Source organism: Saccharopolyspora karakumensis, from assembly GCF_004349225.1.
In the GTDB taxonomy this organism is placed as follows: Bacteria; Actinomycetota; Actinomycetes; order Mycobacteriales; family Pseudonocardiaceae; genus Saccharopolyspora; species Saccharopolyspora endophytica.
In genome coordinates this window covers 56479-113699 of record NZ_SMLA01000005.1, presented here as the reverse complement: position 1 = coordinate 113699, position 57221 = coordinate 56479, and the positions used below count along the sequence as shown (strand labels likewise).

At 70.6% G+C, this 57221-nt stretch carries 53 protein-coding genes (2 of these 53 only partly in view); 23 read left to right on the top strand and 30 right to left on the bottom strand.

The window, feature by feature from the left end; all coding sequences use genetic code 11:
• Positions 1–1233: the 3' portion of a DUF349 domain-containing protein gene (locus E1202_RS05395; protein WP_132681436.1), read on the top strand. 93 nt of this gene lie to the left of the window's left edge; only the last 1233 of its 1326 coding nucleotides appear in the window; its start codon lies beyond the left edge, outside the window; it ends in the stop codon at positions 1231–1233.
• A gap of 110 nt (positions 1234–1343) precedes the next feature.
• Here E1202_RS05395 and E1202_RS05390 read toward each other — a convergent pair whose 3' ends face one another.
• On the bottom strand, positions 1344–1796 hold the full coding sequence (locus E1202_RS05390; RefSeq protein ID WP_132681435.1) for an Rv2732c family membrane protein: 453 nt from the start codon (positions 1794–1796) through the stop codon (positions 1344–1346).
• A complete protein-coding gene (miaB, locus tag E1202_RS05385) occupies positions 1784–3268 on the bottom strand; it encodes a tRNA (N6-isopentenyl adenosine(37)-C2)-methylthiotransferase MiaB (protein ID WP_132681434.1) in 1485 nt (494 codons plus the stop codon). The genes E1202_RS05390 and miaB overlap by 13 nt, the downstream gene beginning before the upstream one ends.
• A 290-nt stretch (positions 3269–3558) precedes the next feature.
• Between miaB and E1202_RS05380 the strand changes: the two genes are divergently transcribed.
• From E1202_RS05380 to E1202_RS05365, 4 genes are read left to right on the top strand one after another with little or no spacing between them, the layout of a single operon-like run.
• The gene (locus E1202_RS05380; protein WP_165943748.1) at positions 3559–4287 is read left to right on the top strand and encodes an amino acid ABC transporter ATP-binding protein; all 729 of its coding nucleotides are present in this window, start codon (positions 3559–3561) and stop codon (positions 4285–4287) included.
• A 34-nt stretch (positions 4288–4321) separates the two neighbouring features.
• Complete coding sequence (locus E1202_RS05375; RefSeq protein ID WP_132681432.1) at positions 4322–5227, top strand: glutamate ABC transporter substrate-binding protein; 906 nt, start codon at positions 4322–4324, stop codon at positions 5225–5227.
• 59 nt (positions 5228–5286) lie between these two features.
• Positions 5287–5946: an amino acid ABC transporter permease gene (locus tag E1202_RS05370; protein WP_235876170.1), complete on the top strand. Its 660-nt coding sequence runs from the start codon at positions 5287–5289 to the stop codon at positions 5944–5946.
• Positions 5943–6809: an amino acid ABC transporter permease gene (locus tag E1202_RS05365; RefSeq protein ID WP_132681431.1), complete on the top strand. Its 867-nt coding sequence runs from the start codon at positions 5943–5945 to the stop codon at positions 6807–6809. Before E1202_RS05370 ends, E1202_RS05365 begins: the two co-directional genes overlap by 4 nt.
• Positions 6810–6861: 52 nt before the next feature.
• Here the strand turns inward: E1202_RS05365 and E1202_RS05360 are convergent, their stop codons facing one another.
• Positions 6862–7455, bottom strand: coding sequence for a transporter substrate-binding domain-containing protein (locus E1202_RS05360; RefSeq protein WP_132681430.1), 594 nt, complete (start codon positions 7453–7455; stop codon positions 6862–6864).
• 179 nt (positions 7456–7634) lie between these two features.
• On the opposite strand from E1202_RS05360, the gene edd reads away from it, so the two are divergent.
• Together edd and eda are read left to right on the top strand one after the other, a co-directional pair.
• Complete coding sequence (gene edd, locus E1202_RS05355) at positions 7635–9470, top strand: phosphogluconate dehydratase (protein ID WP_132681429.1); 1836 nt, start codon at positions 7635–7637, stop codon at positions 9468–9470.
• Between the two features lie 41 nt (positions 9471–9511).
• Positions 9512–10135 carry a bifunctional 4-hydroxy-2-oxoglutarate aldolase/2-dehydro-3-deoxy-phosphogluconate aldolase gene (gene eda / locus E1202_RS05350; protein ID WP_132681525.1) on the top strand — a complete coding sequence of 208 codons (624 nt, stop codon included), beginning with the start codon at positions 9512–9514 and terminating at the stop codon, positions 10133–10135.
• 35 nt (positions 10136–10170) lie between these two features.
• Here the strand turns inward: eda and E1202_RS05345 are convergent, their stop codons facing one another.
• From E1202_RS05345 to recA, 4 genes are all read right to left on the bottom strand, one after another.
• The gene (locus tag E1202_RS05345; RefSeq protein ID WP_132681428.1) at positions 10171–10830 is read right to left on the bottom strand and encodes an HAD family hydrolase; all 660 of its coding nucleotides are present in this window, start codon (positions 10828–10830) and stop codon (positions 10171–10173) included.
• A gap of 52 nt (positions 10831–10882) precedes the next feature.
• The gene (locus tag E1202_RS05340; protein ID WP_132681427.1) at positions 10883–11575 is read right to left on the bottom strand and encodes a DUF4352 domain-containing protein; all 693 of its coding nucleotides are present in this window, start codon (positions 11573–11575) and stop codon (positions 10883–10885) included.
• Positions 11576–11752: 177 nt separating this feature from the next.
• Entirely contained in the window at positions 11753–12343 is a 591-nt protein-coding gene (locus E1202_RS05335) for a regulatory protein RecX (RefSeq protein ID WP_132681426.1), read from the bottom strand.
• Positions 12344–12360: 17 nt separating this feature from the next.
• Positions 12361–13416: a recombinase RecA gene (gene recA / locus E1202_RS05330; RefSeq protein ID WP_132672583.1), complete on the bottom strand. Its 1056-nt coding sequence runs from the start codon at positions 13414–13416 to the stop codon at positions 12361–12363.
• 271 nt (positions 13417–13687) lie between these two features.
• Here recA and E1202_RS05325 point away from each other — a divergent pair, with 271 nt between their 5' ends.
• Positions 13688–14419, top strand: a complete 732-nt coding sequence (locus E1202_RS05325; protein ID WP_235877727.1) for a DUF4383 domain-containing protein — start codon at positions 13688–13690, stop codon at positions 14417–14419.
• 39 nt (positions 14420–14458) lie between these two features.
• On the opposite strand, the gene E1202_RS05320 is transcribed toward E1202_RS05325, so the two are convergent.
• Entirely contained in the window at positions 14459–14653 is a 195-nt protein-coding gene (locus E1202_RS05320; protein ID WP_132672581.1) for a DUF3046 domain-containing protein, read from the bottom strand.
• 37 nt (positions 14654–14690) lie between these two features.
• Between E1202_RS05320 and E1202_RS32510 the strand changes: the two genes are divergently transcribed.
• Both E1202_RS32510 and E1202_RS05315 read left to right on the top strand, forming a co-directional pair.
• Positions 14691–14813, top strand: coding sequence for a hypothetical protein (locus tag E1202_RS32510; protein WP_268952292.1), 123 nt, complete (start codon positions 14691–14693; stop codon positions 14811–14813).
• A gap of 92 nt (positions 14814–14905) precedes the next feature.
• Positions 14906–19471, top strand: a complete 4566-nt coding sequence (locus E1202_RS05315) for an ATP-dependent helicase (RefSeq protein WP_132681425.1) — start codon at positions 14906–14908, stop codon at positions 19469–19471.
• Positions 19472–19477: 6 nt separating this feature from the next.
• Here E1202_RS05315 and E1202_RS05310 read toward each other — a convergent pair whose 3' ends face one another.
• The 3 genes from E1202_RS05310 to E1202_RS05300 all read right to left on the bottom strand — a co-directional run bounded on the left by E1202_RS05310 (position 19478) and on the right by E1202_RS05300 (position 21280).
• Entirely contained in the window at positions 19478–19996 is a 519-nt protein-coding gene (locus E1202_RS05310) for a GNAT family N-acetyltransferase (protein ID WP_132681424.1), read from the bottom strand.
• Between the two features lie 71 nt (positions 19997–20067).
• On the bottom strand, positions 20068–20823 hold the full coding sequence (locus E1202_RS05305; protein WP_132681423.1) for a maleylpyruvate isomerase N-terminal domain-containing protein: 756 nt from the start codon (positions 20821–20823) through the stop codon (positions 20068–20070).
• A 1-nt stretch (position 20824) separates the two neighbouring features.
• Entirely contained in the window at positions 20825–21280 is a 456-nt protein-coding gene (locus E1202_RS05300) for an SAV_6107 family HEPN domain-containing protein (RefSeq protein WP_132681422.1), read from the bottom strand.
• A gap of 249 nt (positions 21281–21529) precedes the next feature.
• Between E1202_RS05300 and E1202_RS05295 the strand changes: the two genes are divergently transcribed.
• Positions 21530–22093 carry a GNAT family N-acetyltransferase gene (locus tag E1202_RS05295; RefSeq protein WP_132681421.1) on the top strand — a complete coding sequence of 188 codons (564 nt, stop codon included), beginning with the start codon at positions 21530–21532 and terminating at the stop codon, positions 22091–22093.
• A 58-nt stretch (positions 22094–22151) separates the two neighbouring features.
• On the opposite strand, the gene E1202_RS05290 is transcribed toward E1202_RS05295, so the two are convergent.
• Positions 22152–23834, bottom strand: a complete 1683-nt coding sequence (locus E1202_RS05290; RefSeq protein WP_132681420.1) for a DUF885 domain-containing protein — start codon at positions 23832–23834, stop codon at positions 22152–22154.
• A 110-nt stretch (positions 23835–23944) separates the two neighbouring features.
• Between E1202_RS05290 and E1202_RS05285 the strand changes: the two genes are divergently transcribed.
• The 4 genes from E1202_RS05285 (at position 23945) to E1202_RS05270 (ending at position 27889) form a co-directional block, all read left to right on the top strand.
• Positions 23945–24607 carry a DUF3153 domain-containing protein gene (locus tag E1202_RS05285; protein ID WP_235877725.1) on the top strand — a complete coding sequence of 221 codons (663 nt, stop codon included), beginning with the start codon at positions 23945–23947 and terminating at the stop codon, positions 24605–24607.
• Between the two features lie 124 nt (positions 24608–24731).
• A complete protein-coding gene (locus tag E1202_RS05280; protein ID WP_235877723.1) occupies positions 24732–25850 on the top strand; it encodes a polyprenyl synthetase family protein in 1119 nt (372 codons plus the stop codon).
• Positions 25851–25854: 4 nt separating this feature from the next.
• Entirely contained in the window at positions 25855–27330 is a 1476-nt protein-coding gene (gene crtI / locus E1202_RS05275) for a phytoene desaturase family protein (protein ID WP_132681419.1), read from the top strand.
• Between the two features lie 136 nt (positions 27331–27466).
• The gene (locus E1202_RS05270; protein WP_132681418.1) at positions 27467–27889 is read left to right on the top strand and encodes a PPOX class F420-dependent oxidoreductase; all 423 of its coding nucleotides are present in this window, start codon (positions 27467–27469) and stop codon (positions 27887–27889) included.
• Between the two features lie 42 nt (positions 27890–27931).
• Here E1202_RS05270 and E1202_RS05265 read toward each other — a convergent pair whose 3' ends face one another.
• The gene (locus E1202_RS05265; protein ID WP_207918473.1) at positions 27932–28297 is read right to left on the bottom strand and encodes an Rv2175c family DNA-binding protein; all 366 of its coding nucleotides are present in this window, start codon (positions 28295–28297) and stop codon (positions 27932–27934) included.
• 147 nt (positions 28298–28444) lie between these two features.
• Between E1202_RS05265 and pknB the strand changes: the two genes are divergently transcribed.
• Entirely contained in the window at positions 28445–30439 is a 1995-nt protein-coding gene (pknB, locus tag E1202_RS05260) for a Stk1 family PASTA domain-containing Ser/Thr kinase (RefSeq protein WP_132681417.1), read from the top strand.
• Between the two features lie 216 nt (positions 30440–30655).
• Complete coding sequence (mptB, locus tag E1202_RS05255) at positions 30656–32227, top strand: polyprenol phosphomannose-dependent alpha 1,6 mannosyltransferase MptB (protein WP_132681416.1); 1572 nt, start codon at positions 30656–30658, stop codon at positions 32225–32227.
• A 56-nt stretch (positions 32228–32283) separates the two neighbouring features.
• Here the strand turns inward: mptB and E1202_RS05250 are convergent, their stop codons facing one another.
• Positions 32284–33669, bottom strand: coding sequence for a class II 3-deoxy-7-phosphoheptulonate synthase (locus tag E1202_RS05250; RefSeq protein ID WP_132681415.1), 1386 nt, complete (start codon positions 33667–33669; stop codon positions 32284–32286).
• 250 nt (positions 33670–33919) lie between these two features.
• A complete protein-coding gene (locus E1202_RS05245; protein ID WP_132681414.1) occupies positions 33920–34867 on the bottom strand; it encodes a helix-turn-helix domain-containing protein in 948 nt (315 codons plus the stop codon).
• Between the two features lie 91 nt (positions 34868–34958).
• Between E1202_RS05245 and E1202_RS05240 the strand changes: the two genes are divergently transcribed.
• A complete protein-coding gene (locus E1202_RS05240; protein WP_132681413.1) occupies positions 34959–35180 on the top strand; it encodes a hypothetical protein in 222 nt (73 codons plus the stop codon).
• Between the two features lie 183 nt (positions 35181–35363).
• Complete coding sequence (locus E1202_RS05235; protein ID WP_132681412.1) at positions 35364–36188, top strand: hypothetical protein; 825 nt, start codon at positions 35364–35366, stop codon at positions 36186–36188.
• On the opposite strand, the gene E1202_RS05230 is transcribed toward E1202_RS05235, so the two are convergent.
• The 4 genes from E1202_RS05230 to E1202_RS05215 form a co-directional block, all read right to left on the bottom strand.
• On the bottom strand, positions 36151–37632 hold the full coding sequence (locus E1202_RS05230; RefSeq protein ID WP_235877721.1) for an MFS transporter: 1482 nt from the start codon (positions 37630–37632) through the stop codon (positions 36151–36153). The two genes, E1202_RS05235 and E1202_RS05230, sit on opposite strands and share 38 nt — an antisense overlap.
• Positions 37633–37778: 146 nt before the next feature.
• The gene (locus E1202_RS05225) at positions 37779–38804 is read right to left on the bottom strand and encodes a 6-phosphofructokinase (RefSeq protein WP_132681521.1); all 1026 of its coding nucleotides are present in this window, start codon (positions 38802–38804) and stop codon (positions 37779–37781) included.
• A gap of 134 nt (positions 38805–38938) precedes the next feature.
• Complete coding sequence (locus tag E1202_RS05220) at positions 38939–39439, bottom strand: polyadenylate-specific 3'-exoribonuclease AS (protein ID WP_132681410.1); 501 nt, start codon at positions 39437–39439, stop codon at positions 38939–38941.
• A 45-nt stretch (positions 39440–39484) separates the two neighbouring features.
• On the bottom strand, positions 39485–40231 hold the full coding sequence (locus E1202_RS05215) for a lysophospholipid acyltransferase family protein (protein ID WP_132681409.1): 747 nt from the start codon (positions 40229–40231) through the stop codon (positions 39485–39487).
• A gap of 277 nt (positions 40232–40508) precedes the next feature.
• Between E1202_RS05215 and E1202_RS05210 the strand changes: the two genes are divergently transcribed.
• Entirely contained in the window at positions 40509–41270 is a 762-nt protein-coding gene (locus tag E1202_RS05210) for an alpha/beta hydrolase (RefSeq protein WP_132681408.1), read from the top strand.
• Complete coding sequence (locus E1202_RS05205; RefSeq protein WP_132681407.1) at positions 41267–41749, top strand: DUF308 domain-containing protein; 483 nt, start codon at positions 41267–41269, stop codon at positions 41747–41749. The genes E1202_RS05210 and E1202_RS05205 overlap by 4 nt, the downstream gene beginning before the upstream one ends.
• 77 nt (positions 41750–41826) lie before the next feature.
• Here the strand turns inward: E1202_RS05205 and E1202_RS05200 are convergent, their stop codons facing one another.
• The 5 genes from E1202_RS05200 to E1202_RS05180 form a co-directional block, all read right to left on the bottom strand.
• Entirely contained in the window at positions 41827–42759 is a 933-nt protein-coding gene (locus tag E1202_RS05200; protein WP_132681406.1) for an ROK family protein, read from the bottom strand.
• Positions 42753–43106 carry a hypothetical protein gene (locus E1202_RS05195; RefSeq protein ID WP_132681405.1) on the bottom strand — a complete coding sequence of 118 codons (354 nt, stop codon included), beginning with the start codon at positions 43104–43106 and terminating at the stop codon, positions 42753–42755. The genes E1202_RS05200 and E1202_RS05195 overlap by 7 nt, the downstream gene beginning before the upstream one ends.
• A 5-nt stretch (positions 43107–43111) precedes the next feature.
• The gene (locus E1202_RS05190; RefSeq protein ID WP_132681404.1) at positions 43112–44332 is read right to left on the bottom strand and encodes an ArsA family ATPase; all 1221 of its coding nucleotides are present in this window, start codon (positions 44330–44332) and stop codon (positions 43112–43114) included.
• A gap of 8 nt (positions 44333–44340) precedes the next feature.
• Positions 44341–44781, bottom strand: a complete 441-nt coding sequence (locus E1202_RS05185; RefSeq protein ID WP_132681403.1) for an SRPBCC family protein — start codon at positions 44779–44781, stop codon at positions 44341–44343.
• Positions 44782–44871: 90 nt separating this feature from the next.
• On the bottom strand, positions 44872–45660 hold the full coding sequence (locus E1202_RS05180; protein WP_132681402.1) for a metallophosphoesterase family protein: 789 nt from the start codon (positions 45658–45660) through the stop codon (positions 44872–44874).
• Positions 45661–45916: 256 nt separating this feature from the next.
• Between E1202_RS05180 and E1202_RS05175 the strand changes: the two genes are divergently transcribed.
• On the top strand, positions 45917–47725 hold the full coding sequence (locus E1202_RS05175) for an AMP-dependent synthetase/ligase (RefSeq protein WP_132681401.1): 1809 nt from the start codon (positions 45917–45919) through the stop codon (positions 47723–47725).
• Positions 47726–47837: 112 nt separating this feature from the next.
• Here E1202_RS05175 and E1202_RS05170 read toward each other — a convergent pair whose 3' ends face one another.
• The 3 genes from E1202_RS05170 to E1202_RS05160 form a co-directional block, all read right to left on the bottom strand.
• Positions 47838–49142 carry a hypothetical protein gene (locus E1202_RS05170; RefSeq protein WP_408006087.1) on the bottom strand — a complete coding sequence of 435 codons (1305 nt, stop codon included), beginning with the start codon at positions 49140–49142 and terminating at the stop codon, positions 47838–47840.
• A 98-nt stretch (positions 49143–49240) separates the two neighbouring features.
• Positions 49241–50287, bottom strand: a complete 1047-nt coding sequence (locus E1202_RS05165; protein WP_235877717.1) for a C40 family peptidase — start codon at positions 50285–50287, stop codon at positions 49241–49243.
• Between the two features lie 383 nt (positions 50288–50670).
• On the bottom strand, positions 50671–52032 hold the full coding sequence (locus E1202_RS05160; RefSeq protein WP_132681400.1) for an NYN domain-containing protein: 1362 nt from the start codon (positions 52030–52032) through the stop codon (positions 50671–50673).
• A 76-nt stretch (positions 52033–52108) separates the two neighbouring features.
• Here E1202_RS05160 and E1202_RS05155 point away from each other — a divergent pair, with 76 nt between their 5' ends.
• Positions 52109–53824 carry a DEDD exonuclease domain-containing protein gene (locus tag E1202_RS05155; protein WP_132681399.1) on the top strand — a complete coding sequence of 572 codons (1716 nt, stop codon included), beginning with the start codon at positions 52109–52111 and terminating at the stop codon, positions 53822–53824.
• Positions 53825–54052: 228 nt separating this feature from the next.
• On the opposite strand, the gene E1202_RS05150 is transcribed toward E1202_RS05155, so the two are convergent.
• From E1202_RS05150 to qcrA, 3 genes are all read right to left on the bottom strand, one after another.
• Positions 54053–54478, bottom strand: a complete 426-nt coding sequence (locus tag E1202_RS05150; RefSeq protein WP_132681398.1) for a PPOX class F420-dependent oxidoreductase — start codon at positions 54476–54478, stop codon at positions 54053–54055.
• 92 nt (positions 54479–54570) lie between these two features.
• Positions 54571–56226 carry a cytochrome bc1 complex cytochrome b subunit gene (gene qcrB / locus E1202_RS05145; protein ID WP_132681397.1) on the bottom strand — a complete coding sequence of 552 codons (1656 nt, stop codon included), beginning with the start codon at positions 56224–56226 and terminating at the stop codon, positions 54571–54573.
• On the bottom strand, positions 56223–57221 hold the 3' portion of the coding sequence (qcrA, locus tag E1202_RS05140; RefSeq protein ID WP_132681396.1) for a cytochrome bc1 complex Rieske iron-sulfur subunit. Its footprint extends 132 nt past the window's final position; 999 of the gene's 1131 nt are visible here — the last part of the coding sequence; the start codon falls outside the window, past its right edge; its stop codon occupies positions 56223–56225. The genes qcrB and qcrA overlap by 4 nt, the downstream gene beginning before the upstream one ends.

The window sequence follows — 57221 nt, the reverse complement described above, 5'->3', positions numbered from 1 at the left end:
GCAGTACCGAAGGCTTCCGCGGATCCCACCCAGTGGGGCCGGGTGGACGCCGACGGCACGGTGTACGTGAGCACCGCCGACGGTGAGCGGGCGATCGGTTCCTGGCAAGCCGGTGATGCGGCCGAAGGCCTCGCCCTCTACGCGCGCAAGTTCGACGACATGGTCACCGAGGTCGAGCTGCTGGAGACCCGGCTGGGCACCCACGCCGGCGAGCCCAAGCACACGCTGACCAGCGCCAAGCACCTGCAGGAGTCGTTGGCCGAGGCCGCGGTGGTCGGCGACCTGGCCGCCCTGGGCGCCCGCATCGAGCACCTGCTGGCCCGCGCCGAGGAAGCGGTCGAGGGCGCCAAGCACGAGAAGGAGCGCGCTCGCGCCGAGGCGATCGCCCTCAAGGAGGCGCTGGTCGCCGAGGCCGAGGAGATCGCCCACGAGGCGACGCACTGGAAGTCCGCCGGTGACCGGCTGCGCCAGATCCTCGACGAGTGGAAGAAGGTCCGCGGCGTCGACCGCAAGACCGACGAGCAGCTGTGGCGGCGGTTCTCCAAGGCCCGCGACGCCTTCAGCCGCCGTCGCGGCTCGCACTTCGCCGAGCTGGACCGCCAGCGCGCGGCGGCCAAGGCCCACAAGCTGGAACTGGTCGAGGAGGCCGAGTCGCTCACCGAGTCCAGCGACTGGGGCGACACGGCGAACCGCTACAAGCAGCTGATGGCCGACTGGAAGGCCGCCGGTCGCGCGCCCAAGGACAGCGATGAGGCGCTCTGGCAGCGCTTCCGGGCTGCGCAGGACCGGTTCTTCAGCCGCCGGTCGGAGGCGTTCTCCGAGCGCGACGCCGAGTTCGCCGCCAACGCCAAGCTCAAGGAGGAGCTGCTGGTCGAGGCCGAGCAGATCGACCCGTCGGCTGACCTGAAGGCCGCGCAGGCGCAGCTGCAGCGGGTGCAGGAGCGCTGGGACGAGATCGGCAAGGTGCCGCGCGAGCGGATGCGCGAGCTGGAGGGCAGGCTTCGCGGCGTCGCCGACAAGGTCCGCGACGCCGTCGACGCGCAGTGGCGCCGCACCGACCCGGAGGCCCAGGCCCGCGTCGACCAGTTCCGCGGCCGCGTGGAGCAGTTCGAGGCCCAAGCGGAGAAGGCGCGCGCCTCGGGCGACGAGCGCCGGGCGAAGAAGGCCGACGAGCAGGCCGCCCAGTGGCGCGAGTGGCTGCACGCAGCGGAACAGGCCATCGCCGACCGCTGACCTGCGCGAAACGACGACGCCCGCACCGGACTCGGTGCGGGCGTCATCGCTCTGCGGACGAGTGCGGTGCGAACCGTCCGGTCAGGACGCGGACCAGGACCTCTCAGGACTCAGTCGCGGGACCAGACGATGCGCATCCACTGGATCGCCAGGACGGCCATGCAGACGACCGCGAGCACCAGGCCGAGGCCGGGTCCCGCCTGACCGCTGGTCTGGCGGGACCAGATCGCGATCACACCTTCGAAGGTGACCACGAGTCCGGCGACACCGGCCAGGAAGGCCGCACCCCAGCGTCGGGTGATCAGCGCCAACGCGCCGAAGCCCAGGCCGACGATCGCGGAGTTGATCGCGAACAGGCGTGGCAGCAGACCCACCTTCAGCGACGGATCCGCCTGCCCGGTCAGCACCTCCCAGCCGGGACTGGCACCGACCCACGGCAGCAGCGAGCTCACCACGAGCGCCAGCATCACCGTGGCGATGACCAGCGCCTTGACCCCCGGGTCGAAGCGCCGCAGCACCTCACCGCGGCTCTTCACGTCCTGTTCCTCGCTCAACACGCACATCCCTGCTGCGCCGCCGGCTGCGGAGCCGGGGCACCGATGGAGGGCAGCCCGAGGCTGACCCCGGAGGTCTTGGGGCGCACGCCCTCTTCCCAGTGGTCGCCCGCCCGGGTGCGGCGGTGGCCTGAGATGTCGGCGTCAGCGACCAGGTGGTGCGGGGCGGCGCGGGTGATCGTGGTGCGCACGAGGTCGCCGGGCCGGATCTCGCCGTCGAGCGCGCCGGTGGGCGTGAAGTGCACCAGGCGACCGTCGAGGGCGCGGCCGGAGAGCCGGTGGGTCTCGGCGTCCTTGCGCCCCTCCCCTTCGGCGACCAGCAGCTCGACCTCGCGGCCGACGATCTTCTTGTTCTCGTCCCAGGAGATCTCGTTCTGCAGCGCGACCAGGCGGTCGTAGCGCTGCTGGACGACCTCCTTGGGCAGCTGGTCGGGCATGTCCGCGGCGGGCGTGCCCGGTCGCTTGGAGTACTGGAAGGTGAAGGCGCTGGAGAACCGGGCGCGGCGCACGACCTCCATCGTGCCCTCGAAGTCCTCCTCGGTCTCCCCGGGGAAGCCGACGATGATGTCGGTGGTGATGGCCGCATCCGGCATGGCCGCGCGGACCTTGCCGACGATGTCGAGGAAGCGCTCGCTGCGGTAGGAGCGGCGCATCGCCTTGAGGACGCGGTCCGAGCCGGACTGCAGCGGCATGTGCAGCTGGGGGCAGACGTTGGGCGTCTCGGCCATCGCCTCGATGACGTCGTCGGTGAAGTCGCGCGGGTGCGGCGAGGTGAAGCGGACTCGCTCCAGGCCCTCGATCTCGCCGCAGGAGCGCAGCAGCTTGCCGAAGGCGAAGCGGTCGCCGAACTCCACGCCGTAGGCGTTGACGTTCTGACCGAGCAAGGTCACCTCGAGCACGCCTTCGGAGACCAGCGCCTCGACCTCGGAGAGGATCTCGCCCGGGCGGCGGTCCTTCTCCTTGCCGCGCAGCGCGGGCACGATGCAGAAGGTGCAGGTGTTGTTGCAGCCGACCGACACCGACACCCAGCCGGAGTAGGCGGAGTCGCGGCGGGCCGGGAGCGTGGACGGGAAGACGTCCAGCGACTCCAGGATCTCGACCTCGGCCTCCTGGTTGTGCCGCGCGCGTTCCAGCAGCGTCGGCAGCGAACCGAGGTTGTGGGTGCCGAAGACGACGTCGACCCAGGGCGCCTTCTTGACGATCGTGTCGCGGTCCTTCTGCGCGAGGCAGCCACCGACGGCGATCTGCATGTTCGGGTTGACGTCCTTCTGCGGACGCATGTGGCCGAGCGTGCCGTAGAGCCGGTTGTCGGCGTTCTCGCGCACGGCGCACGTGTTGAACACGACCACGTCAGCCGGCATCTCCCGACCGTTGTCGGCCCGCGCGTACCCGGCGTCCTCCAGCATGCCCGCGAGCCGCTCGGAATCGTGCACGTTCATCTGGCAGCCGAAAGTGCGGATCTCGTACGTCTTCGTGCTCACGGTTCCACGGTAGCGCCTGGTCAGATCGCCGATTCACCCGCCTGGACCGATGATGGAGCGGGAGGAACCCGCCCCGGTTGATTACTGAACGCAACGAACGGCCTGAAATACCGGACACGGTAGGCGGTCAGGCGGACGACGCTAACTCCGTTGCGTAACGGAGTTGAAACAACGTATCGATCCCAACCTCTGGACTCCGCAGCCACGACAGGCTTAAGTTTCGGCCAACGAAAATCCACATACGACGCATTCGGGAGCACTGGATGACCGCAGCCCCCACGGACGTTCCGATGATCCGGATGTCCGCGGTCGACAAGTTCTTCGGCTCACTGCACGTGCTGCGGTCGATCGATCTCGAGGTGCCCAAGGGACAGGTCGTCGTGGTCCTGGGCCCGTCCGGCTCCGGGAAGTCGACGCTGTGCCGGGCCATCAACCGGCTGGAACCGATCAACGAGGGGTCCATCGAGATCGACGGCGTGCCGCTGCCGGTCGAAGGACGAGCGCTGGCCGAACTGCGCGCCGACGTCGGCATGGTCTTCCAGCAGTTCAACCTCTTCGCGCACAAGACGATCCTGGAGAACGTCACGCTCGGGCCGATCAAGGTCCGCGGGCAGAGCCGGGACGAGGCCCAGCGCGACGCGATGACGCTGCTGGAGCGGGTCGGCATCACCGACCAGGCTCAGAAGTACCCGGCACAGCTCTCCGGCGGCCAGCAGCAGCGGGCGGCGATCGCCCGGGCGCTGGCGATGAAGCCGAAGGTCATGCTCTTCGACGAGCCGACCTCCGCGCTGGACCCGGAGATGGTCAACGAGGTGCTCGACGTGATGACCGGTCTCGCTGAAGAGGGCATGACCATGGTCGTCGTCACGCACGAGATGGGTTTCGCACGCCGCGCCGCGCACCGCGTGCTGTTCATGGCCGATGGCGAGGTCGTCGAGGACGCCGAGCCCCAGAAGTTCTTCAGCGAGCCGAAGAGCGACCGGGCCAAGGACTTCCTCGGCAAGATCCTCACCCACTGAGTGTCACCACCACTGCACAGAGAGGCGTAAGCAGATGCGAGGCAAGAGATTTCGTCTGGTCACGGTGCTGACGGCATCGCTGGCCCTGGCGTTGTCCGCCTGCGGCGGGGGCGGCGAGAACCAGCTGGAAAGCGGCGGAGGCGCCCCGGAGATCCCGGTGGACCAGAACGCGCAGTTCGAGCCCGGAAGCACGATGGCCAACCTCAAGCAGGCGGGCACCATCCGGATCGGCACGAAGATCGACCAGCCTCTGTTCGGCCTGAACGACCTCGAGGGCAAGCCGCAGGGCTTCGACGTCGAGATGGCCAAGCTGGTCGCGGCGAAGATGGGCATCCCCGCGGACAAGATCCAGTGGGTCGAGGCGCCGAGCAAGACCCGCGAGGAGATCATCGAGCAGGGCCGCGTCGACATGGTGGTGGCCACCTACACCATCAACGACTCGCGCAAGCAGCGGATCAGCTTCGCCGGGCCGTACTACACCGCCGGTCAGGACATCATGGTCAAGTCCGACAACGCCCAGATCACCGGACCGGAAACGCTGCGAGCCACCGGCGCCAAGGTCTGCTCGGTGACGGGCTCGACCCCGGCCGAGAAGATCAAGGAGTACGTCGACGAGCCGAACCTGGTGCTCTTCGACGTCTACTCCAAGTGCGCCGACGCGCTGCGCACCGGCCAGGTCCAGGCGGTGACCACGGACAACGTGATCCTGATGGGTCTGGTCGAGAAGAGCGGCGGGCAGTTCAAGCTCGTGGAGAAGCCCTTCACCGAGGAGCCCTACGGCATCGGCATCAAGAAGGGCGATGTGAAGTTCTGCGAGTTCATCAACCAGACCCTCGCGCAGGCCGGCCAGGACGGCACCTACGCGAAGGCGTGGCAGGCGACCGCGGGCAAGGTGTCCAAGCAGACGCCGAGCCTTCCGCAGGCCGACCCCTGCAGCTGACCTGATAGCGGAATGAGGGTGCCGTCCGATCCGGTCGGCACCCTCATCTCTTGGCCGGAGTGGAATCTGTGCAAGTCATCATCGACAACCTGCCGCTGTACCTGAGCGGTCTCGTGCGCACGCTGGAGATCTGCCTCCTGGCGGGTCTGCTCGCGCTGGTCATCGGCACCATCGCGGCGGGCTTCCGGGTCTCCCCGCTACCTCCGCTGCGCGCCGCCGGGACCAGCTGGGTCAACGTGCTGCGCAACTGCCCGCTGACCGTGGTGCTGTTCTTCATGGCCTTCGGCCTGCCGGAGCTGGGCATCAACGGTTCTTACTTCTGGTTCGGCACCATCGGCCTGGCGCTGTACACCTCGGCGTTCGTGTGCGAGGCGATCCGAAGCGGCATCAACGCCGTTCCAGCGGGTCAGGCCGAGGCCGCACGCGCCGTGGGACTGACCTTCGGCCAGTCGCTGTCGCTGGTCGTGCTGCCGCAGGCCGTGCGCACGGTGGTCCCGCCGCTGGGCAACGTGATCATCGCGATGATCAAGAACTCGGCCCTGGTGGGCGCCTTCGGCGTCGGCGGGGACCTGTTCTCGGTCGGTGACACGCTGACCTCCGCGCGCGGCCTGGCCGCGTTGCCGGTGCTGCTCGGCGTGGTGCTGTTCTACCTGGTGCTCACCATCCCGGCCGGTCTGCTGCTGGGTTACCTGGAGCGGAAGGTGGCGATCGCGCGATGACCAACGCCGTTCTCTACGAAGCCCCCGGCCCGCAGGCCAAGCGCCGGTCGCTGGTCGCCAGCGCCGTCGTCGGACTGCTGCTGCTCGCGGTCGTCGGCTGGGTGCTCTACACGCTGGGCGTGCAGGGGCAGCTGACCGCCGAGAAGTGGGGTCCGCTGCTGGACCCGACCAACGGCACCTTCACCGCGCTGTGGGGCCTGCTGGGCACCGGCCTGCTCGGCACTCTCACCGCCGCCGTGCTGGCGATGGTGTTCTCGCTGGTCATCGGCACCCTGCTGGCGATCACCCGAGTCGTGAGCGCGCCCTGGTACCGCTGGCTGGTGGTCGGCGTGGTCGAGCTGCTGCGCGGCATCCCGGTCGTCATCATGGTCTTCTTCGCCTTCCGGGTGCTCCCCTCGGTGGGCTTGGACCTGTCACCGATGTGGTTCCTGGTGATCGGCCTGACCGCGTACAACTCGGTGATCATCGCCGAGATCGTGCGTGCCGGGATCCTGTCGCTGCCCAAGGGCCAGAGCGAGGCCGCCTACGCCATCGGCCTGCGCCGCGGTCAGGTGCTGAGCTCGGTGCTGCTGCCGCAGGCGTTCCGGGCGATGCTGCCCGCGCTGATCAGCCAGCTCGTGGTCATCGTCAAGGACACCTCGCTGGGCTTCATCGTCGCCTACGTCGACGTGGTGCGCGAGGCGCAGGTGATCATCCAGAACCTCAGCAACCCGATCCAGACCTACATCGTGGTCGGCGCGATCTTCATCCTCATCAACTACGCGCTGAGCAGGCTGGCGGTCTACACCGAGCGGCGGATGAGCCAGGGGCGCAAGGGCAAGCTGGGCGCGGTCGCCGTCGACGACACCGGCCGCGACGCCTGATCCGGGCGATGCAGGCGCCTTCGGGACTCGTTCCCGGAGGCGCCTCTTCACGTCACGGGTGAGCCGAGATCCCCTGAGGTGCCAGGTTCTGGTCGTGGGCTCGTTGCCAGGTGCCGTCGGCGATCGCGGCCTGCAGCATTCCCCGGAGCTCTTCGGCGAGCTTGGGGTCGTCGGCCTTGATGACCAGGTTCCGCTCGGTGTCCGTGACGGCGTACGGGATCTGCGCGAGCTGCGGGACGTCCGCGGTGCCGCCGAGCAGGACGTCGACGTTGCCGGCGGCGACCGCGTCGCGCAGCAGCGTCGGGGGCAGACGCCGGAACTGCACCTGCGTGGTGGGGTCCAGACCGATGCGGCGGGCGATGTCGCGGGCGATGTCGACGTCGAAGCCCCGGTAGCCGCCCGCGGGGTCGCGCGTGACGAACTCCGGCTGGTCGGCGCGCACACCCACCAGCAGCCGCTTCCGCTGCTTGATCGCCGTCAGCGTCGGCGAGCTGCCCAGCTCCACGTCGCCTCCCGCGGAGGAGCTCGGCGGTGCGGCCGGGACCTCCGGGGCGGGCGGAGGTGGTGGCGGCGCCGCGGGTTCGGCTTGCCCGCACCCGGTCAGGACGGCGGCCAGTGCCGCCACTGCGAGCAGGCGAATCCTCACAACCACTCCATTCACCGTCGGGGCCACGCGACCATGATCGCGCACGGTCGGTGTCCGGCGGGAACGAGTTCCCATGGACTGGATCGATTGTGAAATCCAGGCCACACCCACTAGTGTGACCCGCGCCATGTGGCGCCAACGTCGTCGCCCGTTTGTCCAGCTCACCTTCGGAGGCGATCATGGCGCCACTGCACGCCGTCGTCGAGCGGGTCACCCGCCGCATCGCAGAACGCAGCGAGCGGACCCGCTCCGCCTACCTCGAACGCATCAACGCCGCAGCTGCGCAGGGCCCGGTCCGGGCCGAACTGCCCTGCAGCAACCTCGCGCACGGTTTCGCCGCCTGCAGCGGCTCCGACCGGCTCGCGGTGCGCGGCGTGAGCAAGCCCGGGGTGGCGATCGTGTCGGCCTACAACGACATGCTCTCCGCGCACCAGCCCTACAACGAGTTCCCGGCGTGGCTGAAGGACTCGGTGCGCGAAGCAGGCGGTGTCGCGCAGTTCGCGGGCGGGGTGCCCGCGATGTGCGACGGGATCACCCAGGGCCGCACCGGCATGGAGCTGTCGCTGTTCTCCCGCGACGTGATCGCGATGGCCACCGGCGTGGCGCTGTCCCACGAGATGTTCGACGGGGCGCTGATGCTCGGGGTGTGCGACAAGATCGTGCCCGGTCTGCTCATCGGCGCGCTGGCGTTCGGCCACCTGCCGACCCTGCTGGTGCCGGCCGGCCCCATGCCCTCGGGCCTGCCCAACCGCGAGAAGAGCCGCATTCGGCAGCTCTTCGCCGAAGGCAAGGCCACCCGCGAAGACCTGCTGGAGGCCGAGTCCGCCTCCTACCACTCCCCCGGTACCTGCACGTTCTACGGCACCGCCAACTCCAACCAGCTGGTCGTCGAGGTCATGGGCCTGCACCTGCCCGGTTCCAGCTTCGTTCCGCCGGGCACTCCGCTGCGCAAGGCGCTCACCGAGGAAGCCGGCCGCCAGGTCGTGCGGCTCGGTCAGGGCGAGGGGCGGACGTCGATCGGGGAGCTGCTCGACGAGAAGGCGATCGTCAACGGCGTGGTCGCGCTGCTGGCCACAGGCGGCTCGACCAACCACACGCTGCACCTGCCGGCCATCGCCGCAGCCGCGGGCATCGAGCTGACCTGGGACGACTTCTCCGAGCTGTCCGCGGTCGTGCCGTCGCTGGCGAAGGTCTACCCGAACGGTTCCGCCGACATCAACCACTTCGCGGCGGCCGGTGGCGTGCAGACGCTCATCGGCGAACTGCTCGACGCAGGCCTGCTGCACGCGGATGTCAAGACCGTCGCCGGCCCCGGCCTCGACCGCTACCGGCAGCAGCCGTTCCTCGACGACGGCGAGCTGGTGTGGCGGGACGGTCCCGCCAAGAGCCTGGACACCGACGTGCTGCGCGGCGTCGACGACCCGTTCGCGCCCGACGGCGGACTGCGCGTGCTGGAGGGCAACCTCGGACGCGCGGTGATCAAGGTGTCGGCGGTGGCCACCACGCACCGCACCGTGACCGCGCCGGCGCGGGTCTTCGACGACCAGCACGACTTCACCGCGGCCTTCTCCGCGGGCGAGATCGACCACGACGTCGTGGTCGTGATCCGCAACCAGGGCCCGCAGGCCAACGGCATGCCCGAGCTGCACGGCCTCACCCCGGCGCTGGGCGTGCTGATGGATCGCGGGCACCAGGTCGCGCTGGTCACCGACGGCCGGATGTCGGGAGCTTCCGGCAAGATCCCGGCCGCCATCCAGCTCACCCCGGAAGCCACCGCGGGCGGGCCGCTCTCGCGCATCCAGGACGGCGACGTCATCCGGCTGGACGCCGACCGGGGCACGCTGGAAGCCCTCGTGCCCGACGACGAGCTCACCGCGCGGGAACCCGCCCGCGGAGCGGACCCGACGCCGTTCGGCACCGGGCGCGAGCTGTTCGCCGCCTTCCGCCAGGCCGTCGGCCGCGCGGACCAGGGCGCGAGCGTGTTCGGGCAGGCGCACCCGCAGGTGCGAGTATGACCAGCGGCGGAACCACCGCCCCGACGCGATTGGACGAGCAGATGAACACCGCAGCCGACGTTTTCGACCTGGCGCCCGTGGTGCCGGTCGTGGCCCTCGACGACGCCGAGCACGCCGTCCCGCTGGCCGAAGCGCTGCTGCGCGGCGGTATCCGGACCATCGAGGTCACCCTGCGCACTCCGGCCGGTCTCCCGGCCATCGAACGCATCGCGGCCGAGGTGCCCGACATGGTCGCCGGGGCGGGCACGATCACCGAGGTCGGCCAGGCCAAGCAGGCCGCCGACGCCGGTGCTCGCTACCTGGTCACCCCCGGCACCACCGACCGGCTGCTGGACGACCTGGACGCCTCCGGAGTGCCGTACCTGGCGGGTGCCGGAACGGTGTCGGAGGCGATGCGGCTGGCCGAGCGCGGGGCGAGCGCGATGAAGTTCTTCCCCGCCGAGCCCAGCGGCGGAGTGCCGTTCCTCAAGGGCATTGCCGGCCCCCTGCCGCACCTGCGGTTCTGCCCGACCGGCGGGATCAGCCCGGCGACCGCGCCGGACTACCTGGCACTGCCCAACGTCGGCTGCGTCGGCGGTTCCTGGCTCGCGCCGAAGGACCTGCTGGCAGCGGGCGACTGGGCGACGATCGAGCAGCTGGCCGCCGAGGCCGCCGCGCTGCGCTGATGCTCGGGGCGCCCGCCGATGCGGGCGCCCCGGCTTCACGCCGCGAGCAGGGTGAGGGCCTCCGGAATCGAGTCCACGACCGGGTATCCGGACTTCTCCAGCTTGGTGCGGTCCATCACTCCGGTGGTCACCAGAACGCACTGCGCACCGGCTTGTTCGGCCGCGTGGGCGTCGTCGAGGACGTCGCCGATGAGCACCACCTCGGCCGGATCGAGCTCCTGCACCTTGAGGTGGGCGCGCAGGTGCTCGTCCTTGGAACCGCCTCCCACCGAGGTGCGCAGGCCGTCCATCCGGTCGAAGAGCTCGTGCAAACCCCGGGCCGTGACCAGCTCGACCAGCTCGTCGTGGAACCACATCGACAGCAGCGACTGGGTCCGGCCGGTCGCCGCCCAGTCCTGCAGCACGTGCGGCACGCCCTCGGTCATGCCGCAGGAATCCAGCAGTTCCCGGTAGGCGACGTGGTAGAGCTCGTCGACGCTGGCCCAGTCGTCCTCGGCGATCTCGCGCCGCAGGAGGGTTTCGTAGCAGGCGCGCAGCGGCCGGCTGTAGATCGTGCGCCACTCGTCGATGTCGATGTGCTCCCGGCCGAACCGGGTGCACACGCTGTTCACCGCGGCCACGACCGCGTGGTTGTCGTCAAGAAGTGTTCCGTTCCAGTCCCACACGATGTGCTGCGGGCTCCTCGACTTCGTCATGACCAGGAACCCTACGACGCGCCACCGATGTTCTGGTACCCACGTCCCACAGTCAGATCGGGCCGGCGAAGCAGGCGGTCTCCTCAGCGGCGAACGTCGGTTGCACGCTGACCTGGAGCTCGCCCGGCTCGGCCCCGATCTCGAAAACCACGGTGTAACGCGCTTCTCCGCCCGGAGGCAGCTGCCCCACCGGGATCGGGTCGCCCGCACCGAAGTGCTGCTGGGCGAGCCGTCCGTTGTGGGTGACGGTGATCGTCGCGTTGATGACGTTGTAGGCGATGTCACCGCCGTTGCGCACCGAGACGTCGAACTGGACGTGCCGCCTCCCCTCGGGAGGACGGGAGAACTGGCTGGTCTCCTCGTAGTGCACGGGTGGCAGGATCGAGATCGTCCGCCCCTTCGGCCAGGTGTGCCGCTCGCCGAACGGCAGTCGCAGAGCGGGGGCCGGTGCGCTCGACGGCGGCTGTTCTTGCTGCGCACCGGAGAGCACCCGGTCCATCTCGGCGACCACGGGCCCTTGGAGCACAGCGGTGGCGGCGACCCCCAGCGCGCACAGCACCGCACCGAGTCCGGCCGGCACCTTCCGGCTTCCGAACAGCGCGATGACGCCCAGCACCAGACCGACGAGCGCGGCCAGGGCCGTGGCGTTGTTCAGGATCGGCAGGATCGATCCGCAGACCCCGACGATTCCGAGGATGAGCGCCGTCCACGCCAGCCCGCCGAACTTCGGTTTCGGTTGAGCCACGTACGGGTTCTGCGTTGGCGTTCGCGCGGTCTGACTCACCTTGTCCCCCAGGTCCGTCGAGCGCGACCGACGTCCGCTGCGCCGGTCCACGCGGCGCGCTGGAGCCCAGGGAGAGCGGTCAGCTCCGCTCACGGTATTCACCGGGGTTCACCCCAACGGCCCAGAATCCGCCAGGGGTCAGGAGAAGTCGGAGTCCGCCGCGTCGCCGGCGTTGTCGATCTCCTCCTTGACGATGCGGTAGGCCAGGCCTTCGGAGTAGCCCTTGCGGGCGAGCATGCCGACCAGGCGGCGCACCTTCGCGGTGTAGTCGAGCGATCCGGTGCTGCGCAGCTTGCGCTGCACCAGTTCGCGAGCGCGCTCGGCCTCGGCATCGTTGTCCACGTTGGACAGAGCCGACTCCACGAGGTGCTCGTCGATGCCCTTGCGCCGCAGCTCGAAGCCCAGCGCCTTGCGCCCCAGGCCCTGGGAGCGCTGGCGCTGGTTCACCCATTCCTCGGCGAACGAGGCGTCGTCGATGAGGCCCGCGTCGGCGAACTTCTGCAGCACGCCGTCGGCGACGTCCTCCTCGATGTCCTTGCGCAGCAACGCCTGCCGCAGTTCGAGCCGGCTGCGAGCGCGACTGGCCAGCAGCCGGTACACGATGTCGCGGGCCTGCGCGGCGGGGTCCTCGGGCTTGCGAGGCTGCTTCTTCTCCGCCGCCTCACCATCGCGAGGTTCGGCGCCGGGGGCGCGACGACCCCGCCCCCGGCGCGTTCCTCCGTCGTTCATCCGTGCCAAGGCGTCGATCAGAACTCGACCGGCGCCGGCTCGGCGGCGCTGTCCCCGCCCTCGGCGTCGAGGGTGGCGCCGATGCCGAGCTTCTCCTTGATCCGCTTCTCGATCTCGTTGGCCACGTCCGGGTTCTCCCGCATGAACTTGCGGGCGTTCTCCTTGCCCTGGCCCAGCTGGTCGCCCTCGTAGGTGTACCAGGCACCCGACTTGCGGATGATGCCCTGCTCGACACCCATGTCGATCAGCGAGCCCTCGCGGCTGATGCCGATGCCGTAGATGATGTCGAACTCGGCCTGCTTGAACGGCGGCGCGACCTTGTTCTTGACGACCTTCACGCGGGTCCGGTTGCCGACCGCGTCGGAGCCGTCCTTGAGCGTCTCGATCCGGCGCACGTCCAGCCGCACCGAGGAGTAGAACTTCAGCGCCTTACCACCGGTGGTGGTCTCCGGCGAGCCGAACATGACGCCGACCTTCTCGCGGAGCTGGTTGATGAAGATCGCGGTGGTCTTGGCGTTGTAGAGCGCGGAGGTCAGCTTCCGCAGCGCCTGGCTCATCAGGCGGGCCTGCAGACCCACGTGGCTGTCGCCCATCTCGCCCTCGATCTCGGCGCGCGGCACCAGCGCGGCCACCGAGTCGATGACGATGACGTCCAGCGCACCGGAGCGGATCAGCATGTCCGCGATCTCCAGCGCCTGCTCACCGGTGTCCGGCTGGGAGACCAGCAGCGCGTCGGTGTCCACACCGATCGCCTTGGCGTACTCCGGGTCCAGCGCGTGCTCGGCGTCGACGAAGGCCGCCGTGCCGCCGAGCTTCTGGGCGTTGGCCACGGCGTGCAGGGCCACCGAGGTCTTACCGCTGCTCTCCGGGCCGTAGATCTCCACGACACGACCGCGCGGCAGGCCGCCGATGCCCAGTGCGACGTCCAGCGAGATCGAGCCGGTCGGGATGACCTCGACCGGCGGCCGCGAGTCGTCGCCGAGCCGCATGACCGATCCCTTGCCGAACTGCTTGTCGATCTGAGCGAGCGCCAGCTCCAGCGCCTTGCCCTTGTCCGGTGTCGCTGCTGCCATCGGGGTCCACCTCGGTGAAGTCTTCGAGTCGGGTCTTCGGGCGACTCTCTGGGGAGCGAGTCGTTCACGTCGTTTCAGACGCTACGGGCTGGGACCGACAATCCGACTCGCGGGGTTTGCGGGCCTTCCCGGTCCGCATCCCCAATACTAAGCGAACGGATGTTCGAGCGTCATGCCGACACGCCGGATGCATCACCTGGTCGAGTGACAGTGCGATCAGCACACCACAGGTGGACACTCGGGATTACCTCGCTCGCAGGAGGTGCCCGCAATGCGCATGGATCGCTACCTACCACCGGAACACCCGCTGAACCGCTTCTACCGGATCGCCGCGGCCGTGTTCGGGGCGTGCCTGATGGTCTTCGGCGGGCTCGGGCTGGCCAACCGGGTCCCGCTGTTCACCACCGAGGGAGTCGACGTGCTGGGGCTGTCCAGCAACGGCCTGCTCGCCGTGGTGTCGATCGTCGTCGGCGTCGTCCTGGTCGCCGCCGCGGCCTGGGGCGGCCCCGTCGCCTCCACCACCACGGCCGCCATCGGGGTGCTGTTCTTCCTGTCCGGATTGATCAACCTCGGCCTGCTCAACACCCCGTGGAACGTGTTCGCCTTCGCGATGAGCAACGTGGTGTTCAGCTTCGTCGCGGGTCTGGTGCTGATGTTCTTCGGCTTCTACGGCCGGGTCAGCGGCGGACTCCCGGAGGACAACCCCTACGTGCGCTACCGCCACCACGAACCGCCGGTCCAGGAGGACCCGCAGTCGGTGATCGCCGACGAGCGGAGGATCTCCGAACTGGAACCGATGTGCGCCGACGAACTCGCCGTCGCGGAGAACCACGCCACGCCTGAGCAGCGACGACGGGTCGCAGCGGACCGGCTCGAGCACATGCGCCAGGAGCGCCGCCGCGCCTACGACCACTACCGCGAGGTCGGGGGCACCGAGCAGCAGCAGATCAGCGCCCAGAACCCGTGGGCCGACTTCCAGCAGGAGGACGAGGCCCGGAGCTAGGAGCGGCGGAGCCGCTCGGTTCCGCCGAGCAGACAGCCCCTAGCGGCGCTCAGCGGGGACCTCGAAGGTCTCGCAGACCGCGGCCCAGACCTCCTTGGTCGTGTAGCCGTCCTCCAGTGCCTGGTCCACGGTGCGTCCTCCGAGGGCCGAGAACACGTGGTCCTGGGCGAGCATCTCGGACCGGACCCTGCCGAACTCCTCGGCCATGCGTTGGCGGAAAGCGGTGTGGCGCATCGTCGACCAGCCTACGTGGCGCCCGTACGCTGGTGGTGTGCTGCTCCTGCAGACCGATCCGACCGGTATGTCCACCCCGCTGGGCCAAGTGGTGATCGCCGCGACGCTGATCGCCGTGATCGTGCTGGCCATCCGCTTCTTCTGGCAGAACCGGAAGTGAACGGCCCGCCCCCGCTGCCCCGGTAGACCTCGGGGCCCGACGAGCGTCATCACCAGCGCCGTTCGTCGGTGTCGTGGTCCAGCATGGGGAGCATGAGCGACGTGCTGGACGGTTTCTCCGCCGCGACCCGCGACTGGTTCCGCAGCGCCTTCGACGCGCCCACCGAGGCGCAGCGGGGCGCGTGGCAGGCCATCGCGGCGGGCGAGCACGCCCTGGTGGTGGCGCCGACCGGATCCGGCAAGACGCTCGCGGCCTTCCTCTCCGCGCTGGACCGGCTCGCTTCCGAGGGCGTGCCGGCGGAGCCGAAGAAGCGCTGCCGGGTGCTCTACGTGTCACCGCTGAAAGCCCTGGCCGTCGACGTGGAGCGCAACCTGCGCGCGCCGCTGGCCGGGATCCGGCAGGCCACCCAGCGGCTGGGAGGCGAGCCGCCGGACATCCAGGTCGGCATCCGCACCGGCGACACCCCCGCCGACCAGCGACGTTCCTTCGCCCGCACACCGCCGGACGTGCTGGTCACCACCCCGGAATCGCTGTTCCTGCTGCTGACCTCGGCCGCGCGCGAATCGCTGGCCGGGGTGGAGACGGTGATCGTCGACGAGGTGCACGCGGTCGCGGGCACCAAGCGCGGAGCGCACCTGGCGCTGTCGCTGGAACGGCTCGACCAGCTGCTGGCCCGCCCCGCGCAGCGCGTCGGGCTGTCGGCGACGGTGCGACCGGTCGAGGAGGTCCGGACCTACCTTGCCGGCGGTCGGCCGGTGCGCACCGTGCAGCCCGCCCACCCCAAGGAGGTCGAGGTCCGGGTCGAGGTGCCGGTTCCGGACATGGCCGAGCTCGGCGCGTCCACCGGCGAGACCGGCGAGCAGGCGGCCGAGCAGCACACCTCGATCTGGCCTTCGGTCCAGGAACGCGTCCTGGAACTGATCCGCCGGCACCGCTCGACGATCGTGTTCAGCAACTCGCGGCGGCTGGCCGAACGGCTCACCGCCGGCATCAACGAGCTCGCCGCCGAGCAGCCGGAGCCGATGACCCGGTTCCCGGCGGAGGCCGTCGGCGGTTCCGGCATCGGCTCGGGAGCTCCGCCGGTGGTGGCCAAGGCGCACCACGGCTCGATGTCGAAGGAGCAGCGGGCCGTGGTCGAGGAGGAGCTCAAGTCCGGGCACCTGCCGTGCGTGGTGGCCACCTCGTCGCTGGAGCTGGGCATCGACATGGGCGCGGTCGACCTGGTGGTGCAGATCGAGACGCCACCGACCGTGGCCTCCGGGCTGCAGCGCATCGGGCGCGGCGGTCACCAGGTCGGCGCGGTCTCCCGCGGCGTGGTGTTCCCGAAGTTCCGCGGCGATCTGGTCGGGTGCGCGGTGGTGTCGGAGCGGATGGCGGGCGGGCTGATCGAATCGATCTCCTACCCGCGCAACCCGCTGGACGTGCTGGCGCAGCAGATCGTGTCGATGGCGGCGATGGACGACTGGCCGGTGGCCGAGCTCGCCGCGCTGGTGCGCCGCTCGGCCCCGTACGCGGGACTGCCGGACTCGGCGCTGCACGCGGTGCTGGACATGCTCGCCGGGCGCTACCCCAGCGAGGAGTTCGGCGAGCTGCGGGCGAGGATCGTGTGGGACCGGGTCAACGACGAGCTGCGCGCCCGCCCCGGCGCTCAGCGGCTCGCGGTGACCTCCGGCGGCACCATCCCCGACCGGGGCCTGTTCACGGTGACCACGCCCGGCGACGAGGAGGCCGGGCGCGGTGGCGTGCGGGTCGGCGAGCTCGACGAGGAGATGGTCTACGAATCCCGCGTCGGCGACACGTTCCTGCTGGGCACGAGCGCGTGGCGGGTGGAGGACATCACCCACGACCGGGTCATCGTCACCCCGGCGCCGGGCGAGCCCGGGCGCATGCCGTTCTGGAAGGGCGATCAACCCGGACGGCCGCTGGAGCTCGGCCGCGCTCTCGGCGCCTTCGTCCGCGAGCTGACCGGCGCGGATGGCGACGACGCCCGGGAGCGCATCACGGCGGCGGGGCTGGACGAGTGGGCCCGCGACAACCTGATGTCCTACTTGGACGAGCAGCGGCGCGCCACGCGGCACGTGCCGGACGACCGGACGATCGTGGTCGAGCGCTTCCGCGACGAGCTCGGCGACTGGCGGATGGTGATCCACTCCCCCTTCGGCGCCCAGGTCAACGGGCCGTGGGCGCTGGCGGTCGGCGCGCGGATCAGGGAACGGCGGGGGATCGAACCGCAGATCGCCTCCTCCGACGACGGCATCGTGCTGCGGCTGGCCGACGCGCTCGACGATTCCGGCGCCGAGGTGCTGCCGACCGCCGAGGACGTGCTGCTCCCACCGGCCGAGGTGCAGCAGATGGTCACCGACGAGGTCGGCGGTTCGGCGCTGTTCGCCGCCCGGTTCCGGGAGTGCGCGGCGCGGGCACTGCTGCTGCCGCGCCGGGACCCCCGGCGCCGCACCCCGCTGTGGCAGCAGCGGCAGCGGTCAGCCCAGCTGCTCACCGTGGCGGCGCAGTACGAGCAGTTCCCGATCGTGCTGGAGGCGATGCGGGAATGCCTGCAGGACGTCTACGACGTGCCGGGGCTGACCGAGCTGATGCAGCAGGTCGCGGCGCGCAAGGTGCGGGTCGTCGAGGTCGAGACGCCGACGCCGTCGCCGTTCGCGCGCAGCCTGCTGTTCGGCTACATCGGCATGTTCCTCTACGAGACCGACGCACCCCTGGCCGAGCGCCGGTCGGCGGCGCTGAGCCTGGACTCGACGCTGCTCGCCGAGCTGCTGGGCTCGGAGGCGCTTCGCGAACTGCTCGATTCCGAGGCCCTGGAGGAGATCGAGCAGCAGTTGCAGCGGCTCGCCCCCGAACGCCACGCGCGCGACGCCGAAGGCGCGGCCGACCTGCTGCGCTTCCTCGGCGATCTGTCCACATCGGAGGCCGAGAAGCGCGGTGTGCGGCCGGAATGGCTCGATGAGCTGGCCGAGCAGCGCCGCGTCCTGCAGGTCCGGATGGCCGGCGAGCAGCGCTGGATCCCGATCGAGGACGCGGGCAAGATGCGCGACGCGCTCGGCGTCGCACTGCCGGTCGGCGTGCCGGAGGCGTTCACCGAGCCGGTGGCCGATCCGCTCGCCGAGCTGCTGATCCGCTACGCGCGTTGCCGCGGTCCGTTCACCGCCGATGCCGCTGCCCGGCGGTTCGGGCTGGGCGTGGCCGTGGTGCACGGCGTGCTGGACCGGCTGACCGGCTCCGGACGCCTGGTGCGCGGCGAGTTGCGCCCGCTGGAGGCCGGTGGCGGGGGTGCGCTGGACTACTGCGATGCCGAGGTGCTGCGCCGGTTGCGGCGGGCGTCGCTGGCTCGACTGCGGGCCGAGGTCGAACCGGTGGAACCCGCTGCGCTGGGCCGGTTCCTGCCGGTGTGGCACGGCATCGGCGCGCGGCTGCGCACCGCTCCGACCGTCGACGACGTGTACTCGGTGGTCGAGCAGCTCGCCGGGGCACCGGTTCCGGCGAGCGCGCTGGAGTCGCTCGTGCTGCCCGCGCGGCTGCCCGGCTACTCCCCCGCCCTGCTCGACGAGCTGACCGCGACCGGTGAGGTGAGCTGGGTGGGGTCGGGCTCGCTGGCCGGCGGTGACGGGTGGATCGCGCTGGCCCCCACCGATGTCGCCGACCTCCTGCTGCCGGATCTCCCGGAGGATTCGACGGATTCGCCGCTGCACCGGGCCGTTCTGTCCTCTTTGGGGGGTGGTGCGCTGTTCTTCCGGCAGCTGGCCGACCGGGCCGGTGGGCTGCTGCTGGAGCAGGAGGAGGCCGCACCCGCCGACGACGCGATCACCACCGCGCTGTGGGACCTGGTCTGGGCAGGGGCGGTCACCAACGACACCCTCGCCCCGCTGCGCGCCCTGGTCTCCGGTCGCGGTGCCGCGCACAAACCGCGTCGCAGCGCGCCACGCGGCCGGTACGCGCGGCTGCGCGCCGGACGCCCGTCGATGCCGCCGCGCGGCGGACCTCCGACGGTGTCCGGACGCTGGTCGCTCGCCCCGCAGACCGCCGCCGAGCCGACGCGCCGCGCGCACGCCCGCGCCGAGGCGTTCCTGGAACGGCACGGGGTGCTGACCCGGGGTGCCCTGGACGTCGAGCGGGTGACCGGCGGGTTCTCGGCGGTGTACAAGGTGCTTCGGGCGATGGAGGAGTCCGGGCGCTGCCGACGCGGTTACGTGATCGAGGGGCTCGGCGCCGCGCAGTTCGCGGTGCCGGGTGCGATCGACCGGCTGCGGGCGCTCGCCGGCGACGACGAGGCGAGCAGCGATGCGGTGGTGCTTGCCGCCGCGGATCCTGCGCAGCCCTACGGCGGGGCGCTGGCCTGGCCGGCGCCGATGGGCGACACCCGGCACCGGCCGGGCCGGAAGGCCGGCGCGCTGGTGGTGCTGGTGGCCGGTGAGGCGGTGTTCTACGTCGAGCGCGGCGGCAAGTCGCTGCTGTCGTTCACCGACGACGACGCCGCGCTCCGAGCGGCGGCAGCGGGTCTGGCCCGGGTGGTGCGCGAGGGCTGGCTCGACCAGCTCGCGGTCGAGCGGGCCGACGGCGAAGGCGCCTGGGGTTCGCGGCTGGCGGAGGTCCTCACCGAGGCTGGGTTCCGCGCCACGCCGAAAGGTCTCCGGCTGCGGGCGTGAGCGCCGCTACAGCTGCATGAACGGTGCGGCGTAGGCGAAATCGCCGCGCACGGCCGGGTCGTAGGCGGCCAGCGGGCGGACCTGGAAGTGCGAGGCCCACTCGGGCACCGGCGGCGTGATGCCGAGGTCCGCGGCGGGTTCGAAGCCGAACCGGGGGTAGTACTCGCGGTGGCCGAGCAGCGCGACCAGCGGTTCGCCGAGCGCGTCGGCGGCGCCGAGCACGGCGTGCATGAGCGCTGATCCGATGCCCGCGCGCTGCGACTCCGGGGGCACACCGATCGGCCCGAGCGCCAGCACCGGCACCGCGCCCACGTGCGCCCGGCTGCACACCACGTGCCCGGCGAGCTCCCCGGAACGCTCGGCGACCAGCGACAACGCGGGAAGCCACGCGTCGCCCGCGCGCAGGGCGTCGACGAGCCCGACCTCGACCGGAACGCGGTGCGGGTTCTCGGCGTCGGCGAAGGCCGCGGAGTGCACCTGGCGAATGGCGGCGAGATCGGCGGTGGTTTCGCGGCGGATCAGCATCCGCCCACGATGTGTCACCTCCTCGCTGAGGGCAATCGAATTTCGCCGGACCGGCCACGCCGGGCCGGTGGTCACCGGGTCGCCAGCTGCAGCAGGCCCCAGAGCTGGGCGATGGCGTCCGGATCGCCGCTGGTCTCCACGGCGCGGTTGGGCAAGCGACCCCACATCCACAGGTAAACGGCGCTGGGGTCGCCGCCGACCACCGCGTCCGGGGTCGTGGTGGCCACGTCCTCGGAGCTGGTCACCGCGGCACCGCTCGGGTCCGCGGTGACCAACCAGTTGCGTCCGGGCACGTGCACGCCGACCGAGCAAGGCCGGGTCGCGGTGATCTGCAGCGAGTGCAGCCGGTAGCCGAACCAGGCCCGCAGCACCTCGTCGATGCCGTCGGCGGCGACCTCCGGATCGATCGGCGTGTGCTCGATGCCCGCCGCCGTCTGCACGTCGGCGCGGTGCACGGTGGTGGCGTGCAACATCCGCCGCACCCAGAAGGCCACGGTGTGCTGCTCGGGCCACCAGGTCGGGCACGGGTCGTCCGGCGGCCGGGAGATGAACTCGGCGAGCAGGTCGGCCATCCGGACGGCGAACCGGTTGGTCAGCTCCCGCAGGTCTGGTTCGGCGGGCAGGTCCCAGTGGCGTTGCGCCTCCGGAGATCCGAGCCAGCACAGCACGTCCTCGCACAGATCACCGAGGTGCCGGAGCGTCTGGCCGACCGTGCGGCCGGACGCGCTGAACACCGGTGCGTCGGCGTGCACGTCGTGCGTCGCGGCGGTCAGCAGCTGCGCTTCGACGCCCAGCTGATCGAGCATGCGTCCGTAGTCGAGTCCCACGTCAGTACCGTTCACGCGTCGCCCCCAGCAGGCTCCGCCCCACGATCCCGAGGAATTCCCGGCTGTTGTCCAGCAGTTCGTCGGCGTGCGCGTCGGTCGTGGTCCGGACGCCGGCCTCGGCAGCGGCCCGCCGGTTGGAGCGCGCGGCGAAGTAGGCGGCCCACTCGCGCAGTTCTGGTGCGGCGGCGGTGAGCAACTGCCACACGCTCGCCGGACGCTTGTCCTCACGAGGCGCGGCGCGCGCCACGACCACCGCTGTGGCGGCCCGCAGCGCGGCGAGGTGCGCGGCGATGAATCGCTCACCCGGGCGATCCGCGGTCTCGGCCTCGTGCAGGCAGGTTCGCGCGTGGAGCAGGAGTGAGAGGGCACCGGCGGGCGTGTCCGCCTCCGGCGTGGGTCCCTGGTTCTCGACGGAGTAGCGCGGCGACGGGATCGACAGGTCGGTGGGATAAGACATCGGCTCTCTCCCTTCAGCGGTGAGGCCCGGTGGTGAGGTGCTTCCCCCACCCCACCACCGGACCGAGGTTCGAACGAGAGTTCGTCGAACTCTCGTTCGAACAAACCCAGATTAGCGTCGAACGGAGATCGACTCAAGCGATGCGCTGTAGCTCACCTGTTCGAGTGGGTGCGGACGTGAAGCCCCGGGCGAACAGCGTTGCCCGGGAGCAGGAAAGACCTCGGACGCGAGAGGCGTTAGTGTTCGCCCGTGACCGCTGCGCCATCTCCCAGCTGCGACCGGGTATTCGAACTGACCGCCGAACAGTTGCGAGCGAGACTCCCGGAAGCCCTCCGGATCTACGTGACCGCGATGGGCTACCCACCGGTGACCGCCCAGCAGCGCGCCCCGATGTGGTCGGCACACATGCTCCGCGCGGGCTGGCGCTGCATCGGCGCGTTCAACGACGACGACGAGCTCACCGGCATCGGCTACGGCTACCTCGGCGCCCCGGGGCAGTGGTGGCACGAGCAGGTCCGCCAAGGACTGGCGACCACGGGCGTCGGCGGGGAGTCCTGGCTGGAGGACTACTTCGAGCTCACCGAGCTCCACGTGCACCCGAGCGCGCAGGGCGCCGGCCTCGGCGAGGAGATCCTGCGCAAGCTGCTCGCCGGAGCACCCGGCAGCAAGGTCCTGCTGTCGACCCCGGAGGGCCCGACCCGCGCCTGGAAGCTGTACCAGCGCGTCGGCTTCCAGGACGTCCTGCGCAACTACAGCTTCACCGGCGATCCCAGGCCCTTCGCGGTCCTGGGCCGCCCCCTGCCCCTGTCATGACCGGCGCGGGACTGCGGTGCTCGTCGAGGCGAACACCGCAGTTCCCGTCCCGCCGGTCCTACAGCTCCGCGAGCTGTTCGCGGAGGGTGTCCAGGCCCATCGAGCCCATCTTGAGGGCTTCGGTGTGGAACGCCTTGACGTCGAAGTGCGCACCGTGGCGCTGCCGGGCCTCGTCGCGAGCGGCGCGCCACAGGCGTTCGCCGAGCTTGTAGGACGGGGCCTGACCGGGCCAGCCCAGGTAGCGGTCGATCTCGTCGCGCACCTGCGCCGGGTCGGTGATGGTGCGGCTGAGCATGAACTCCAGCCCCAGCTCCGGCGTCCACCTCTCCCCCTCGTGGAACCCCGCTCCGGCCGGGATCTCCAGCTCCAGGTGCATGCCGATGTCCACGACCACGCGCGCGGCGCGGAAGAGCTGGTCGTTGAGCATGCCGAGCAGGTCGCCGTCGTCGGAGAGGTAGCCGAGCTCGCGCATCAACCGCTCCGCGTAGAGCGCCCAGCCCTCGCCGTGACCGGACACGAAGCAGGCCAGCCGCTGGAACTTGTTGAGCCGCTGGGCCTCGTGCACCGAGGTCGCCACCTGCAGGTGATGCCCGGGCACGCCCTCGTGGTACACGGTGGACACTTCGCGCCAGGTCGGGAAGTCCTGCCGGTCGGCGGGAACCGACCACCACATCCGGCCGGGACGGGAGAAGTCGTCGGTGGGGCCGGTGTAGTAGGCGCCGACGCCCCCGCCCGGCGGGGCGATCTTGCACTCCAACCGCATCAGCGCGTCCGGGATCTCGAAGTGCGTTCCGCGCAGATCGGCCAGGGCCTGGTCGGACAACCGCTGCATCCACTGCTCGAACTCGCGCTGGCCGCGCACCCGGTAGCGCTCGTCGGTGTCGAGCACGGCCGCGGCCTCGGCCAGCGTGGCGCCGGTCTTGATCCGGTTCGCGACCTGCTTCATCTCCGCCTCGATGCCGGAGAACTCCTGCCAGCCCCACTCGTAGGCCTCGCGCAGGTCGAGCTTCGCGCCGGTGAAGTAGCGCGACCAGAGCCGGTAGCGCTCCTCGCCCACCGCGTCCTTCTCCGGCGCCTTGGGCAGCAGGTCGCCGCGCAGGAAGTCGGCCAGGCCGGCGTAGGCCTCCGCAGCCGATTCCGCGGCCGTCTCCAGCTCCCGGCGCAGCGAGTCCTCGACGCCCTGGGCGCGGCCGACCATCGCGGCGAAGAACGACTCCTCACCGTTGCGCCCGGACCAGGTGTCGCACTGCTCGGCGACCTTGCGGACCTGCCGCGCCGCGGAGACGTTGCCCGCCGCGGCCGCTTCGGTCAGCCCCGCGCGCAGGCCCCGGACCGCTTCGGGCATCGCCGAGAGACGGCGGCCGATGGTTCGCCAGTCGGCGTCGGTGTCGCCGGGCATCAGGTCGAAGACCTGCCGCAGATCCTGCGCGGGGCTGGCGATCACGTTCAGCGAGGACATGTCCGCGCCGATCTCGTGGAGTTCGAGGTCGAGCCCGATGCGCTCGGTGAACACCGCCTTCGCGATGCGCTCGGCGTCGTCGGCCGGTTCGGCCTCGCGCACCTCGGCGAGGCTGCGGGCTGCCAGTTCGGCGCGCGCCCGGTGGCCGTCGGGCGAGTAGTCGGTCAGTTGCTCTTCCCCACCGGGCAGGCCCAGGTAGGTGCTCGCGATCGGATCGAGCGCCGCCAGCTCGTCGACGAACCGATCGCTGATCCCGTGTACGCCGTTGTGGTCAACTCCCATGCGGCCACGCTAGCGCGCACTGAAAGAACCGACGCGATACGACGAAAAGCGGACACGGCCGACGATCACACGAACGGCGAACTCCCCGCTTCGATGGCAGCATCCCTCGCGTGGAGGGGAACACACCGCGCCGAACCCTGTTGGTACTGCTGATCGTCCTGCTCGGCACGATGCTCAGCGGATGCCTGCACGTCAGGTCCGCCATGACCATCTCCGGCGACGACATGGTGTCCGGGGAGGTGCTGGTGGCCACCGAAACACCGGACGGCAAGGTTCCGTTCGACCTCCGGCCGCCCCCGGAGCTGGCCGATCGCGTCCAGGTCCGGCCCTACCAGGAGGGCACCAGGGTCGGGGCGAACCTGTCGTTCAACGACCTCTCCTTCCAGGAGGTCGAGCAGCTCGCAGCGGCGATGAGCCCGGCGGATTCGCGCTTCTCGCTCCAGATGCACCGCAGCGGTACGCTGGTGATCTTCCAAGGTCAGGCGGACCTGACGCCGCTGGCCGACACCGACAGCGGCATCGAGCTCAAGATCAGCGCACCGGGTCAGACCACCACGACCAACGGTGAGGAGAGCGCGGGCACGGTCACCTGGCTGCTGAGCCCGGGCGAGGTCACCCAGCCGTACGCAACGTTCCAGTTCACCACCGGCTCCGGGATGGACTGGATCGGGTGGGCGCTGCTGGTGGGCGGAGTCGCGATCGTCGCGGCGGTCCTGATCGCCACGCTCGCCCTGCGCAACCACCTGCGAACCCGGCCCGGCGCCAAGCTCTGATCGCCGCCTTCGCGAGACCACCCGTAATCGTCACCCTCCGGAGTTCGCCCAGATACGGGGAGCAACGCCGTGGCCCCGCAGGAAGCCGCGTGACCGCATCGCGCAGGATGGAGGTGTGCCTCCCATGTACTCGGCCACCATGCGGGCCGTCGGCGGCAACGCCGATTTCGAAGCTGATCTGCCCGGTCACGTCCAGCGGGTGCTGGCCACCTGCCTGCAGGCCCGGCGCGACGAGGCGGCGGACCTCGACCCCGCCGTCGGGTCCGCGGTGGCCGAGCTCAACGACTTCGTGCTCGGCGGCGGCAAGCGCATCCGCCCGACCTTCGCCTGGTGGGGCTGGCGGGCCTGCGGTGGCGCGGCCAACGGGCCCGAGGCGGAGGCGATGCTCCAGGCCGCCAGCGCCCTGGAGCTGATCCAGACGTGCGCGCTGGTGCACGACGACCTCATCGACGAGTCCGACACGCGGCGCGGCAAACCGACGATCCACCGCCGGTTCCAGCAGCAGCACCGGGACTCCGACTACACCGGCGACGACACCCAGTTCGGCATGGCCGCGGCCGTGCTGCTCGGCGACCTCGCGCTGGCCTGGGCCGACGACATGCTGCACAGCTCGGGCATCCCGGCCGAGGCGATGATGCGGGCGCTGCGGCCGTGGCGCGCGATGCGCACCGAGGTGCTCTCCGGCCAGTACCTGGACGTGCTGGGACAGGTCAACGTCGACGAGTCGCCCGAAGCCGCGTTGAAGATCTGCCTGCTCAAGGCCGCCTCCTACACCGTGCAGCGGCCGCTCGAGCTGGGTGCGGAGATCGCCGGTGCCACGCCCGAGGCGTTGACCGCGCTGCGCCGGTTCGGCTCGGACATCGGCGTGGCGTTCCAGCTGCGCGACGACCTGCTCGGCGTGTTCGGCGACCCCGCGGTCACCGGCAAGCCCGCCGGGGACGACCTGCGCGAGGGCAAGCGCACGGTGCTGATCGCCGAGGCCGTCTCGGCGGCCCACGAGCGCGACGACCAGGCGAAGCTGGACCTGCTGCACGAGGTGCTGGGCGATCCGCTGCTCACCGAGCAGCGCGTGGCGTCGGCCCGCGAGGTGCTCACCGAGCTGGGAGCGGTGGCGGCCGTGGAGAAGCGGATCACCGAGCTGACCGGATCGGCGATGCTCGCGCTGCACACCGCGGGGCTCGACGAGCCCGCGGCGTCTCGGCTGGCAGAGCTGGCCATCGCGGTCACCGACCGAAGCCACTGACGCGATGCGCTCGGTCACCGGACGCACCGACCACGTGGTGATCGTCGGTGCCGGGCTGGCCGGGTTGTCCGCGGCGCTGCACCTGGCCGGTGCGGGGCGGCGGGTGACGGTCGTGGAACGCGCCGGGGTGCCCGGCGGCCGGGCCGGGCTGAAGGTGCTCGACGGGTACCGGATCGACACCGGCCCGACCGTGCTGACGATGCCGGAACTGCTCGACGAAGCGCTGCACGCCGTCGGTTCGTCGGTGCGCGAGCGGCTCGACCTGATCCCGCTGCACCCCGCCTACCAGGCCAGGTTTGCGGACGGATCGGTGCTGGACGTGCACACCGACGCCGAAGCGATGGAGCACGAGGTGCGGCGGCTGGCCGGACCGCGCGAGGCCGACGGGTACCGGCGGCTGCGGCACTGGCTGACCGAGGTCTACCGGGCGGAGATGCACCGGTTCATCGACGCCAACTTCGACTCGCCGCTGGACCTCGTCTCGCCGGAACTGGCGCGGCTGGTGGTGCTCGGGGGCTTCGGCAGGCTCGGCCCGGCGATCGGTCGGTTCCTGCGCGACGAGCGGCTGCGCCGGGTCTTCTCCTTCCAAGCGCTCTACGCCGGTCTGGACCCGCGCCGCGCGCTGGCGCTGTACGCGGTGATCTCCTACATGGACACGATCAACGGCGTGTGGTTCCCGCGCGGCGGCATGCACGCGGTGCCCTCGGCGATGGCCGAGGCGGCAGCGCAGGCCGGGGTGGAGTTCCGGTACGGGACCGAGGTGACCGGGCTGGAGCGCAGCGGCGGCCGGGTCAGCGCGGTGCTCACCGCGGACGAGCGGATCGCCGCAGACGCGGTGGTGCTCACCCCCGACCTGCCCGTGGTGCACCGGCTGCTGGGCAGCCGGCCGAAGCGCCGGTTGCGCTGGTCGCCGTCGGCCGTGGTGCTGCACGCGGGCACCACGCGGAGCTGGTCGTCGGCGCATCACACGATCTCCTTCGGCGAGGCGTGGCAGGGCACCTTCACCGAGATCATCCGCGACGGACGACCGATGACCGACCCGTCCCTGCTGGTCACGCGGCCGACGGCGAGCGACCCTTCGCTGGCGCCGGACGGCCGGGAACTGCACTACGTCCTCGCGCCGTGCCCGAACCTGCAGACCGGACCGATCGACTGGGCGCGCGTGGGCCCCCGCTACCGCGAGGAGCTGGTGCGCGTCCTCGACGACCGGGGGTTCTCCGGGTTCGGCACGGCGATCGAGACGTCCGACCTGGTGACGCCCGTGGAGTGGGCGGCGGAGGGGCATGCCGCGGGCACTCCGTTCTCGGCCGCGCACACCTTCTCCCAAACGGGCCCGTTCCGGCCCAAGAACCTGGTCCGGGGCCTGGGCAACGTCGTGCTCGCGGGTTCCGGGACGACTCCCGGGGTCGGGGTCCCTCCGGTGCTCATCTCGGGGAAGCTCGCCGCGCAGCGGGTCCTGGGCGGTTCGACCTCGAGCTGACCAGGCGAAAGGGACGGTTCGGACCCGCCGCACCCCGGATGGCGGCGCGCCGCTGATGTGGCGATGATGCTCATCGCGGGGATCGGTGATCTTCACGGCTCCGCCGCAACGACACCCCAGTGATCGAGGAGACCTCATGTCCAAGCCGCCGCTGCCGCCCGACGCCGTCGAGCTGTTGCGCCGCGCCAACCCGTCCGTGATCACGACTCTGCGTTCCGACGGCACGCCGGTGTCCACGCCCACCTGGTACCTGTGGGAGGACGACGGCCGGGTGCTGATCAACATGGACGCGGCCCGCGTTCGCCTCAAGCACGTCCAGCGGGACCCGCGCGTGACGCTGAGCGTCCTGGACTCCGGCGACTGGTACACCCACGTCACCGTCGTCGGCCGGGTGACCGAGCTCAAGGACGACGAAGGACTGGTCGACATCGACCGCCTCGCCCACCACTACCTCGGCAACCAGTACCCGAACCGGGAGAACCCGCGGGTCAGCGCCTGGATCGAGGTCGACAGGTGGCACGGCTGGGGCTCGATGAAGGACAACGACCAACCCGGCTGAGCGCGTTCTCCCCGGGTGGCGCCACACCACCCGGGGAGCCCGTCAGAAGCCCAGCGCTTGAGCCCGGCGCTTGACCTCTCGGCCTCGGTCGCCGCGCAACGCGTCGATCGGAGCGCCCGGGAGCGTGTCGTCCGGGGTGAACAGCCACCGGAGGATCTCGTCCTCGTGGTAACCGGCGTCCCGGAGCAGGGTGATCGTGCCGGGCAAGCCCTTCACGATCTCGTCGTCGACGAAGAAGGCGCTGGGCACGCCCAGCTCCTTGTTCCGCCGCAGGGCGAGCAGATGACCATCACGAATGAGTTGATGCACCCGGGTGACGGACCGACCGAGCTTCTCAGCCACGGCGGTCAGCGGCACGACCTCCACATCGGGAGCCAGCACGTCCGGGGCAGCAGGGATTGCAACCACATCGAACACCTTGCCACATGACCGCCCGGCGTGCCGCGCACCGCGCGGGTAAAGTTGTTGATCACCACCTGTGCCCCACCGAGCACCGGTACCGTGCGCGTACCTGCCACAATCGGTGGTGGCAAGGAACCCGGGGAATGGCGAGCGATGACACCTGAGACGCGGCAAGGACAAGGCAACAGCCTCGTCGGAGCCTTTCTCGAGCGTCGCTACCGGGTCGACTCGATCATCGCGCGCGGCGGCATGTCGACCGTGTACCGCGGTCTGGACACCCGCCTGGAGCGCCCGGTCGCGCTGAAGGTGATGGACGCCCGCTACTCGGGCGACCGCTCCTTCGTCGACCGGTTCGAGCGCGAAGCCCGCTCCGCCGCGAAGCTGCACCACAACGACGTCGTGGCCGTCTACGACCAGGGCGTGGACCACGGACCCGACGGCGACCACGTGTTCCTCGTCATGGAGCTGGTCGAGGGGTGCACGCTGCGCGATCTGATCCTGGACCGCGGCGGGAAGCTGCCGCTGGCCATGGCCATCAGCGTGATGCAGCCGGTGCTCTCGGCGCTGGCCTCCGCCCACCGCGCGGGCATGGTGCACCGCGACGTCAAGCCCGAGAACGTGCTCATCGGCAACGACGGGTCGGTCAAGGTCGCCGACTTCGGGCTGGTCCGCGCCGCCGCCGAGGCCGGCACGACCAGCGGGAGCGTCATCCTCGGCACCGTCGCCTACCTCTCCCCCGAGCAGGTCACCACGGGCGCTGCCGACGCCCGCACCGACGTCTACGCCGCCGGGATCGTGCTCTACGAGCTGCTGACCGGCCGTCCGCCCTTCACCGGCGACACCGCGATGTCGGTGGCCTACCAGCACGTCAACGACGACGTGCCGCCTCCCGCGACGACCTCGCCGGAGGTGCCCGACGCCATCGACGCGCTGGTGCTGCGCGCCACCCGGCGCGACCCGGCGCAGCGTCCCGCCGACGCCGAGGCGTTCCTGGCCGAGTTGGAGCAGGTGCGCAGCGACCTGGGCATCGCCCCGGTGGCCGTGCCGGTGCCGGCCTCGGAGGCGACGACCGCGCTGATGCCGCCGGTCGCCGACCCGCCGACCGAGCAGTTCCCGACCGTCCGAGCCCAGCCGACCCGGGTCGAGCCGGTCCCGGCGAACTTCGAGCAGCAGCCGCGCCAGCACACCCGCGCGCTCGCTCGCCCGGCCACCGAGGACTACGACACCCCGCGGCCGGGCGCGGGCATGCAGCCGCAACGGCGCAAGGGCCGCCGCAACGGCGCGATGTGGGCCGCGATCGTGCTGGTCCTGGCCGCGCTGGTGGGCGGCGCGGCGTTCTGGCTCGGCTTCGGCAACTACGTCTCTGTGCCCAGGATCGTCGGGGTGTCCGAGCAGCAGGCCGTCCAGACGCTGGAAGGCGCCGGGCTGACCCCGAACGTGACCAGGGAGAACGACAACGACGTGCCTGAAGGCATCGTGCTCAGCTCGAACCCGACCGAGGGTTCGCAGGTGCGCAGCGGTGGCTCGGTGGACGTCGTGGTCTCACTGGGCAAGCCCGCCGTGCCGCAGATCGCCGCGGGCATCACGGTCGCGGAGGCCGAGAACCTCATCCGCAACGCCAAGCTGCAGCCCAAGCAGGGCTCCTCGGCGCAGTACGACCGCGCAGTGCCCGAGGGGCACGTGATCAGCGTGGATCCGGCTCCGGGCACCCGGGTGAACCTCAATTCCGAAGTGTCGCTGATCGTCAGCAAGGGCCCGCCGCCGGTGCAGGTCCCGGACGTGCGCGGGATGAGCCGCGACGACGCCTTCACCACGCTGAGCAACGCGGGCTTCGAGCCCTACGACGCGGGCCAGCAGTTCGACGGCGACATCGACGCCGGGAAGGTCGTCAGCACCAACCCGACGATCGGCACCGAGGTCAAGCTGGTCGGCCGTCCGCGCATCGGCGTGGTCGTGTCCAACGCCGTTCCGGTGCCCAGCCTCAACGGCATGAAGGTCACCGAGGCGCAGGCGCAGGTGGCTCAGCTCGGGCTCCAGCTCAGCGTGCAGGCGCTGTTCCAGCGCCAGGACATGGTGATCCTGGGCCAGTACCCGCTGCCGGGCAGCCGGGTCCAGCCCGGTTCGGCCATCCACGTCACGGCGTTCTGACGACGCGCTAGCCGGATCGGCGGTCGTCTTTTCGGTGGAAGATCTGCACCCGTCGGCGTGATCCTGATCTCGTGTCCAAGTTGTAACGTTTTTCCGACGTGTGGATCTACCTGGGGCGATCCGGGACGCGAAGATCATCCGTGAACGCGCCGGAACACGCGATCTGACCTGGTCAGAGCCGGGCGGGCGGGCGCTTGTGGAAATATTGAGCGCACCATGGCCCCGATTGTCTCCGTGGAGTCGGCACCAGGAAGGTCCGGACGGACCCACAACACGACAGCCGACCCGTTCAGCTTCGGCGGACGTCTCCCCGGACGTCCGCTGCCCCTGCGCACCATCGCGCTCGGCGCGATCGGTTCCGTCATGCTGCTGGCCGGCTCGGTCGGCGCCGCGGGAACCCTCATCCACGACCCGATCCTCGGCGACGGCCCGCTGTCGGTGCTGCGCTACGGCCACGGCCGCGATGTCGCGGTCACCGTCGTCTACGTGGGATTCGCGCTGCTGGTCTGGGCGTGGGTGCGACTCGGCCGCGGCGTGATCGCACGACTGGTGTCCTCGCGCGGCGTGCTGTGGGCGACGGCCGCCTGGCTGGCGCCGATCCTCATCGCCCCGCCGCTGTTCACCCGCGACGTCTACAGCTACCTCGGCCAAGGGCTGCTCGCGCTCCACGGCCTCGATCCCTACGGCGTGGGCCCGGCGATGCTGACCGGCCCGATCCCGGAGAACGTCCACCCCACCTGGCAGACCACCCCCGCGCCCTACGGCCCGCTGTTCATGGGCGTGGCCAAGGGCGTGATCCTGCTGGCCGGCCACGACGTGATCGCCAGCGTCATCGTCATGCGGCTGGTGCTGCTCGGCGGCCTGGTGCTGCTGATCTGCGCGCTGCCGGGACTCGTCGAGCACCTGGGTGGACGCCTGCCGGTCGCGCTGTGGCTGGTGGCGGCGAGCCCGATGACCGTGGTGCACCTGGTCGGCGGCCCGCACAACGACATGCTCATGATCGGCCTGCTCGCGACGGGCACGCTGGCGATGCTGCGGGGACGGAGCGTGCTGGGCATCGGCCTGGTGTCGGCGGCGATGGCGGTGAAGGCGACCGCCGGGCTGGCGCTGCCGTTCCTGGTGTGGATCTGGGCGGCCCGGCTGGAGGGCCCGAGGCTGCGCCGGTTCGTGCACGCGGTCGTGCCCGCGCTGGGCGTGTTCGCGGTGGTCTTCGGCGCCTGCACGGCGCTGGCGAAGGTCGGTTTCGGCTGGCTGTCGGCGCTGTCGGCACCCGGCATGATCGTGAACTACCTGTCGGCGCCGACCGCTGTCGGCCAGGCCGTGCACACCGTGCTGTCGCTGTTCGGCGAGCTCAACATCTGGCCGATCGTGGGCACCACCCGGACGCTGGGCTCGATGCTGCTGCTGGCGCTGCTGGCCTGGAACTGGTGGCAGGCCCGCGACGGCGGGACCGAAGCCGTGCGGCGCGCGGCGATCGTGCTGTGCTGCGGCGCGCTGCTGTCGCCGGTGGTGCTGCCCTGGTACCTGACCTGGGGCCTCGCCCTAGGCTCGGCGTTCGCCTGGACTCCCCGCGCCCTGTCCTACGTGGTGGGCGCCTCGATCGCGCTGGTGCTCGCCTACTACCCCGACGGCGAGCAGGCGATGTACAACTGGCCGTTCGTCGCGGTCGGCATCGGCGCGGCCGTGCTGGGCGGGATCTCGCTGCTGCGCTTCGACCCGCTCGGGCTGAGCGGTCCCATCCGCGACTTCACCCGCGACCTCCGCGAAGAAAGCCTGCTCCGCCGCTGACCAGAAGCAGAACGGGCCCGGAAACACTTCCGGGCCCGTTCCAGCGAGGGCTTACCTCAGCCGCGCAGCATCTCTGCGACGAGGAAGGCCAGTTCCAGCGACTGCTGGGTGTTCAGGCGCGGGTCGCAGGCGGTCTCGTAGCGACCGGACAGGTCCGAGTCGGAGATCTCCTGGGCGCCGCCCAGGCACTCGGTGACGTCCTCACCGGTCAGCTCGATGTGGATGCCGCCCGGGTGCGTGCCCAGCCGGTTGTGCACCTCGAAGAAGCCCTGCACCTCGTCGACGATGCGGTCGAAGTGGCGCGTCTTGTAACCGGTGCTGGCCTCGTGGGTGTTGCCGTGCATGGGGTCGCACTGCCAGATCACCTGGTGCCCGGAGGCGGTGACCTTCTCCACGATGGCGGGCAGGACGTCGCGGACCTTGCCGTTGCCCATCCGGCTGATCAGCGTGAGCCGGCCCGGCTCGTTGTTCGGGTCCAGCCGCTCGACGTACTCGACGGCCTGCTCGGGCGTGGTGCTCGGGCCGATCTTGAGGCCGATCGGGTTCGAGATCAGCTCGGCGAACGCGATGTGCGCGCCGTCGAGCTGACGGGTGCGGTCGCCGACCCACAGGAAGTGACCGGACAGGTCGTAGAGCCGGGGCGTGTCGCCGCTGTGGTCCAGCCGCAGCATGGCCCGCTCGTAGTCGAGCACCAGCGCCTCGTGGCTGGCGAAGAACTCCACCGAGTGCAGGCTGGAGTCGTCGACGCCGCAGGCGTGCATGAAGCGCAGACCGCGATCGATCTCGGCGGCCACGGACTCGTAGCGCTCACCGGCCGGCGAGTTGAGGACGAAGTCCTTGTTCCAGTCGTGCACCTTGGTCAGCGCGGCCATCCCGGCGCTGGTCAGCGCGCGGGAGAGGTTCATCGCGGCGCTGGCGTTGGCGTAGGCGCGGATCAGCCGCGACGGGTCGTGCCGTCGGGCCTCCTCGGTGGCGACCAGCGAGTTGACCATGTCGCCCCGGTAGGAGGGCAGGCCGAGCGCGTCGGTGTTGCTGGAGCGCGGCTTGGCGTACTGGCCGGCGATCCGCCCGAGCTTGACCACGGGCATGCTCGCGCCGTAGGTCAGCACGACGGCCATCTGCAGCAGGGTCCGGATGTTGCCGCGGATGTGCGGCTCGGTGTTGTCCGCGAACGTCTCCGCGCAGTCACCCCCCTGCAGCAGAAACGCCTCACCGCGGGCGACCGCGGCGAGGTGGTGGCGCAGCTGGTCCACCTCGGAGGGCACGGTCACCGGCGGAACGCTCTCCAGCACCTTGCGAACGTTGCCGACCTCTTGGTCCGGCCACGTCGGCTGCTGAGCCGCGGGGCGAGCCAGGGCGTCATCAAGACGGGCACGCATCTCCGACGGCAGCGGAGGCAACTCGGGCAGGTCATCTACGGGGACGTCGACGGTCCAGTTCACGCGGTCAAGAATAGGCGCTCCGCGCTACTGCTTTTTCGTCGGGAGCGCAGTCTCACACTCGGACCCGCGACGTCCACTACCGGTCGGCGTCGATTCAGTTCCCGCCAACCCCGACCCAGCGCGCGAACTCCACCGCGCCGGCAGGCGCGCGACGCCGCCCGAACATCGCCCGCACGCTCTCCCGCACCGACGGATGCACCCTGACAACACCCATGCCCGAGCCTGGTCGATGTGGTGATGCGCGACACGCTCAGGTCGCCTCGGGTCGACGACTGAAACCCGGCCACCGCGCTCGACCGCGACCGCGCACCAGTGCACGTCGGCGTGGAGCTCGCTCGCCGGTGTTGAAGTACGGCGTCGCGACGGCGCCGCGGCCGATCGCCTCTCTCGACGACCGCATGTGGTCGTCGGCGCGCCCGGCGTCACCGCTGCGCGCGGCGAGCACCGCTGCCCGCAGGTGCAGCTGCGCCTGGACTCCGAGCGCCCGCCCGTCCCGATGCTCGGCGATGCGCCGCAGTGAGCGATCGAGAAGTCGGAGTCCCGCCGAGTAGTGCCCTGCCTGCAGGAAGTGGCTCGACCGGTGCCAGTCGGAGACGGCCACCCTCAGCGGATCACCAGTCGCCGGGGCGAGTGCGACGTGGCGTTCCGAAGCGATCGCCGCCAGGTCCGGATGCCCGAACCTCCCCACCACCGACGTGCTCAGCCGGGAGGCGTCGTGCAACAGGGCTCGGGCTTGTTCGCCGCCGCTGGTGCCCGGCGCGGTTCTCTCGGCCAGGAGGTAGAGGTGGTGCAGCACCTGCGGCAGACCGCGCGCCAGATCGTCGTACCGCTGCCCCGCACGGAGACGTTCCGAGCGGTCCAGGAGCACTCGCAACTCGTGGGGGCCGAGTTCCGGTGCGGTGGGCCGCGGATCGTCGAAGGCGTGCAACGCCTCCCGGAGTTGCGGAATGTCAGCCCGCTCGCTGTGGAAATCCTCGACAGCATCGGACACCCGGACACCGTGCAGCTCGCGGGTGTCGACGCCGAAGACTTTGGCGCAGGCCGCGACGAACGCAGGGCTCGGCGGGGTTCTTCCCTGCTCGACCTTCTTCACCAGGCTGGTCGACACGCACAATCGCGCCGCCAACTGCTGCTGCGTCCACCCGGCGAGCTTGCGCGCCCACGGCGATCCGCGTCCCGGTGCTCTCCACCCGAGCATGGTCCCCGCGTTGTCCCTCAGGCTCGCACGTCACTCCTAGTGTCATTCGCGCAACGTTAGGTAATCGTCAGTGTCGAGTTGGAGGTACCGAATGACCGAGGCCGCACGCTACTTCTGGCTCCCGGTAGCGGACGAGAAGAGCGGCTACGGGCTCACCCGGCACGCCTTCCCAGGAAGACGAGCGGACGCCGACCTCGCGCAACCAGCCCACTGCGGCCAAACCTTCGCCCTCGCAACCCCCTCCGAAATGGACTGGATCTGCGCCCCCACCTGCCAGGACTGCAACGACACCCTCAAAGCCACGCGCCGCTGACCCCATCCCTGGCACACGGGAGACGCCCGCCCACCCGGCCGACCTCGCCGATCACTGCCCCGCGGAGGCGACGACGCGGGGCGACGATTTCGCGCGAAATCGTTCTCTCCGGCCGGAAACGCCCTCTCGCCGGCGGATGCGGCGCTATCCTCCGCCGCGTCGCGATCTTGAGAGGAGCGGTTGGTGACGCAGACGCGCTGGGGTGAGTCGGGGCAGGAAGCGCCGGAGAAACCGCCGAAGAGCGGCGTGCTCGCGAATCCGGTGTGGGCATTGCTCGGCATCGCCGCGAACGCAGCCGGTTTCGCCAGCTTCGTGGCCAACCCGACCCCGTTCATCTCCGCGTTCATCGCCGTGGTGGCCGTGGCGCTGGGAACGATGGGGCTGTGGACCAGCTGCGGCAAACCCGTGGGCGTGAAGGTGATCCTCTCGGTCGCGGTGATCGTCGCCGGTTCGGTTCTTCTCTCCGTGATCATCACAAGGGCCGTGGTCTCCGCGCCCACCAGCGGAGATCAGCAGTCCGGCACCGAGCAGACAACTCCGCCTTCGACGACGGGCCGGGGCGACGCTCCGGTCTCGTCTCCGGCATCGACACCGGCCACGTCGTCGCAGGCCGCGCCCGCCCCGGCCGAATCCGGGATCGCCCGAGCGAGCGGCGACAAGCCCATCGCGCTGACGTCGTCCTACGCGCTGGACCTCGACTCGCGCGAGCCCTACTGGATCGCGAAGCCAACATCGAGCAGCAGCAACTCCGGTCTCACCGACGACCTCAGCAATTCGGGCGGATACCTGAGCGCGCCGCACGACCTGGCCTACATGGGCAACGGACAACCCACGCTCGACGACTGCATCCGAGCTCCGTACAAGAGCCAAGCCAGCTACGAAGAAGCCGTCACCGGCGCGGCGTTCTGCGTGAAGACCTCCAGCGGCACCTACGGCCGGGTCACCATCCTCCAAGGCGAAGGGAGCCAGCTCATGCTGGACGTCGTGGTGTGGAAGAAGCCCTACTGACCTGCGCTCGCTCGGATTCCGCTTCGGCGGCGTCGGCGTCGTAGCCGACCGGTTCCCAGCGCTTGGCGATCAGGGCGATGAGGCCCATGAGGGGCGCTAGGGCGATCACCCAGAAGACGCCGCTGGCGAGAGCTGTGCTCAGGACCGGGAAGAAGAACAGGGCCAGCGTCGAGCCGACGCGCAACGTGCCCTGGTTGAAGCCGAGGCCGGTGCCGCGCATCGACGTCGGGTAGCTCAGCGACGCGAAGCTCATGAAGTGCGCGCCGGGACCGGAGGCCTGGGCGAACATGAACGCGCCGAGCGCGGCGATGGCGAACAGCACGTAGGCCGTGCCGTCCGGCTTGCCGATCAGGGCCAGCGCCACCAGCGAGGCCAGCTGGACGGAGAATCCGACGAACGTCAGCTTCCACGCGCCGACCCGGTTGGCCAGCCGGATCCCCAGCACACCACCGGTGACCGCGAAGACCAGGTTGAGCACCAGCGATGCGCTGATCGTGTTCAGCGCGCCCTGCGCCAGGATGCTGGCGATGATCACCGGCAGGCCGTAGGCGACCGCGTTGTAGCCGAAGGTCTGCGCCAGGCCGATCGTCAGGGCTTGGAAGGTGCGGGCCCGGTAGCGGCGCTCGAAGAGCCGCTTGACCTCCGGAAGCCCCTTGCGCTCGGGCTTCTCGGGAACCTGCGCGTCCTCGGCGACGGTGGCGTTCACGCCGTAGGAGCGGGTGAGGATCTCCGCCGCGCGCCGCAGATCACCGTTGTCGGCCGCCCAGGACGGGGACTCGTTCATGTACTTGTTGCGCACCAGCAGGATCACCAGCGCGGGCACCGCGCCGAATCCGACGGTGAACCGCCACAGCAGGCCGTGGTGGGCCTCCGGCAGCAGGAAGTAGAGCGCCATGATCACCACGTAGCAACCGCTGGTGGCCACGTACCAGGCCGTCGACCAGGACGCGGTGCGCGCGCCCTTGCTGCCCTTGCCGCGCAGCCGGGAGAACTCCGCGAGGAAGGCCATCGCCACGGGGATGTCCATGCCGACGCCGAAGCCCATCAGGAACCGGAAGAAGATCAGCACCTCGGCGTTGGGGGCGAGCGCGCAGCCCAGCGCCGAGATCACGAAGAACAGCATGTCGGCCATGAACACGCGGTAGCGGCCGAGCCTGTCGACCAGCACGCCGCCGAACCAGGCGCCGAGGATCGCGCCCACGCTGATCGAGGCCGTCACCGCGCCCGCGCCCACCGAGGTCAGGCCGAACTGCTGCTTGATGTCGGTGATGCCGTAGGCCAGCGAGGTCAGGTCGTAGGCGTCCAGGAAGATCCCGCCCAGCGCCAGCAGGACGATCATCTTCGCGTGACTGCCGCGCGCCGCACCCGAGTTGACCAGTTCGGTGACGTCCTGCGCCGAGCGGATGAGCACCGGCGGGCGCTCGGCGGCGGATTGCGTGGACACGCGGGCTCCTTCGGGATGAACGGGGATGTCGGCCGCAACGCTGCGAACCGTTCGAATCGCGAAGGAAGAGCCTAACCGGATGAGAACACGCGTCCACATGATGGAACGCGGGGGCCTCGCTCGAGGCCCCCGCGTTGCCGGGTGGGTCAGCCGAAGAGGACTTCGGCTTCGGCGAGGCGTTCCTTGGGGACCGTTTTGAGCGCCGCCGTCGCTTCGCTGAGCGGGACCCGCACGATGTCGGTGCCGCGCAGGGCGACCATCTTGCCGTGGTCGCCGTCGGTGATGGCGTCGATGGCGTGCAGGCCGAAGCGGGTGGCCAGCACCCGGTCGTAGGCCGTGGGGGTGCCGCCGCGCTGGGTGTGACCGAGCACGACCGCGCGGGACTCCTTGCCGGTCCGGTTGGCGATCTCATCGGCCAGCCAGGTGCCGACGCCGCCGAGCCGGACGTGCCCGAACGCGTCCTTCTCGCCACCGGCCAGCAGCTCCTCGCCGCCCTCCGGAATCGCGCCCTCCGCGACGACGATGATCGGCGCGTACTGGCGCTCGAAGCGCTGCTGGACCCAGTCCACGACGCGCTCGACGCTGAACTCCTGCTCCGGCACCAAGATCACGTTCGCGCCGCCCGCCAAGCCCGAGTGCAGGGCGATCCAGCCCGCGTGCCGACCCATCACCTCGACCACCAGCGCGCGGTGGTGCGACTCGGCCGTCGTGCGCAGCCGGTCGATCGCCTCGGTGGCGATGTGCACGGCGGTGTCGAAGCCGAAGGTGTAGTCGGTGGCGTCGAGATCGTTGTCGATCGTCTTCGGCACGCCCACCACCGGCACGCCCTCCTGGGTGAGCTTCTCGGCCACGCCGAGGGTGTCCTCACCGCCGATGGCGACCAGCGCGTCGATCCGGTGCTCGGCGATCGTGGCCTTGAGCCGGTCCACGCCACCGTCGACCTTGTACGGGTTGGTGCGCGAGGAACCGAGGATCGTGCCACCGCGGTTGAGGATCTCCTCCACCTTGTCCAGCGTCAGCGGCGTCGTCAGGCCTTCGATCGGGCCGAGCCAGCCGTTCCGGAATCCGATGATCTCGTGCCCGAAGACCGAGATCCCCTTGCGGGTCACCGCGCGGAGCACCGCGTTGAGCCCTGGGCAGTCGCCGCCACCGGTGAGTACTCCGACACGCATTCCAGCGGACATCGCTGTTGCCGCCTCCTCGAATCCAACCCGTCAGTGATCCACGTCTCCCCCTCGGGACAGCGTTGCACGGACTGGATCGGTGCAGCAAGAACCTCACGCGCTTACTCGCCGGTATGGCGGAATCACAGCGGGTATCCGCGCTTGCGCTGGATCTCCTCGATGACCTTCCAGCGCTCGAGGTTGTGCTTGGCGTCGGCGAGCGCGTCGTGGGCGTTGTCCGGGGCCGACGGCAGCTTGGGCTTGCCGACGTCCTCCCAGCGCTGCCGCAGGTCGCGGGTGAACTTCGGGATCCGGGACGGCAGCGTCGGCATCGGCCCCCACAGCTGCGCCAGCGCCACGTGGTCGTAGGCGGCGTACCAGGCCCAGAGCTCGATGTTCCCGCTGCGCGAGGTGAGGAACTTGTACAGGTCCTCGCGGATGCGGGACCGGGACTTCCAGCACTGCTCGGCCGGCGGCGGCAACTGCGGCAGGACGTGCTCACGCACCCAGGCGCCCGCGCGGGCGGCGTCGAACTCGGTGGACACCGCGTAGAACTCGCGACCCGTCTCGTCGACCACACCGATCGACACCAGCTCGATGGTCCGCCCGTCCTCGATGAACTCGCAGTCGTAGAAGTACCGCACCCACGAAGCGTATGCGGCCTCGTTCGAGCTGCTCGGTCCGGCCCGTCAGCCCGCCTTGGACTGCGGGAGCCGCGAAGCCGAACTGGTGCTCCACCCGCCCAGGTCGTTGCCCTGCGCGGCCAGCTCGTCCTTGACCTTGGAGGCGTAGACGTCGACGTACTCCTGGCCGGAGAGCTCCATCAGGGCGTACATGATCTCGTCGGTGATCGAGCGCTCGACGAAGCGGTCGCCGGCCATGCCCTCGTAGCGCGAGAAGTCCAGCGGCTCGCCGACCTTGACCACGACCTTGTGCGGCCACCACATCTTCGAGCCGATCGGGTTGACCTTGTCGGTGCCGAACATGGCGATCGGGATGACCTGCGTCCCCGACTCCAGCGCCATCCGGGCCACACCGGTCTTGCCCTTGTAGAGACGGCCGTCCGGGGAGCGGGTGCCCTCCGGGTAGACGCCCAGCAGCTTGCCCTCCGACAGCAGCCGCACACCCGTGTCGAGGGCGGCCTGCGCGGCGGCACCGCTGGAGCGGTCGATCGGCACCTGACCGACACCGGAGAAGAACGCCTTCTTGAACTTGCCGCGCACTCCCTTGCCGGTGAAGTACTCGCGCTTGGCCAGGAACGTCACCCGGCGCGGCATCATCAGCGGCATGAAGAACGAGTCGGCGACGGCCATGTGGTTGCTGACCAAGATCGCGCCCCCCTCGCGCGGCACGCGCTCGACGCCTTCGACTCGCGGGCGGCAGAACAACTTCATGAGGGGACCGAGCAGTAGGTGTTTCATCACCCAGTACATCACGGCGCCGCCGCCTCCTCACGCGCGAAACTTTGCTGTTCAGCCTACGGAGCGCGAACTTTGCGCACAATGAGCACCGTCCGGAAACCGATCACGTCACACCTGGTATGGAATCCTCCGTTCCGCTCGTTGTCCGCATCGGCGCGAACAGCGGATCCTCGGACGCTCACGAGCCAGTCCCAATCGTCGGCTCCGCGTGCGACGATGAAGCGCAACAGGCACAGCGGCCCCGTGGCGTTCGAGCCGGGTGGGAGGTTCACGGGTGGGAGGAACAGGGTCAGTGCTAGTCGGCGCAGAACCATTCGCGCACGAGGGCTCCGACGACATCGGCGTGCTGCTGTGCCACGGCTTCACCAGCACGCCGCAGAGCATGCGGGGCTGGGCCGAACACCTGGCCGAAGCCGGCCACACCGTGCGCTGCCCGCTGCTCCCCGGCCACGGAACGCGGTGGCAGGAACTCAACCGGACGACCTGGCGCGACTGGTACGGCGCTGTCGAGCAAGCGCTCGACGAGCTGCGCGACCGGTGCCGGTCGGTGTTCGTCTTCGGCCTGTCGATGGGCGGCACGCTGACGCTGCGCCTCGCCGAGCAGAACCCCGACATCGCCGGGATCGTGCTGGTCAACCCGTCGGTGATGACCCTGCGCAAGGAGGCAAAGCTGCTGCCGGTGCTCAGCCGGGTGGTTCCGTCGCTGGCCGCCATCGCCGGTGACATCGCCAAACCGGAGGTCGTGGAACTGGCCTACTCGCGCCTGCCGCTGCGCGGCATGGCGAGCCTGCAGCAGCTGTGGGGCGTGGTGCGGGCCGACCTCGGATCGGTCCGGCAGCCGCTGCTCCTGCTGCACTCCGCGGTGGACCACGTCGTGGAGCCGGAGAACTCCGCGATCGTGCTGAACGAGGTGGGCAGCCAGGACGTCACCGAGGTCGTGCTCGACGACAGCTACCACGTCGCGACGCTGGACCACGACGCACCGAGGATCTTCAGCGACAGCGTCGAGTTCGTGCACCGCGTCCACGGCGCACGGGTCGGGGAATCGGCATGAGCGCCCGCCACAACTCCTCGGACGGGCCCGAGGACATCGACGCCGCCTTCGCCGAGATCGTCGCCGACCTCGAGCGCGACACCAAGTTCGGCAAGTGGCCGGGCGAGGAGGACGACGCGCAGCCGCAGCCGTCCTCGGACGAGCAGACGCGCCCGGCGTCCGACGCACCGGACGAGACCAAGCCGGTGGAGCCGCCCGCCGAGCAAGGACCGCGCGATTGGGCTCCGGCGGCGGAAGAGGAGGAGCACTTCGTTCCGCCCGAGCCTCCGCCGCTGCCGATCCCGCGCCCGGCGACGTTCCTCGGAGTCGGGGTCGTGGTGCTCGGCGTGCTGGTGCTGCTGATCCCCGGACTGGCGGGCATCGCGGCGACCGTGAAGCTGCCGCTGGGGCTGGTGCTGATCAGCGCCGGGATCGGCTGGCTGCTCTTCCGGCTCCGGCAGACGCCGCCCAGCGATTCCGACGACGGCGCGCAGGTCTAGCAGTCTGCGGGTCGCCGCTGTGCTCGGCGGTTCGGGGAGCGGAACCTGAGCGGCTCTGCCGCTGCGCTCACCCGCTCTCAGGACACCTTCGGGCCGGTCAGGACGTGCTGGCGCGCCATGGCTGCCGCCCCGATCATCGCCGCCGGGTCGCCGTGGTGGGCGACCCGGACCCGGGCGAGAGGCCGGTGACCGGAACCGGTGACGGCCGCGGCGTAGTGATCGCGGGCCTTGTCCAGGAACAGGTGCGCGGAGTCGGAGACACCACCGGAGATGACCACGACCTCGGGGTCGTAGACGTCGGCGACCAACGCCAGCCCCTCCCCCAGCCAGCGGGCCAGGTCGTCCATCGCGCAGACCGCGACCTCGTCGCCGGCGTCCGCGGCGCGGGCGACGTCGAGGCCGGACGGTTCCGCCGGGAGCGACGTGGTGCCGGTTCCGACGAGTTCGGCGGCGGTCGCGGCCAGCGCGGTTCCGCTGCAGTAGCGCTCCCAGCAGCCGCTCTTGCCGCACGGGCACTTCCGACCACCCGGCACCAACCGCAGGTGGCCGAGTTCCGGGGCGACGCCGAACGCGCCTCGGAAGACCTCGCCGTCGATCACCAGCGCACCGCCGATGCCGGTCCCGAGCGCCACGAGCGCCGCGACCCCGGCGCCGACCGCAGCGCCGAAGCGCTGCTCGGCCACGGCCGCCGCGTTCGCGTCGTGCTCCAGCACCACCGGGAGCCCCAGCCGGTGGGAGAGCTCGTCGGCGACGGCGACGTGCCGCCACGGCAGGTGCGGCGCGAACCGCACCACCCGCCGGTCTTCGCTGACGAAACCCGCGACCGCCAGACCGACTCCGTCGATCGGGTACTGGTCGGTGAGCACCCGGACCGTGTCGGCGATGGCCGTGTTGAGCTCCGGCCCCGTCTTCGGGGTCGGCACCCGGTGCGTCCGCAGGATCTGGCCGTGCTCGTCCGCCACGGCCGCGCGCACGCTGGTACCGCCCACGTCCACGCCGATGGTCAGCACACCGCGTCTCTCTCCGCCAAGACCGGTCCCGCGACCCGCTGGACCTGAATGCGCTGCACCTTCGGCTCCTCCGGCTGAGCCTCCTCCGGCTCGTCCGCGGAGGGCTCGGCGCGGTCGGCCAGCGCTTGCCGCAGCTGCTGGACGATGCCCAGCAGCTGGTCGTTGAGCTCGGGACGCTGCCCGCGCGACAGGTCCATCGCGGCGCACAGGGGGCAACAGCCGCAGCCCGCACCGGACTCGTCCGGCTGCCCTTCGCGCGGGCAGCCGCGCAGGTACTCCTCCGCCTTGCCCGCCAGGGCGTCCAACAGCAGCCGCAGCTCTTCGAGCAGTTGATCGTGCTCGCGCATCTGGATCACCGCATCCACAGATCGGGGTCGGGACGGAACCGCACCGTCAGCCCGTCGTCACCGGCCACGGCCGAGGTCACCACGCACCGCTGCAGCACAGCGGGCAGGGCGACCAGCCGTCGCCGTCCATCGACGGTAATCGCCAGCTCGGGTCCGATCCGGGCCAGGTCCAGCTCGGCCGCCGGGTGCAGCGGCAGACCGATGCGCAGCGTGTACTCCGCGTCCAGCGATTTGCCGCCGCCACCGCCGACGCGCATCTCCGGCGGGGTCGCGTCGTTGGCGAGCGGGTCGCCGTCGCCGTAGAGCTCGGCGCCGAGTTCCAGCAGCTGCGCGGTGCCGACCGGCTCGGCGGCCCGGTGCACGACGGTGCGCAGCGGCAGGTCGGTGGCCGCGCGCAGCGTGTCGAGGACCGCCTCCTGCTCCTTGCGGCGCGTCCGCAGCCAGCCGGCGGCGTCACCCCGGGCCGAACCCGGGTGCGGGACCACGCGATTGGCGACGAGCCCGTCGACGCGGATCCGCTGCAGCGCGAGGGCCGTCAGCGTCCGGCGGGTCTCGGCGGCGACGACCGATTCCGGCGTCAGCACCAGGCGAACGCTGGTGCCGGGGTCGGTGAGCATGTCCTTGAGCGCGGACAGCTGCTCGGCGAGCCTGCCGAGCCCGTCGGCGACGGCGTCCCAGCGCTCCACCTGGTCGCTGCCGGCGATGCCGGCCAGCAGTCCGCGAACGGCCCTGCGATGAGCGGGGAACAGCCGTTCCAGGTATCCGGCCAGGGACTCCGGAAGGGCCAGCAGGCGCAGCGTTTCCGCGGTCGGGCCGCAGTCGACGATGACGGTGTCCCACAGCCCGCTGCTCGCGAGCCGGTGCACCTCGGTCAGCGCGAGCAGGTCCTCGACGCCGGGCAGCACGGTGAGCTCCTCGGCGTCGACCTCGCCGACTCCCGCGCCGCGCAACAGGGTTCGCAGGTGTTCTCGGAGCTCGCGCCAGGTCCCGTCGACGAGGCTGCGGGTCTGCACCTCGGCGGCGTGCAGCACCGCGCCGGTGTCACCGACGCGGACCTCGGCGGGTTGCGCGCCCAGGCCGGCTCCGAGCGCGTCGGCCAGCGAGTGGGCCGGGTCGGTCGAGACCGCCAGCACCTTGCCGCCGTCGCCCGCGACGCGCGCGGCAGTGGCCGCGGCCAGGGTCGTCTTGCCGACCCCGCCCTTTCCGGTGAACAGCAGGATGCGCAATGGGCGATCTATTCCGCTTCCACGCGGCGCTTGAGCTCCTTGAGCGCCGTATCCATGATCATCTTCTCCGCCTTGCGCCGGAACAGGCCGATCATCGGGATCGCCAGGTCGACCGCGAGGCTGTAGGTGACCTCGGTGCGCGCGTCACCGAGCGGCTTGAGCGTGTAGCTGCCCTTCTGGGCCTTCTGCACCTGGCCTTCGACCAGCTCCCAGCTCACCGAGAGTCCGTCGGCGGCCCAGCTGTAGACGTTGGTGTAGGTGTCCTTGACCACGCCCGCGTCCAGCACGAAGCGGACCCGCTCGGCGCTCCCGCCGGAGTTCTGGGAGAGCACCTCGGTCTCCTTGACCGCTTCCGCCCACTCCGGATACGCCGGGAAATCCGCGATGACCGCCATGATCCGCGCAGCGGGGGCCTCGATCTCGATGGACTGGGTGGACTGATCGACCATGCGCGCAGGCTACCGGGTAGCCACCCGCGCGGCGTCAACGAGGAGCGAGGTTTCTGCGAAGTCCGCGAAACTCACCTCCTCGGGCGTCGTTCACCACCGCAGGACGTACGGCCGCTCCGTCCGCTTGAAGTGCCCGACGTTGACGCACTCGGTGCAGCCGATGCGCATCCGCTGCGACAGCGGCTGGTGCACGTGCCCGAACAGCGACCACCGGGGCTGATCAGCGTTGATGCGCGCCAGCACGCTGGCGGAACCGGCCTCCTGGCTGCGCGCCACCACGTCGTAGGTCAGCTCGGCGACGGCGGGCGGCTGGTGGGTGCACAGCACGTCCACCGCGGGCAGCGAGGCGACCGCCTCGTCGTACTCCTCCGCGACACGCAGGTAGGGCACCCAGGCCGAGTGGGCGCGCAGCGTCGCTCCTTCGGGCAACCGAACGCCACCGACGAACCCGAACGTCAGCCCGCCGATCTCGGTCGTCTCGCCGTCGAGGACGTGGATGCCCTCGCGCGCGAACTCGGGCCACAGGTAGGGCGCGTCGACGTTGCCCGGCGTCGCGTAGGTGGGCGCGGTCATCGCGCCGAACAGCTCCGCGTACTGCTCGCGCACGGCGTCGGCGACCGTCTGGGCCGGGTCGGTCAGGCTCGCCCACAGCGAGCGGATGTAGGCCCCGAACTCCGGGCCGCGGCGGCTGCGCCGCAGCTCCGCGAACCGCTCGACCTTCTCCGCGCCGAAGACGCGGCCGAGGATGCCGTTGCCGTGATCGTGGTAGTCGACGAAGTCGATCAGGTCACCCAGCACGACCAGCGCGTCGGCCCCGTCGCCGGCGCGCTTGAGCGCCTCGACGTTGCCATGGACGTCGGACACGACGTGAACGCGCAACTTCCAACCCCACTTCCGCGATGACGGCTTCTGTCGAACCTAATCCGCCGAGGTGCCGGATCGCACCGCCCGTTGTGCACTTGTTCTTACCCGCCGGCGCCGCACCCGTCGCGCCGCCGACCGGTGGACGATCGTCCGAATGGAAGAGGTTTAGGCTGTGCCCGCTGGTGTGGCCTGAGATAACGGGGGCTACCGCCCAGTAACTATCAGCGTTAGGTTGAGCCCACTAGACAGGCTTTTCTTCGGAGGTTTCGACGTGCGAGAGTTCAGCGCACCCGCCACTACGAAAGTGGCCGAGGACGAGAACCTCACCGACATGGTGTGGGCCAACGCGGAGCGTTTCGGGAGCACCGTGAGCTTCCGGCGCCGGGTGGACGGCACCTGGGTCGACGTCACCGCCGCCGACTTCGCCGCGCAGGTCCTGGCCGTGGCCAAGGGCATGATCGCCGCTGGGCTGGAACCCGGCGACCGGGTGGGGCTGATGTCCCGCACCCGCTACGAGTGGACGCTGCTGGACTTCGCGATCTGGACTGTCGGATGCATCACAGTCCCGATCTACGAGACCTCCTCGGCCGACCAGGCCGAGTGGATCCTCACCGACTCCGGCGCGAAGGCGGCCTTCGTGGAGACCGAGGCGCACCGCGCCGAGATCGACAAGGTCGTCGACCGGCTCTCCGAGGTCCGCCACATCTGGCAGATCGAGGGCCCGACCAGCGGCGGCGCGGCCGGCGCGGTCGACGAGCTCACCGCGCTGGGCGCCGAGGTACCCGACCAGCAGGTGCACGAGCGGCGCAGGGCGGTCACCGCCGAGGACGCCGCGACCCTCATCTACACCTCGGGCACCACCGGCCGCCCCAAGGGCTGCGTGCTGACCCACCGCAACCTGCTCGCCGAGGTGCGCGCCGACATCGACGCGTTCCCGCAGCTGACCAAGCCCGGCAACTCGTTGCTGATGTTCCTGCCGATGGCGCACGTGCTCGCCCGCGCGATCACCATCATGTGCATCTACGGCAAGGTCACCCTCGGCCACACCGCGGACGTCAAGGACCTGATCAACGACCTCGGTTCCTTCCGGCCGACGTTCGTGCTGGCCGTGCCGCGCGTGTTCGAGAAGGTTTACAACACCGCCAAGCAGAAGGCCCACGGCGACGGCAAGGGCAAGATCTTCGACGCCGCCGAGGAGACCGCCGTCCAGTACTCCAAGGCCATGGACACCGGCGGCGCGGGGCTCGGCCTCAAGGCCAAGCACGCGGTGTTCAACAAGCTGGTCTACGGCAAGCTGCGCGCCGCGCTGGGTGGTCGTTGCATCGCGGCGGTCTCCGGCGGTGCTCCGCTGGGCGAGCGGCTGGCGCACTTCTTCCGCGGCGTCGGCGTCCCGGTGCTGGAGGGCTACGGCCTGACCGAGACGACCGCCGCGGCCGCGGTGAACGTCGAGGAGGGCTTCAAGGTCGGCACCGTCGGCCGCCCGCTGGCCGGCACCTCGATCCGGATCGCCGAGGACGGCGAGATCCTGATCAAGGGCGACGTGGTGTTCAAGGAGTACTGGAACAACCCGACCGCCACCAAGGAGTCCATCGAGGACGGCTGGTTCCACACCGGCGACCTGGGCTCGCTGGACGACGAGGGCTACCTGCGGATCACCGGCCGCAAGAAGGAGATCATCGTCACCGCCGGTGGCAAGAACGTCGCCCCGGCCGTGCTGGAGGACGGGCTTCGCTCGCACCCGCTGATCAGCCAGTGCATGGTGGTCGGCGACCAGAAGCCGTTCATCGGCGTGCTGATCACGCTGGACCCGGAGTTCGTGCCGTCCTGGCTGGCCAACAACAACCGCCCGGCCGACACGCCGATGTCCGAGCTGATCAACGACCCGGACCTGCGGGCCGAGGTCCAGGGCGCGGTCGACGAGGCCAACAAGGCGGTGTCCCGGGCGGAGGCGATCAAGCAGTTCCGCATCCTCACCGAGGACTTCACCGAGGCCACCGGCGAGCTCACCCCGAGCATGAAGCTCAAGCGCAACAAGGTCGCGGAGAACCACGCGGCCGACATCGAGGCGATCTACTCCTGATCCACCGGCACCGTCCGGTCGACCCGGGCGGTGCCGGGACTCGAACACCTCCGGGTGACACACGGCGGTGCGACGACCGGATTCCCGGTTGGCGCACCGCCGTTCTCGCCCCTCAGGCCAGTGACCTCGGGAGGTCGGCGCCCCAGGCCGCCAGCAGCTGCGGCGAGGTCATGCCGGTGGACTCGTGGAGGGCGGCCTCCGCCTCGTCCGGGCTGGTGGCCATCGCGATGCGGCGGTAGAGCTCGGTGAGGCCCGGCTCGCCCAGGCGCTCCGCCAGGAAGTGCACCACCGACCAGGACTGCTGGTAGGCGAGGTCGAGACGACGACCGGCCTGGTGGAACTCGGTGTTGGTGGGCAGCCGCAGCGGCGGGCCCACTTCCCGGACCGAGCGGGCGAGGTCCGGGGCGACGTCGCGCGGAGCCAGCCCGCTCTTGCGGTAGCCGATGTAGTCCGGGTAGCCCTCCAGCATCCACATCGGAGCGCCGTCGGCGGTGACCGCCCGGGCCGCGACGTGGGTGATCTCGTGCCGCAGCACCACGCCCAGCGCCACGCCGGAGAGCTGCTCGGTGGTGCTCGGGCTCAGCACGACGCGAGCTCCCTCCACGCGCTTCGTCCGGGTGTCCACCAGATCGGCGATTGCCACACCGGCGATGCCGTCGACGGCGAACTCCGGCCCCACCAGCGACCGCAGCTCCTCCGGTGAGCCGGGCACCAGCACGCCCACGCGCTGAGCCCAGCCGCTCCCCCACACCTCGGTCACGTCGGACACCGCCGCGTCCAGCTGCTCCGCGACCCGGTCCACAGCCGCGGAATCGTGGCCGACGACCACCCCGCGATCGGTGCGCCGCACCTCGACGCGGCCGAAGTCCCACGGTCCGCGCCACGCGTCGGGCACCACGCCGGTGTCCTCGGTGAGGTACCAGGAATCGCCCCGGCGGACGAACAGGTAGCCGAGCGGGCGCTGGGTGGGCACCGAGTCGGCACCGGACAGCGCGTACCGCAGCACCACGCGGGACGCCAGCACCTCGTCGGCGGCGGGAACCGGGGCGTGCGGCAGCGGAGCGCCGTCGAGCCGGTAGCCGAAGCTGCTCAGCGGCACGGACCGCAGGTTGTGGAACAGCTGCACCTGGCGCTGCTGGAACTCGGCGGGCGCTTCCGGGTCCACAGTGGCCGCGAACGCCGCTTCGTCGCCGTCCCGGATGGATTCCTCGCGGCGGGTCAGCAGCTCGCTCACGGCCATCTCAGGGGCCGGCAACCGGGCGGCCAGGCCCGCGTGCCCGGCCGCCGCCGGCGCCGGCGGCGGTTCGACCGGAGCCGGGGACGGCAGACCCAGCAGCGCGAGCCCGCCCAGCACCGCGGCCGACGCGGCGAGCACCAGCCAGCCGCGCGCTTTTCCGGTCGAAGACACGGCTCGCATCGTAAGTCCGCTCACCGCACCGGTCGACGCGCACCGCACGTGAAAACGTTTCGGGGCCGGCGCCCGAAGGCACCGGCCCCGAAGCACGACTGCATGGATCAGCCCGCGACGCGGCGCATGGCCGTGACGTCACCGATCTTCTTGTAGTCGGTCACCTTCACCACGTCGCCCGAGGTGGGGGCGTGCACGGCCTTGCCGTTGCCGATGTACATCGACACGTGGCTGACCGGGCTGTAGTAGAAGATCAGGTCGCCCGGCTTGAGCTGGCTGGCCGTCACCGACTTGCCCTCGCTGACCTGGGTCTTGGTCGAGCCGCCGATGGTGACGCCCGCCTGCTTGTAAGCCCAGTACATGAGCCCGGAGCAGTCGAAGCTGCTGGGGCCCTTGGCGCCCCAGACGTACGGCGAGCCCTGCTTGCCCAGCGCCGCGTTGACGGCCTGGATGGCCGCACCGGCACCGGCGATCGAGCCGACACCGGTCTCACCGTCGGAGATCAGGGAGTCCTGATCCTCGCCGCTGAGCTCGGCGTACTTCTCCTCGACCTTCTCGATCTGGTCCTTCATGGCCTTGGACTTGTTCTTCATGTCCACGGCCAGCCGGGCGGCGTCCTGCTCGGCCTGCGCCGCGCGGTTGCGCGCGTCCTTGGCGGTCCGCTCCGCGTCCTCGGCCTGGTGCGTGGCCGCCGCGAGCGCCTTGACCGCGTCGTTGTTGTCCTTGGCCAGCGCGTCCAGCGCGGAAGCGCGGTTCAGGAAGTCATCCGGGGTCTCGCTCACCAGCAGTGCGGAGAGCTTGTTCAACCGCGCGCCCTGGTAGGAGGCGTGGGTGAGCTTGTCGACCTGGCCGCGGAACCTCTCTTCTTCGCCGCGGGCCTGGTTGGCGACCTGCTCGGCCTGCGCGGCCTGAGCTTCGGAACGAGCCAGTTCGGCCTTCTTGGCCTCGTGGTCGTCCTCGGCCTTCTTCATGTCCTCGGTGAGCTGCTCAGCCTGGTGCTGGAGCTCGCGGACCTGCTTGGCCGCGTCCGAGGCGTTGTTCGGGAGAGGCGGGTCTGCGAGGGCGGCACCGCCGGAGGTCATGCCGACGACTGCAGCGACCGCGGTAGCGGCCAGGGCGCCTCGCAATGAGCGCTTGATTCCGTGCGACGCCACGTCGCGCACAGCTCCTTCTGCTTCCGACCGCCTGACCGCATGCGGAAAATCCGCTGGAACGCGGCCCGGTTCCCCGACAAAACCGAATCAGCGGCGCCTCGCGTGTCGCCCGGTATGAGCAACTGATCGCCACGAGGACTCAGGTAGGTTACGAAAGGTGAGGCGACACGTCTAGAAGCGGGGCCCGTTTTCTACTGAGCGCGACTGAACGCCCCTAACGGAGGATAGTCACTTGCTCACAGTAACGGATCTTGCGCCACTTTCACCTGGACTTGTCACCACAACACGCCCACCTTCGGGATACGGAGCGTACCCGAGTGATCCACTATGACTTCCGACACCTCCCCGAAGTCGCCGGGCGGCACCGGAACAGCGGCGAACGGCTAGACCCGGTTCAGCCGCGCCAACAACATCGCCGAGGACACCGAGTAGGCGCCGCGCCGCTGCACCGAGGTCACCACCGCCCGGTCCGACGTGGCGACCACGACCTGACGACCCTCCGGCTCGGCGGCGACCAGATCGCGGATCACGTCGTCGGCCTGCACCCCTGATTCGCTGAACAGCACCCGCACACCGCGAGGCCCCGCGGTCGGCACCGCCAGCACGTCCGCGCCGTCGAAGACCAACGTGACCTCGGCACCGGTGCGTGCGGACAGCGCCGCGAGCTGATGGCCCAGCCGATCGCGCTGATCGGCCAGCGGCAGCTCCGGATACCCGGTCTTGGTGACGTTGTAGCCGTCCACGATCAGGTGCACCGCGGGCAGACCCAGGAGCCGGTCCAGCGCGGCGACGTCGGCGACCTCGCCGGAAGTCGCGGTCTGCTCCCGGACCCGCCGGACCACGTCGGCCGGGCGCGGCCCGGAACCGGCGGCACCGAGCTCGCGGCGCAAACCGCCGACCGCGCCCTCCAAGGTCTCCAGCAGCAGCGCGAGCCGGACCTCGTCGCCCTGCCGCGCCTCCCGGGCGCTCTCCCGCGCCACCCGCACCTCGGCGGCGGCGTGATCGGCGCGCTGCCGCTCCTCCTGCGCGCGCAGGCGTTCGCGGTCCCGGTCGGCGGCGACCTCGGCGACGGCCGATTCCCGCTCCTCGTGGGCCAGCGCGAGCTCCTCCCGCGCGGCCTCGGCCGCGTCCTTGGCCTCCCGCAGCCGCACGCCCTGCTCCCGCAAGCGCTTCCGCAGCCGGTCGGCCTCCGCGTTGCCCGCGGCCTGATCCGCCGACTCGCGCGCCCGCGCGAGCTCCGCCTTGAGCCGGTCGACCTCGGTGGTCAGCCGCTCGACCTTGGCCTGGGCCGAATCGCGTTCGGCCCGCAACTGCCCCTGCTCGCTGCGGAACCCGATCAGCTCCGCGTAGTGCGAGGCGATCGCGGCGCCCTGCAACACCGCCGCCGCACCGACGACCACCGGATCGGGGTCCTGCAACGACAGCGCCCCCGGGCGGTGGTTGCGGCACCAGTCCAGCACCGAGGTGCGGAACACCGAGGACTCGCGCAGCGCGCTCAGCAGCGCGGGCTGACCGAGCTTGGCGCGCTTGGCCGGTGCGAAGCGCACGACCGGGCGCAGCGCGGCGGGCACGTCGGTCGAGCGCATCTCGTCGAGCGCGCCCGCGGCCAGGTCGGCCAGGCGGGCGCGCAGCGGAGGCGGCAGGTCCTCGGGATCGACAGGCGCGGCACCGGGAGTCTGCTGGGAACCGTCCACAGCGGACTCCTCCGGAGTGGGACCGTCCGGCCCCGAGTTCGGTGTCGCCATTCCCACAGGCTAATCGTCGTCGTTCCGCGCACACGCACGCGTGGCGGTGTCGGTGGGGGGACGTAGCGTGCCGATGATGTCCGCGCACCGCCAACTGACCTTCGACGAGATCGCCATCAGCGAGGGAATCCCGCTGCAGGAGGCGACGTTCGTGGTGGTCGACCTCGAGACCACCGGAGGCGACCGGCAGGGCGACGCCGTCACCGAGATCGGCGCGGTGAAGGTGCGCGGCGGTGAAGTGCTCGGCGAGTTCGCAACCCTGGTCAACCCGGAACGCGGCATCCCGCCCGCCGTCGTGTCGATCACCGGCATCACCGAGGCGATGGTGCACGACGCACCTCGCTGGGACAGCGTGCTGCCCGCGTTCCTGGAGTTCTGCCGCGGCGCGGTGCTGGTCGCGCACAACGCGCCCTTCGACCTCGGATTCCTGCGGGCCGGCTGCGAACAGCTCGGACTGGAATGGCCCAAACCGCAGGTCGTCGACACCGTCCGGCTGGCCCGCCGGGTCCTGACCCGCGACGAGACGCCCAACCACAAGCTCGGCACGCTGGCCCGCGTCCTGGGCGCCCGCACCGAACCCGTGCACCGCGCGCTGGACGACGCCCGCGCCACCGTCGACGTGCTGCACGCCCTGCTGGAACGACTCGGGCCGCTGGGCGTGCGCACCCTGGAGGACCTGCTCGGGCACCTCCCGGACGTCACGCCCCAGCAGAAGCGCAAGCGCGGCCTGGCCGACTCGCTGCCCAACTCCCCCGGCGTCTACCTCTTCCGCGGCCCCAACGACGAGGTGCTCTACGTCGGAACCGCCTCCGACCTGAGACGACGCGTGCGGCAGTACTTCACCGCGGGCGAGCGCAGGTCCCGCGTCAAGGAGATGGTCGGCATCGCCGATCGGGTGGACCACGTCGAGTGCGCGCACCCGCTGGAAGCCGAAGTGCGGGAACTGCGGCTGCTCTCGGCGCACCAGCCCCGCTACAACCGGCGCTCCAAGTTCCCGCAGCGCGCGTGGTGGGTGGTGCTCACCGACGAGGCGTTCCCGAGGCTGTCGATCGTGCGCACGCCGCGCGAGGACGCGCTGGGACCCTTCGGTTCCCGGCACACCGCGAGCGCGGCCGTCGAAGCCCTGCAGTCGGCGACCTTCGTCCGGCGCTGCACCGAGCGCCTCTCACCGCGCAAGCCGATCCGACCGTGCGCGCTGCACGAGCTGGGCCGGTGCGGCGCCCCGTGCGCCGGGTTGCAGAGCGCCGAGGAGTACCAGCCCGAGGTCATCGCCATCCGCGACGTCATCCGCGGGCGCAGCGGAGACCTGCTCGAGCGGTTGCGCGAGGAGCTCCAGCGGCTCTCCGACACCGAGCGCTTCGAGGACGCCGCCAACCACCGCGACCGGCTCGCCGACCTCGTCCGCTCGCTGGACCGCGGCCAGCGGCTGTCCGCGCTCGCCTCGGTCCCGGAACTCGTCGCGGCCCGCCCCGACGGGCGGCGCGGATGGCACCTGTCGGTCATCCGCCACGGCCGCCTCGCCTCCGCCGGGGTCGCGCGCCGGGGCGTTCCTCCGATGCCGGTCGTCGACGTGCTCCAGGCGTCGGCGGAAACCGTCCTCGACGGCCCCGGTCCCCTCCACGGCGCGACCGCCGACGAGACCCGCGTCATCTACCGCTGGCTCACCACCGGCGGCACCCGCCTGGTCCGCACCACCACGCCCTGGACCGAACCCGCGAGCGCAGCAGCCACCTGGCGGACCTGGCTCGACAAGGCCACCACAGGCCGAACCCCCTACGCAGCCATCGACTGATCCCACCCGGGCCCCTGATCCCCCGGCCATCAGAATCCCGGCGCGTCCCGTGCGTCCCCACCCGGAATACCGCCGAAATCAGGGACCGGAGAACGGCCGCATTCAGGGACCCGACTACGGCCGCATTCAGGACCACCACACGGAAAACTGCCGCAAATCCGGTTCGCCGGGCGGAATACGGCCGCAGTCGGGGGTCTGATTACGGCGGTATTCCGGGTCGGGGTCGAGTCAGGCAGTCATGTCGAAGGCGGCGTTGATCTTGGTGGGGTGGAGGCGGATCGCGAGCTCGCCGGGAACGCCGTTGCGGCGGCCGAACTCCTCGGCCTTGTCCGGCCCGACGTAGCGAGCCGCGATCATCGTGGCGGTGTCGACGAGGTCCTGCGGATCCTCCGACACCTCCGCAGTGCCCTGCACCTGCACGAACGCGTACGGCGGCTGAGGCAGGTCGACGCACAGCGCCAGTCGCGGGTCGCGGCGGGCGGACCTGCCCTTGGCGGAGTCCTTGCCGGTGTTGAACACCAGCACGTCGCCGTCGAGGACGAACCACACCGGCGCGACCAGCGGACGGCCGTCGGAAGAGGTGAAGCCGAGCAACCCGGTGCGGGTGCCCTGCGAGAGGAACTCGCGGACCTTCGGATCCTGCAACGTAGCCATGCCCGGACGCTACCGAGCACCGCGAACACGCGCCGGGAACGCGACACGGCCCGGTACCCGCTCGGGGTACCGGGCCGTGTCGACTTCGGTGCTTATTCCGTCGGCTGCGAAGGCCTGCCGGCGGTCAGCTGCGTGCGATCCTCGGCTTCGCGGACCGCGTCGTCGTGACGGGCCTGCTCCAGCGCGGCGGTCTCCTCGACCGGGTCCGGCTTCAGCAGGCTGCCCTCGACCGGGTGGCCGGCGGCGCCCAGCTGGTTCATCTTCTTCGGCACCGGAGCGCCCTGGTAGGGCAGCGCCTCCGGGTGACCGTGGTCGTCCACCGGGCCGAGCGGCTGGTGGACCTCGATGAACTCACCGTGCGGGAGCCGCTTGATGATGCCGGTCTCGACGCCGTGGTCGAGCACCTCACGGTCGCTGTGCTGGAGACCCAGGCACATCCGGTAGGTGATCCAGTAGGCGATCGGCGGCGCCACCAGCAGGCCGATGCGGCCGGCCCAGGTCATCGCGTTCAGCGAGATGTTGAACTCGAAGGCGATGATGTCGTTGGTACCGGAGATCATCAGCACCATGAAGAACGTCAGCGCCATGGCACCCAGCGAAGTGCGTACCGGGTTGTCGCGCGGACGCTGCAGCAGGTTGTGGTGCGCGTTGTCGCCGCTGAGCTTGCGCTCGATGGCCGGGTACATGATCGCCACCGTGAAGATCATGCCCATGAACAGCGCGGTCGGGAAGAACGGCGCCGGGATCGTGAACGGTCCCAGGTAGACCTCCCAGGCCGGCCACAGACGCGACGAACCGTCCGTCCAGATCATGTACCAGTCGGGCTGCGACGCGGCGGAGATCTGCGAGGCGATGTACGGGCCCAGGTTCCAGATCGGGTTGATCTGGAAGACACCGGCCATGATCGCGCAGACGCCGACGACCATCGCGAAGAAGGCACCGGCCTTGACCGCGAACACCGGCATGATGCGGACGCCGACCACGTTGCTCTCGGTGCGCTTCACGCCCGGGAACTGGGTGTGCTTCTGGTACCAGACCAGCGCCAGGTGCGCCGCGACCAGACCCAGGATCAGACCCGGCAGCAGGAACACGTGGAACAGGTAGAACCGCGGGATCAGGTCGGTGCCGGGGAACTCGGCGCCGAACAGGATCCAGTGAATCCAGGTGCCGAGCACCGGGACCGACATGGTGATGCCGGAGGCGATGCGGACACCGGTACCGGACAGCAGGTCGTCCGGCAGCGAGTAGCCGGTGAAGCCCTCGAACATGCCCAGGATGAACAGCGTGACGCCGATCATCCAGTTCGTCTCACGCGGGCGCCGGAACGCACCGGTGAAGAAGATGCGCAGCATGTGCGCCACCATCGACGCCATGAACAGCAGCGCCGCCCAGTGGTGCAGCTGGCGGGCGAACAGACCACCGCGGACCTCGAAGGAGATGTTCAGCGTGCTCTCGAACGCCCGCGACATCTCCACGCCGCGAAGGTTGGTGTACAGGCCCTGGTACTCGACCTCCTGCATGGAGGGGTCGAAGAAGAAGGCCAGGTACGTGCCCGTGATCAGCAGCAGGATGAACGTGTAGAGCGCGATCTCGCCGAGCAGGAACGACCAGTGCGTCGGGAAGACCTTGTTCAGCTGCCGCCGCATGCCGGGAGCCAAGCGGTAGCGCGTGTCCAGCTCGTCGGCCGCGTGCGCGACTTTGCCGTACAGCTTGCTCTCTCCCTTCGTGGGCGTGGTGATCGAACTCATGACTTACGCTCCCAGTACGCCGGACCGACGGGCTCGATGAAGTCGCCTTTCGCCACGAAGTAGCCGTCCTCGTCCACCGTGATCGGCAGCTGGGGCAGGGCACGCGTGGCCGGGCCGAACACCGGCTTCGCATAGGTGTTGACCACGTCGAACTGCGACTGGTGGCACGGGCAGAGCAGGCGGCCGGTCTGCTGCTCGAACAGCGACGTCGGGCAGCCCAGGTGGGTGCAGATCTTCGAGTAGGCGTAGTAGTCGCCGTAGTTGAAGTCTTCCTGCCCCTTGCGCTTGACCGGCTTGCTGCCGGGGCGGAGCCGGATCAGCATGACCGGCGCATCGCCCTTGCGCATCGAGGTGATCAGCTCGTGCTCGTCGTGCCGCCAGGCTTCCCGGAACGGGAAGACGGTCTCGAAGCCACCGGCGTCGATGTCCTCGGGCCGCACCAGCGAGACGTCGTGCGGGTTGCCGGTGTCGCGGCGCAGGTAGATCTTCTCGCCGGGGTGCTCCGGCATCCAGCCGGTGTGCAGCAGCGACTCCTGGCCCTCTTCGGCCCAGGGGTTGCGCACCATGCCGCCGAGGGCGAACACGCCGGCGCCGAGACCGAAGGCACCCAGGCCGAAGCCGGCGGTGCGCGTGATCATCTTGCGGCGGGCGATGCCGCTGCGGTTGCCCGCGTCGGCCAGGATCGCGGCGGTCGTCTGCCGGTCGACCTCGCTGGACCCGTGGCCGTCGTGGCGCTGCTGCACCGCGACCTCGTGCGGGATGAACTTCTTCTGGTACTGCACGACGCCGATGCCCACGGCCAGGATCGACAGGCCGAGGAAGAAACCGATCAGCGGGTTGTACAGCGAGTAGATGAAGTGCGCGGTCGGATCGGTCGAGGGCTGGTAGCCCCACGGCCAGAAGATGAACACCGCGATGAAGGCCAGCGCGGACAGGCCGGCCAGCACGAACCAGGCGGCGACGTTGCGCTCGGCACGTCGCTCGGCGCGGGTCCC

Coding starts and splice junctions, on each gene's coding strand:
- E1202_RS05390 (WP_132681435.1), bottom strand. CDS start 1,796: ATGTGCGTGTTGAGCGAGGAACAGGACGTGAAGAGCCGCGGTGAGGTG.
- E1202_RS05380 (WP_165943748.1), top strand. CDS start 3,559: ATGATCCGGATGTCCGCGGTCGACAAGTTCTTCGGCTCACTGCACGTG.
- E1202_RS05375 (WP_132681432.1), top strand. CDS start 4,322: ATGCGAGGCAAGAGATTTCGTCTGGTCACGGTGCTGACGGCATCGCTG.
- E1202_RS05365 (WP_132681431.1), top strand. CDS start 5,943: ATGACCAACGCCGTTCTCTACGAAGCCCCCGGCCCGCAGGCCAAGCGC.
- edd (WP_132681429.1), top strand. CDS start 7,635: ATGGCGCCACTGCACGCCGTCGTCGAGCGGGTCACCCGCCGCATCGCA.
- eda (WP_132681525.1), top strand. CDS start 9,512: ATGAACACCGCAGCCGACGTTTTCGACCTGGCGCCCGTGGTGCCGGTC.
- E1202_RS05345 (WP_132681428.1), bottom strand. CDS start 10,830: ATGACGAAGTCGAGGAGCCCGCAGCACATCGTGTGGGACTGGAACGGA.
- E1202_RS05335 (WP_132681426.1), bottom strand. CDS start 12,343: ATGAACGACGGAGGAACGCGCCGGGGGCGGGGTCGTCGCGCCCCCGGC.
- recA (WP_132672583.1), bottom strand. CDS start 13,416: ATGGCAGCAGCGACACCGGACAAGGGCAAGGCGCTGGAGCTGGCGCTC.
- E1202_RS05325 (WP_235877727.1), top strand. CDS start 13,688: ATGCGCATGGATCGCTACCTACCACCGGAACACCCGCTGAACCGCTTC.
- E1202_RS05320 (WP_132672581.1), bottom strand. CDS start 14,653: ATGCGCCACACCGCTTTCCGCCAACGCATGGCCGAGGAGTTCGGCAGG.
- E1202_RS05315 (WP_132681425.1), top strand. CDS start 14,906: ATGAGCGACGTGCTGGACGGTTTCTCCGCCGCGACCCGCGACTGGTTC.
- E1202_RS05310 (WP_132681424.1), bottom strand. CDS start 19,996: ATGCTGATCCGCCGCGAAACCACCGCCGATCTCGCCGCCATTCGCCAG.
- E1202_RS05300 (WP_132681422.1), bottom strand. CDS start 21,280: ATGTCTTATCCCACCGACCTGTCGATCCCGTCGCCGCGCTACTCCGTC.
- E1202_RS05290 (WP_132681420.1), bottom strand. CDS start 23,834: ATGGGAGTTGACCACAACGGCGTACACGGGATCAGCGATCGGTTCGTC.
- E1202_RS05280 (WP_235877723.1), top strand. CDS start 24,732: ATGTACTCGGCCACCATGCGGGCCGTCGGCGGCAACGCCGATTTCGAA.
- crtI (WP_132681419.1), top strand. CDS start 25,855: ATGCGCTCGGTCACCGGACGCACCGACCACGTGGTGATCGTCGGTGCC.
- E1202_RS05270 (WP_132681418.1), top strand. CDS start 27,467: ATGTCCAAGCCGCCGCTGCCGCCCGACGCCGTCGAGCTGTTGCGCCGC.
- pknB (WP_132681417.1), top strand. CDS start 28,445: ATGACACCTGAGACGCGGCAAGGACAAGGCAACAGCCTCGTCGGAGCC.
- mptB (WP_132681416.1), top strand. CDS start 30,656: ATGGCCCCGATTGTCTCCGTGGAGTCGGCACCAGGAAGGTCCGGACGG.
- E1202_RS05245 (WP_132681414.1), bottom strand. CDS start 34,867: ATGCTCGGGTGGAGAGCACCGGGACGCGGATCGCCGTGGGCGCGCAAG.
- E1202_RS05240 (WP_132681413.1), top strand. CDS start 34,959: ATGACCGAGGCCGCACGCTACTTCTGGCTCCCGGTAGCGGACGAGAAG.
- E1202_RS05225 (WP_132681521.1), bottom strand. CDS start 38,804: ATGCGTGTCGGAGTACTCACCGGTGGCGGCGACTGCCCAGGGCTCAAC.
- E1202_RS05205 (WP_132681407.1), top strand. CDS start 41,267: ATGAGCGCCCGCCACAACTCCTCGGACGGGCCCGAGGACATCGACGCC.
- E1202_RS05195 (WP_132681405.1), bottom strand. CDS start 43,106: ATGCGCGAGCACGATCAACTGCTCGAAGAGCTGCGGCTGCTGTTGGAC.
- E1202_RS05185 (WP_132681403.1), bottom strand. CDS start 44,781: ATGGTCGATCAGTCCACCCAGTCCATCGAGATCGAGGCCCCCGCTGCG.
- E1202_RS05170 (WP_408006087.1), bottom strand. CDS start 49,142: ATGCGAGCCGTGTCTTCGACCGGAAAAGCGCGCGGCTGGCTGGTGCTC.
- E1202_RS05160 (WP_132681400.1), bottom strand. CDS start 52,032: ATGGCGACACCGAACTCGGGGCCGGACGGTCCCACTCCGGAGGAGTCC.
- E1202_RS05155 (WP_132681399.1), top strand. CDS start 52,109: ATGTCCGCGCACCGCCAACTGACCTTCGACGAGATCGCCATCAGCGAG.
- E1202_RS05150 (WP_132681398.1), bottom strand. CDS start 54,478: ATGGCTACGTTGCAGGATCCGAAGGTCCGCGAGTTCCTCTCGCAGGGC.
- qcrB (WP_132681397.1), bottom strand. CDS start 56,226: ATGAGTTCGATCACCACGCCCACGAAGGGAGAGAGCAAGCTGTACGGC.